Genomic DNA, 55,673 nt, shown 5'->3' with positions numbered 1-55,673 from the left:
AACTGGTTTGTATTGGGCACATAGGCGGCAGCTACGCCTTTAATGATTGGCGCTTTCGCATCGGACGGCGCTGACCCGGCCGGGTCCGGCGTTTGTTGGTCGGCTGGCGCCGGCTGCGGCGGCGTCGGTTCAGCCGTTGGCGGCGGTGTTGGTTCCGTTTTGGCGTAGGCGGTGGTGAGCGAAGCCCCTAGATAAAATTTCTGTATATTTTTTACCAAGCTCACCCATTTTTTTCGCCCCATATTGGCTGAGGCCAACGCCATGACCATCCCCTTTTCCTTTCACCGTAATCGATGTTTCCGTTTCCGTCACCTCGGTGACTAGGTAGCTAAGCATGACGCGGTTGCCGATTAAAGCGCGAATTTTGGCCGCCGGGGCGCCGATAAACTCAAGGCGGCGGATGGCGAGCGTGCCATCTCCTTTCACATCCCCCTTCGTGATATACTCGATGGCGATATCGCCTTTCGAGACGCGGCCGCCGGAGAGCGGGGCGTACAGCGACAGCTTCGGGATGGCGACGATTTTGATCTCCTTGCCGTTGTAGCCGTTTGCCTTCATCCATGTTTTGATGTTGTTGGCGATTGCTTTGTCCGCTTCGCTGACGGTGTCCCACCAGGCAGCGTAGTTGGCTAACGGTTTTCCCGTCAAATCGATTTGTGTTTTTTGGACTGTCAATCCCCACGGAACGGCGTTGTCATACGGATCATTTTTGATCGGAAAAATAGCCAGCGGTGTCCCTCCCCAGGCGTTGGCGTTTGATTCGGTTTTGCCGCCGTTGCTGGCGGAGAAGACAGCGCTGATCAGCCTGCCGTTGTATTTCAGCACCTGGCCATACGTTTCTTCAACCGCTTTTGTGCTGTTCGGATGCCACGTATAACCGCCATATACTTGATAGCGGATCGTATCATCGATCGTCGCTCCGGCATAGCTAAGTGCATATGTTCGCGCTGCGACTGCCTGGGCTTTTAGCGCTTCGATATTCCATGAAGTCGGCATTTCGTTCGGCACGACCCCTTTAATGTACTCTTCAATGGGCACTGCGTTGACCGGGCGGACGTATTGTCCATTTTCTTTCACAAACGCCATGTCTCCCAAATATCCCCGGCCGTTGATAGACAATACCGCGTTTGGCTTGGATGGAGCAAGGTGCAACTGTGGAAACTCACCGATCAGTGTCGTTCCTTCATACAAAGCGAGGCCGGCTGCGGTCGCTTTCACGCGGTAGGAGGTGTTGGGCGCGAGTGCCATGCCGGTGCCGGAAAGCGAGTATGTATCCGTGGGTTTCACGGTTAATTCGCTTTGGTTTCCTAAGTAGTTTACTAGTTTGACGTTCACAACCGGCTCTGCCGCCGCTTCAGCACGCGTGGGGCCGGCCGTAGGCAAGCTGGACAATACCGCAGCCAGCAGCGCGACGGCGGCGCATAATCGTTTCACTACGTTTTCAACCACCTTTCTATTTTTCTATCAGCAATTATAAGGGGGGATAATTGGGAACCCAATCGGGATTTATTCCTACTATTTCTATAAAGTTATTTCCATCTGTTCCATTTAGAGGACCAATTATCATTATAAAGGTAGGAACGATGTCCTGTTTCACCTAAAACAGCAAGTGTATAATAAGGGGAGAATATGTTGCTTGCAAGGGGGAATGGACTGTGAGGGAAAGAGACAAGTTGGCTCAATGGATTCGAGAGGCTGACACAATCGCTGTCCTGACCGGGGCGGGGATGAGCACGGAGTCCGGCATCCCCGATTTTCGCGGCGAAAACGGGATTTATGCGCACGAGGAAAATGTCGAACATTATTTGTCGGAGTATTATTTTGAAAAAGACCCTATTGATTTTTGGCGCCGGTTCAAGCAACTATTTTCGTTGAAACTGATGGGCGGTTTTGCTCCGAATGATGGGCATCGGTTTCTTCGCTGGCTGGAAGACATCGGGAAACGAGTGGTGATTTTAACGCAAAATATTGACGGCCTGCATGTGAAAGCAGGAAGCACGCATGTGATTGAGCTGCACGGTACGCTGCGGACGGCGACATGTCCGTCATGCGGTAAAACGTATGAATTGGCGTTTGTCAATCGCAACGATGTGCCGCGCTGCAACGAATGCCGGGCGATTTTGAAGCCAGACGTCGTTTTGTTCGGCGGATTCGTGCCGCATATCGAGGAAGCGTTTGCCAAAGCGGCGGAAAGCGATTTGTTTTTGGCGATGGGAACAAGTTTGGAAGTGGCGCCTGTCAACCAAATCCCGTTTTATGTCGCCGCCGAGTCGCCGGCAACACGAAAAGTATTGATGAACAAAACGGCGACGAGGATGGACGGGATATTTGATCTTGTCATTTATGGAGGGATCGGTGAAACGGTCGCCGGTGTGCGCAGGCAAATACAGGCGGAATAGATGGGTAAGCATCGTGCCAGCGGGAGAACCGTGGACGTTTTCCCGTTGGACAAAAACATAAAAAAGTATTGTACTTTTCAGAACATTCGAATATAATAAAGATAACATACCAACCGGTTGGTATTTATGGGAGTGGGATTTCGTTTCAAAGCGTAACGAAAACGGGGGGAACAATCATGTATTTACGCTTAACCGATGAGCAGCGCATGGTGCAAAAGGCGATTCGCAAGTTTGTCGAAAAAGAATTGGTGCCGCTCGAAAATGACGTATTGCGCAATGAGCGGGAAGGAAAGCCCGGGCTTGCGCCGGAGAAATTAAAAGAGCTGCAGTTTAAAGCGAAAGAGGCGGGTTTTTGGGGGATTAACACGCCGGAGGAATACGGCGGCGCGAACTTGGGCCACGTCATGCAGGCGATCGTCCTCATGGAAGTGGCAAAAACACTCGTTCCGTTCCAGTTCGGCGGGTCGGCGGACAACATTTTGTATTATGCCAATGAGGAGCAGAAGAAAAAATATTTGATCCCGACGATCAACGGCGAGAAAAAATCGTGTTTCGCCATGACCGAGCCAGGGGCGGGGTCCGATACGCGCAACATTAAAATGACGGCGGTCAAAGACGGCGACGAATGGGTGTTAAACGGGGAGAAAACATTTATTACCGGCGGCAATGATGCCGATTTCGTGATGGTCATTGCCATTACCGACAAAGAACGGCATCAGACGACGAACGGGCGTGAAGGGGTGACGTGCTTTATCGTCGACCGCGAGATGGGCTGGCGCTCCGAACCGATACATACGATGGGGCCGGCCACCCCAGCCAGCTTAATTTTTGAAAACGTGCGCGTTCCGGAAGAAAACATTTTAGGCGAGCTGCACTACGGCTACAAGCTTGGACTTGAGTGGATCGGCTATGCGCGCTGGGTCGTTGGCGCCCGGGCGGTCGGAGCGGCGGAGCGGCTGCTGCAAATGGCGATCGATTATGCGAAAGAGCGCGTCACATTCGGCAAGCCGATCGCCGAGCGGCAAGCGATCCAATGGATGATCGCCGATTCGGCGGTGGAAATTGAGGCGGCCAAATGGCTCGTCTTAAATGCCGCGTTTACGCTCGACCAAGGGGAGGACAACCGCCACTTGGCGTCGATGGCGAAACTGTTTGGCGCCAACATGGGCAACCGTGTTGTCGATCGGGTGATGCAAATCCATGGCGGCATGGGCTATACGAAAGAGATGCCGATCGAGCGCTGGTATCGCGAGGCGAGATTATGGCGCATTTACGACGGCACGGATGAAATTCAACGTCTCATTATCGCCCGCAACTTAATTAAAGGACATGTAAAGCTTGGCCAATTTCTATAAGAAGACGAAAGAATGAAAGCGTTACCGAAAGGGAGGAGAACATGATGAGTCAACGGTTTGCAGGAAGAGTGGTGTTTGTGACCGGGGGAAGCCGCGGCATCGGCAAGGCGATCGTCACCCGGTTCGCGGAAGAAGGAGCAAAAGTCGCGTTTATTGACTTAAATGAGGAAGCGCTTGAAGCAACGGCTGCCGAACTGCGCGAAAAAGGGTATGACGTGTACGCGAAAGTGGCGAGCGTCACCGACCGCGAACAAGTGGAAACGACGGTGCAAGAAATAGTCGAACGGTTCGGCTCGCTTGATATTCTCGTCAACAACGCGGGCGTGATCCGCGACAACTTGCTGTTTAAAATGACGGATGATGACTGGCAAACGGTCATGGATGTCCATTTGAAGGGAGCATTTTATTGCGCCCGTGCTGCACAAAAATATATGGTTGAAAAAGGGTACGGACGCATCATCAACGTTTCGTCGACTTCCGCGCTCGGCAACCGCGGCCAGGCGAACTATTCGGCGGCGAAAGCCGGCATTCAAGGGTTTACGAAAACGTTGGCGATTGAGCTTGGCAAATTCGGCATTACGACGAACGCCGTCGCGCCCGGGTTTATTGAAACCGATATGACAAAGGCGACTGCCGAGCGGCTTGGCATTTCGTTTGAGCAGCTCATTCAGGCAAGCGTTGCCAACATCCCGGTCGGGCGCAGCGGCCGACCGGAAGATATCGCCAATGCGGTTGCGTTTTTTGCCGATGAAAAGTCGTCGTTTGTCAACGGCCAAGTGCTGTATGTGGCCGGCGGCCCGAAATGCTGAAAAATGAGGGGGGCGGACGATGTATCAAGGGGACATCGGCAAACGATCGGTGAAAGTGAAAAACATAGTTGAACGCGGGGCGGTCAAAAAGTTCGCCGAAGCAATCGGCGACTTACACCCGATTTATTGGGATGAAGAAACAGGAAAACGGTCGCGCTACGGGCGCAACATTGCCCCGCCGACGTTTCCGCGCGTGTTTGACTACGGTGTCATTGAAGGGTTGAAATTGCCGGCCAAAGGGCTCATCCACGGCGAGCAGCGCTTCCATTACGAGCGCCCGCTGTTTGTCGGCGAAGAGCTGTACTGCTATGCGGAAGTCAAAGATTATTACGAAAAACAAAGCAGCATGGGCCAGCTCGGCTTTTTAGTCATTGCCAACAACGGCGAAGACGCCGATGGCAACCTTATTTTTACTTCCACCTCGACGATCATTATCAATGAGGCGGTTAGAAAGGCGATGAGCGTATGACAACGATCCGCGAATGGCAAGTGGGACAGTCGCTTCCCGACGTGACGCTTCCCCCGGTATCCCGGCTTGATTTAATCAAATATGCCGGTGCTTCAGGGGACTACAATCCGATCCATACGATCGACGACGAAGCGAAAAAAGCCGGCCTGCCGGGCATTATTGCCCATGGGATGTGGACGATGGGCAACCTCGCCAAACTGTTTACGCCATATTGTGAGGAAGGGTTTGTTCAAGATTATTTCGTCCGCTTTCAGTCGATGGTGTTTTTAAACGATGTCGTCACGTTAAAGGCGAAAGTCAAAGAAAAGGATGACAAGGCGATTCGGTTTGTGGTCGCCGCTGTCAATCAGCACGGAAAGGAAGTCGTGAAAGGCGAAGCGGTCTTTGCCCTATACGAATAAGGGAGGCGGCAGCTGGCCGTCTCCTTCCGCCACAAAGTGCAAAGGCTCGAACTCTCCAGTCTTGAAAGTCAAAACAAGGCGGCGATGTTGCAATTTCAAACAAAGAGCGAGGGGGAATCGCGATGAAACGGGATGCCGTCATTGTGTCCGCGGTGCGAACGGCCATCGCCCGCCAAGGGGGCGCCTTGGCGACGCTGCCGGCGCATGTTTACGGTGCGGAAGTGATCAAAGAAGCGGTGCGGCGGGCGAACATCGGCTCGGAACTTATCGATGATGTCATCATGGGCAACGTCTTAAGCGGCGGCGGCAATATCGCCCGGCTGACGGCACTGCAAACCGGGCTGTCGCTTGGGCTGACCGGCATAACGGTTGACCGCCAGTGCGGCTCTGGCATTAACGCCGTGGCGTTGGCGGCGCAAGCCATTTGGGCTGGCGACGGGGACGTCTATGTGGCCGGCGGGGTGGAAAGCATGAGCCGCGCGCCGTATTTGATGGACCGCCCGGAAAAACCGTACAGCCAGACGCCGCCAAGCTTTCGCAAATCGCAGCTGTCACCGAAAGAGATCGGCGATCCGCCGATGGGCATTACAGCAGAAAATTTAGTGAAAAAATATGGCATCAGCCGCGAAGAACAAGACGCCTTCGCCTTGCGGAGTCAGCAGCGCATGGCGCGCGCCATGCAGGAAGGGCGGTTTGACGAACAAATTGTGCCGATTACCGTTCCGGTGAAAAAAGGCGAGCCGTTTGTCTTCGATACGGACGAACATCCGCGCCCGACCACGACGATCGAAGCGCTCGCGAAACTGCCGCCGGCGTTTTTGGAAGGCGGAACGGTGACGGCCGGGAACAGCTCGGGGCTGAACGATGCCGCCTCTGCGCTCGTCATCATGTCGCGGGAAAAAGCGGAACAGCTCGGCGTAAAGCCGCTTGCGGTTATCCGCGCCCATGCGGTTGCCGGGGTCGATCCGAACGTAATGGGCATCGGTCCGGTGCCGGCGACAAAAAAAGTGCTCGAAAAAGTCGGGCTGACGCTCGATGACATGGACATCATCGAAATCAATGAAGCGTTTGCCGCCCAAGTGATCGCCTGCGACCGCGAGCTCGAGATGAATCCAGAAAAAGTGAACGTCAACGGCGGCGCCATCGCTCACGGCCATCCGCTCGGCGCGACCGGAGCGATTTTGATCACGAAAGCGGTATATGAATTGAAGCGCCGCGGCGGGGTCTACGCCCTCATTACGGCGTGCATCGGCGGCGGTCAGGGGATCGCGGCGATTGTGGAACGAGCCTGAATGCATGGGGACAATGGACGATGAAAGAAAAATTGATGGAAGCCGGGATTGAACTATTTGACCGCAAAGGATTTAAAGAAACGTCCGTGCAGGAAATCGTCGAAGCGGTCGGGGCAACAAAAGGGGCGTTTTATTACTATTACAAAAGCAAAGAAGAATTGCTGCGCGATATATGCATCTCCTATATCGAAGATTTGCTTGACCAACAGAAGCGCCTGCTGCAGGAGCCAAAGAGGAGCTGTACAGAAAAACTGCACGCGATCGTCTATATGGTTATTCGCAACATTCGCACGCGGAAGAAAAGCGCCCGCATTTTCTTCCGCGAAATGCGGCATTTGACCAATGATCATTTGGAGGAAATCCGCGGGAAGCGGCGGGCGTTCCGCAAGCAGTATGAACAGCTTATTCAGGAAGGGATCGCCTGTGGCGAATTTAAGCCGTCGCTTCATGCGGAAATGATTACGTTCGGTCTGCTCGGCATCACGAATTGGAGTTACTACTGGTTTCAACCGGGCGGGGGTGTTTCGGAAGAGGAGCTAACCGACATTTACGTTGACTTCATTTTAAACGGCATTCGAATGCCAGAACGGCCCAAAAGGTAGGTCGTGTCGAGCCGTTAGGCGGTTCGTCCGCCTTTAGTGGGAGAGACAGGGGGGATCGGGATGGAATTGTTTATCCAGCAGCTGTTAAACGGGCTGACGGTTGGAAGCGTTTACAGTCTTGTTGCCTTAGGATTGACGCTCGTCTATGGTATTTTGCATATCCCAAACTTTGCCCACGGCGCGCTGTATATGATGGGCGGCTATGTGACGCTCACCGCCATGACGAAAGCCGGGCTGCCGTATGGCTTGGCCATTGTTGTGTCGATGGTGGCGGTCGGCCTGCTTGGCGTCTTGATGGAGCGGCTGGTATTTTATCCACTCCGTGACGCACCGCCGCTTCATGACAAAATTGCGGCGATTGGCATTTTGCTGTTTTTGGAAGCGTTCGCTCAATTCATCTGGGGGGCGGATTATCAGACGATGCCGACGCCGTACGGCAATGTCGTCACTGTTTTCGGCTTGACCTTGACGATTCAACGCATCCTCATCATCGCATCCACTGTTGTGATCATGATCTTGCTTTACCTCTTCTTAAAAAAGACGTTCATCGGTGCCTCGATCATTGCAATGGCGCAAAACCGCGAAGGGGCGAATTTAGTCGGCATTAACACAAACAAGGTCGCCATGATGACGTTTCTTCTTTCCGGCGGTCTGGCAGCGCTTGCCGCTTCGCTTGCTTCGCCGATCAACCTCGTGTTTCCCGGCATGGGCCATCTTGTCATCTTGAAAGCGTTCGTCATTATTATTCTCGGCGGCATGGGAAGCATTCCCGGCGCGATTGTCGGCGGTTATATTTTAGGTTTCAGCGAAAGCTTAGGGGCGACGTACGTATCCAATGACTATAAAGACATTATTGCTTTCGCCATTCTTGTCATCATTTTAACGGTCAAACCGAACGGATTGTTTGCCAAGGAGGGACATTGATGGCCGCTTTCGAAAAACGACGCCTGTGGCTCGCTGTTCTTGCGGCGTTGGCGCTCGCCTTCCCGCTGCTTGTGACCAACGGCTATTACTTGCACATGATGACAATCTCCTTTATTTGGATGATCGCCGTTTACGGGTTGAATTTATTTGCCGGCTACACCGGTTATTTGTCGCTTGCCCACGCTGGATTTTTTGCCATTGGCGCTTATACGCTCGGCATTTTGACCGTAAAAGTCGGGTTGCCGTTTTGGGGGGCGTTCGTACTCTCGGCCATATTCACATCGCTGCTTGGCCTTGTCATCGGTCTTGTCGCCCTGCGGACGAAAGAGCACTTCTTCGCCATTTATACGCTCTGTGTCGGGTATATCATTTATTTAGTCATTGATAAATGGGACAGCTTAACGGGCGGAGTGCGCGGTTTCATCGGCATTCCGGCGCCCGCTGATATCGGGCCGCTGTCGTTTCAGACGCCGGTCGCCCAATATTATTTGGTGTTGTTTTTCTTGTGCGCGGTCATGTTTGTCATGTATCGGCTCGTCTATTCGTTGACAGGAAGGACGTATATCGCCATTCGCAACAGCGAGGAGCTCGCGTTGACGCTTGGCATCTCCACGATGAAAAACAAGCTCGCCTCGTTCGTTTTGTCGGTTTTTTTCACAGCGCTGGCCGGGGCGCTATACGCGTCTTTTATCCGTTTTCTCGGTCCGGATATCGCCTATGTTACTGTCATGTTTGACTTTTTAACATACTTGCTTGTCGGCGGCATCGGCACACTTGCCGGACCGGTTGTCGGCACGCTGCTGATCACGTTTTTATCGCAGCAGCTGCAGTTTTTGCAAGATTATCGGATGTTGATTTTCGGCCCTGTGCTGACGCTGCTGATCATCTTTTACCCGCACGGCATCGCGGGCGGGTTCATCCGTTTGAGCGCGAAGCGGAAGGAAACCCGCCGCCTTCAGGAGGAAGCAAAGCAAACCGCTGCTGAGCTGGCTGTTTCGCGACAAGGACGGAGCGAACGGCATGTCGAGGAGGGATGAACATGTTTTTACACGTCGAACGGTTGACGAAACGATTTGGCGGGTTGTCGGCGGTCAATGACGTCACGTTTTCCGTCGAACAAGGGAAGGTAAATGCCATCATCGGCCCGAACGGTGCTGGCAAATCAACGTTTTTCAATTTGATTAGCGGCCTGTATCGGCCGACATCCGGGACGATTACGTTCCAGGGGCGCGACATTACCCGCCTGCCGGCGAATGAACGGGCGAAACTCGGCATTGCCCGCACGTTTCAAACGACCCACTTGTTTGAACAGTCAACAGTCATGGATAACGTCATCATCGGTCACCGGCTCCGCACCGCATCAAATTTGGTTGATGCCATTTTGCGCACAAAACGACATCGCCGCGAGGAACAGGCGTGTAAAGAAAAGGCGATGGAAGTGCTCGATTTCGTTGGGTTGACCGATGTAGCGGATCGGCTCGTCGTCAACTTGTCGCAAGAACAGAAGAAGCGGGTGGCGTTTGCGCTCGCTCTGGCGACCGACCCGACACTCGTTTTGCTTGATGAGCCGGCTGCCGGCGTCAATCCGGACGAAACGGAAGGATTGGAAGCGCTGATCGTCAAAATGGTTGAGGGTGGTCTGACCGTTTGTCTCATTGAGCATAAAATGTCGATGATTATGAAAATCGCTGACCGCATTATGGTGCTGAATTATGGCGAAAAAATTGCCGAAGGAACGCCGGAAGAAGTGCAAAACAACGAGGCGGTCATTCAAGCGTATTTAGGGGGGAGTACTGTTGCTTGAGGTGACGAACGTGTCTGTCCGCTATGGCAGTTTCACGGCGATTCGCGATGTGACGTTTTCTGTCAGGCCAGGGGAAATTGCGGTGTTGCTTGGCGCCAACGGGGCGGGGAAAAGCACGCTGTTTCGCACGATCAGCGGACTGCATAAACCAGCGCAAGGGGAAATCTCCCTCGACGGGGAGCGCATTGACCCGCTCCCTCCTGATCGGATTGTGCAGCGCGGTGTCGTACAATGCGCCGAGGGGCGCAAACTGTTTGGCCGCATGAGTGTGTATGAAAATTTGCTCATGGGAGCCTATGTCCACCGGAAGGACAAAGAGGCCATCCGCCAGTCGATCGAGCATGTATATGAACTGTTCCCGATCTTGCGTGAAAAGCGAAACGCACCGGCCGGATCGCTAAGCGGCGGACAGCAGCAAATGCTCGCCATCGGCCGCGCCTTAATGTCGCGCCCGAAAGTGTTGCTGCTTGATGAGCCGTCCATTGGGCTCGCCCCGCTCATTGTCGAGCAAATGTTTGCGACGATTAAACAAATTAATGAGGAAGGGACGACGATTTTGCTCGCCGAACAAAATGCCCATGCGGCGCTGTCCATCGCCCATCACGGCTACGTGTTTGAAAACGGGACGATCGTCGCTTCGGGGACGAAGGATGAACTGCTCGCCAACGACGACGTCCGCAAGGCATATATTGGCACATAATCGGCCGCCTTGAGGCATTCGAAAGACGTTCATCAAGGAGACTCTCTTCTTCACGATCGATGCAACAAGATGGAGAAAGGGGGTGAACGGCGGACGCGGCCGATGTGATCTGAACGTTGTTGGTAGGAGTTAAAAAATAGGGGGGAGCAAGGTGAAAAAACGAAAATGGTCGATTGCAGCGTTGATGACAGCCATCATGATGTTTATGCTTGCGGCATGCAACAGCTCGACAACGAACCATAACGCCGGCGGAACTAACAGCGGTGGGGGCGACAACGTCGTCAATATTGGTTACAGCGGCCCGCTAAGCGGCCCGGCCGCCTACTACGGGGAGCGGACGTTAAACGGTGTGAAAATGGCGGCGGAAGAAATCAATGAGAGTGGTGGATTTGAAGTAAACGGCAAAACATATAAACTCAATATCGTGTCATTGGATGACAAATATTTGCCAAACGAAACGGCGGCAAATGCGAAACGGCTCGTCCAAGAGCATCGTACACCGATTATCTTCACCCCGCACAGCGGGGGCGTCATGGCGCTGCAAGTGTTCAACCAAACGGATAATTTCATCATTGCCGCTTATACAAGCGAGCCAAAAATCACAGAAACAGGAAACAAGCTGACAATCCGCATTCCGCCGCGCTATGACGGCTACATTCCGACCTTTACAGACTATGTGATGAAGCGCTTTGGCAAAAAATTGGCCGCTTTGCCGACAGCGACGCAATACGGGAAAGACTGGACAGAAAAACTGTTGCCATATTGGGAAAAACAAGGCGGAGAAGTTGTTTATAACACATCGATTGACTTCACGAAAGACACTGACTTTTTCACGATTATCACGAATGCCTTGAAAGAAAAACCGGATGTGTTGTTTATCGGCGGACCGTCGGAGCCGACGGCGAAAGTGGCGAAGCAGGCGCGGGAACTAGGGTTTAAAGGCGGCTTTATCATTATGGACCAAGCGAAGCTCGATGAAATGCAACGGACGATCGGTTCTTATGAGATGCTTGAAGGCGCGATCGGCGTTATGCCGCTTATTGAGTCGAAAGAGCCGGGAGCCCCGCAGTTTGTGGAAAACTATCGGGCAAAGTACAATGCCGAACCAAGCTCAGAATCCGCCTACAACTATTTAGCTCTTTACGCCTTTGTGGAAGCGATGAAGGCAGCCGGCACGGTTGATGACCCAGCCGCCATTCGCGAACATATGAACGAAGGATTGAAAAACATCCCGAAAGAAAAGCAAGTATATGTCGTTCCGAATGTCGGCGAAGACGGCGGCTTTGAATCGAAAATTATCGTTGCAGCGGTGGAAAATGGAAAAGTTGTGCCGATTGAGTTAATAAAATAAACGATGCAGACTGACAGGCAGAAGAGTTCGATCACCGGGCTTCCAACGGGAATGTTCTTTTCCTGAGCCTTGAAGTGTGCATCCTCTCAAGAATCCGTAGATGGAGCAATAGAGAGGCTGTCTGAAAAGGTTATCGCTCAACCTTTTCCGGACAGCCTTTTCCATTTTCGCATTATGACGTAGTTTGATTCGTTATAGGTACTGTGGGTACGCCCCTTAGGGTGTCTTTTACCGGGCAGACACGTTCAACGTGTTCGATCAAAGCTTGGACATTTTTTGGGTCGGAAGGAGAGTCAATATCAATATGGTAGCGAATTTCTAAGAATCCAGGCCGAACGTCCGCTTTCTCCATAAAGCCATCGGGATCTAAATCTCCTTCTACGTGTACTTGAACTTTCTTCAGTTCGACCTCGTGATGGCTGGCAAACAGAGAGACTAGCACATTGATGCAACCGCCTAGTGCGGCTAGGACCAGCTCTACGGGATTCGGCCCTTGATCGGTTCCTCCCAAGGATGGAGGTTCGTCAATGATGACTTGTTTGCCGTTAATGTTAGCCACCGAGCGTACTCCTTCGCCAGACCATGTAAAGCCAAATGGCTGAATGAGTGCCGTCATCGCAATATACACGGCGGCAATCAAACCGTTTGTCGCCATCGTTCGAACGTTCATGATGTTCTCTCCTCTCATCGATGATGATATGATTGTAGTATGACATTTTCGCGAACGAAAGGAGCGAGGATAGATGGTTGAAGTGGGTCAACAGGCAACAAACCGCCGCCGCTCCATCTGGGAGGTTGGAATAACAGCGCTCCGCCTCGGCTTGACGTCGTTTGGCGGGCCGGTGGCCCATCTCGGTTATTTTTATGAAGAATATGTAAAACGAAAAAAGTGGATCGACGACAAAACGTATGCCGATCTCGTCGCTCTATGTCAGTTTCTCCCTGGGCCGGCAAGCAGCCAGGTCGGCATCGGCATCGGATTTATGCGCGCCGGTGTTTGGGGGGCGCTTGCCGCCTGGCTTGGGTTTACGTTGCCGTCAGCGCTCGCCCTCAGTCTTGTTGCCATTTGGCTGCAACGTGCTTCTTGGGACGGGGGCGGCTGGATGCATGGGTTGTTGTTGGCGGCCGTAGCAGTCGTAGCGCAAGCCGTATGGGAGATGGCGCGCAAATTCGCCGCCGGCCGCCTTGAGGCAACGCTTGCGGTCGCGGCGGCGGCGGCCGTCCTTCTTGCGCCGGGGGCGTGGAGCCAAGTAGCGGTAATCGTCATAGCGGGAGTGATCGGTGCAGCCGGGCTGCAAAAGGCAGGGGAGCGGCCGGCTGCAGGCGTCCCACCGTCCACCCGTCGTTTCACGGGGCTGGCGCTGCTTTCGTTGTTTGCCACCTTGCTGATCGTTCTGCCGCTTGCCCGCGCATGGAGCCATTCACCGCTTTTGGCGTTGGCCGACAGCTTTTACCGCGCCGGGGCGCTTGTGTTTGGCGGCGGTCATGTTGTGTTGCCGCTCTTAGAAGCGGAAGTGGTGCCACAAGGATGGGTTGCCGCTGACCAGTTTTTAGCCGGCTACAGCGCCGCCCAAGCCGTTCCCGGCCCACTGTTTACATTTGCCGCCTACATCGGGATGGCCAGTTTCGGCTGGAAAGGGGCGCTCGTCGCTACCATGGCGATTTTTCTTCCGTCTTTTTTGCTTGTGCTCGGCGCCTTTCCGTTTTGGCATTGGCTTCGCCACCATCCGCGTTTCCAAGCGGCGCTTGCCGGCATTAACGCCGCTGTAGTCGGGATTTTGCTTGCGGCACTGTATGACCCGATTTGGATGAAAGCGGTGAAAGGTCCGGCTGATCTGGCGTTCGTGCTTGGTGCTTTTCTTCTCCTTTCCATTTGGAAGTGGCCGGCATGGGCGGTCGTCCTTGTTTCGTTCGCCGGCGGATGGCTGCGCGCTTGGCTTGGCTGATGGCCCCAAGCACCATAATGGCGGCTTTTCATGATCGCCCAGAAATGGACAACGACGGGGTTGATTTTGCCGCTGCAATAGCCGGCAGATGCAAACAGATGCATAGATCGATCAACAGCAGCGCCAGCCATGTGCCGCCCGCTAAATGAACGACCGCCCACGGGAGATGAAGGCCGCTTTCGATTGTGCCGACACCCAAGGCCGCTTGCAGCAGCCCGACCGCTGCCGCCAAAAGGAGGCGCCGCTTCAGCGGGCGCCCCCAGCCGCGCCGGTGCGCAATAAAAGCTGTCCAAATTGTATACAACACCGTAGCTGTGGCAGCGGCCCGATGCGCCGTTTGCCACATTTGTGCTTTACTTGATGGCCAAATTGATTCTCCGCATGCCAACCATCCACATGCTAGGCCGTAATGTTGGTGCTTCACATACGCCCCGAGCAGCAGCGTGGTTGTGAAAAAAACCAAAAGAACACGGGCATGCCGTTTCGCCTCTGTCGGGGCGGATGTCGGCAAAGGTGCAAAAGAAGAATAAGGGACATTCCGCCAAATCCAAAGAAGGCAGCCTAAAAAAAGAAACGCCATAAGAAAATGGATGGTTACAATAGCAGGCGGGAGGTCAAACCAAACAACAAAGGCGCCGAGCATAATCTGCACCGTAAGCAAGCCAACCGTCGCCGCTGAAGCGATGCGGTCCGCTCCGCGCCGGGGGAAACGCCATAAGTGGAGGCAAAGCACCCCGGTTAAGACGGCTAACAAGGCCCCGATGAGCCGGTGGGCGTATTCAATCAGCGTCGCCCCCTTCAACACCGGGACGAGCACCCCGTTGCAAAGCGGCCAGTCAGGACCACACCCCATCCCCGAGTTCGAGGACGCCACATACCCGCCGAAGACAATTAAAAAGCAAGTGACGGCCACCGCCCAGAAAGCCAACGATTTCATCTCCTCTTTTTCCCCCTTTTTCCATTTCTATCATTATAGCAAGTCCTTCCGGCCGCTACTGTGCGCTCTATCACATTCACCATAGAAAACCAAATAGAGAGAAAAATGGGTGATTTTGTGACGAAGTTAACTGATGGAAAGCGCCATCATTCCCTATAGTGAAACTATCTTAGCGAGTGAAAAGGAGGAATGCTGCAACCATGTACCAACAAGCCGCTTGGATCATCTCCATTATTCTCATTTTGTTTGTCATCTTCGTTTTTTTGTACGTTGTCGCCCATTCTGGCCGACGCACCGACTATGAGCCGATCCAGCGAAAGGGCTACCGCATTCGGAATGTATGGTTTTTGGCCGTTATTGCGGCCATGGGCCTGGCGACGTTTTATACGCTGCGCGATTTGCCGTTTGAAAAGCCGGCGCACGCCGCCGATTCGACCGTGGTTCAAGTAAAAGCGCGACAGTTTGGTTTTGTGCTGAGCCAAAACGAGTTTCGTGTCGGTGAGCCGATCGCCTTTCAAGTGACGAGCGAGGATGTCAACCACGGGGTCGGCATTTATGATGAACGCATGGAGCTGCTTGCTCAAACGCAGGCCATGCCGAAGTATACAAATACGATTTACTACACGTTTGACAAGCCAGGAACTTATCAAGTTCTTTGTTTAGAATATTGCGGCATCGGCCACCATGTGATGGTTGCGACGATCACCGTCGCCCCGGCCGAAGAAGGGAAGGGGAACTAATGGAAGCGAACGTTCGGAAGATGACCGCGTGGTATATGCTTGTAAGCGGTGTTGCGATCTTGCTTATGATGGTGTTGGGTCTGTTCATGCTGCTTGCGCAAGGGAACATGATCCCGCTTGGACAAGATACGTTTTATGAAATGATGACCGCCCATGGCACGTTTATGATCGGCGCGGCGGCGTTTGCGGCGTCGGCCGTGATGTGGTACTTCTTGCGCCAGTATGTCCCGTTGTCGTTCCCCATTTTCGTCGCCCACTTTGTGTTGTTTTTAACGGGAGCGGCTATTACTGCCGTCAGCATTTTTGTTTTCCGTTTTGCCGGAGCCTGGACGTTTTTGTACCCGCTGCCGGCCATGTCCGCCGGTATGTGGGGGAAAGCAGGGGCGAGTTTGTACTTGATCGGCATGCTGCTCATTGGTGTTAGCTTTTTGCTTCTATATCTTGACACCTCAAGAGCCATTATTCGCCAGTACGGCAGTCTTGGGAACGGCCTTGGCTGGCCGCAAATTCTCGGAAAAGCAAAAGGCTATGGGCCGCCGCCGACCGTTGTGGCGAGCACGATGGTGTCGATCGTCAACCTCGTTTCCTTGACGGCCGGCGCCAGCGTCTTAGTGATGAGCTTGATCAATTTGTTCCAACCATCTATTGAGATCGATCCATTGCTCGCGAAAAACTTGATTTACGCCTTTGGACATATTTTCGCCAACTCGGTCATTTACATGGGAGTCATTGCGGTCTACGAAATTTTGCCGAAATATACGAACCGGCCGTGGAAATCGTACAAAATTTTTCTGATCGCCTGGAACATGTCGACATTGTTTACGATCATTATTTATCCGCACCATTTATTGATGGACTTTGCCATGCCGAAATGGATGTTGATTATCGGCCAGGTGTTCTCGTATTTAAACGGCTTGCCGGTTTTGGTCGTGACCGCTTTTGGCGCGTTGATGATCGTGTATCGGTCCGGCATTGAGTGGGATATGGCGTCAAGCTTCATTTTTCTTTCGATGTTCGGCTGGGTGGCGGGCGTCATGCCGGCCATTGCCGATGCGACCATCGTCATCAACCATGTCATGCACAACACGAAGTGGGTGCCGGGGCATTTCCACATGTATATGGGAATCGGCGCGGTGTCGATGTTGTTCGGTTTTATGTATTATCTCATCCGTGAGAGCAGAAGCAGCGTCGGTTATGCGGATATGGTGAGTTTCTGGGTTTATGCGATTTTCTTCCTCAGCTTGTGCGGTACGTTCCTGTTCTCCGGAAAGGTAAGCGCTCCGCGGCGCTGGGCGGTGCATTTCCCGGAATGGGTTCCGTATGATCGCATGGGGGCGATGTTTGCAGTGGCCATTATCGCTGCCGTTTCCGTATTCCTTTATCGGTTTTCCGTTTCCGTCATCCCTGCCCGGGTGGCAAAGGATGTCGAGGCGGGGCCGTATGCGTAAGACGGCGGCGATCCTCTTCGCACTTATGTTCGGGATTGGGCTTCTTTGGTACGGGACGGACGGGTTTCAGGCGTTCACGAGCGAAACCGCCCGCCGCCTCGCTATCTTGCAAGAGCCAAAACCGCTTCCAGTTGTGCATCTTGAAGATCAATCCGGTCATACGTTTTCTTGGCCCGGTCGTGATGGCAAGTGGAAGTTGGCCACCTTTATGTACACGCAATGCGGCGATATTTGCCCGGTCATCGAGATGAACTTGCGCCGCGTCTATGACGCGGTGCACCGCTCTTCGCCTGGTGAACCCCTTGAGTTTTTCAGCATTAGCTTCGACAACAAACGCGACACGCCGGAGATGTTGCAGCATCACGCTCACCACTACGGAGCAGACGGCGTTACATGGCGCATGGCCCGTGTGCCGGATGACGGGGAACTGAAACAATTATTAAACGCGCTCGGTGTCATTGTGATCCCGGACGGACGGGGCGGATACGAACATAACGCGGCCTTTTATTTGATCAATGAGCAGGGGCGGATCGTCCGTATTTTTGACTACAACAATCCAGAAATGGTCAGCGCGGAGTTGGTCCGCCTGCTCGAGGACGAAACATCCAAGGTGGTGAAACCATGAAGCGGATGTCTTATCTTGCCGGTGGTGCTACATTGATGGCCGTCTTGGCGCTGCCGCCCGTGTCGCGTTGGTTGGAGTCGTCGATGATCGGCGTGATGCTCGGGCAAATTCCATTGTTGGTGGCGGCCGGATGGCTGTTTGGGTTGGCGTTGCCCCGCCGTTTTGCCGAACTGCTCAGCCGTTGGAACGAAAACGGCTTGCCTGGATTGCTGTTAGCCGTCAGCGTGCTTGCCTTTTGGCTATTGCCGCGCTCGGTCGACGCTTCATTGAACGAGCCGCTTATGCGGCTGGCCAAATGGGGGATGCTGCCGCTATTGGCGGGGCTGCCGCTATCGTTCAGCTGGAAGCGGCTTCATCCGATTGCCCGCGGCGTCGTCCATGCCAATGTCATTTCCATGCTCGTGGTCATGGGCTGGCTGTATTTGGCCGTGCCGGTTCGCGTGTGCAACAGCTACTTGTTGGACCAACAAAACGCCCTTGGCCGCACGATGATCGCTTTAGCTATTGTGCTCGCCGCTTTTTGGTTGCTGCGTTTGTTCGTTGCGGGAACACCAAAAGAAACGACGGCCCGCTAAAGCAAAGGAACAGCCCTCCTTTGCCGATGACCCCGATTTATAAATATGTGGACGGATCTTCGCCATGAAGATTCGTCTATTTTTTGTTTGTGCACTTTTCTTTCTCTTTGACGAAAAGAAGGATTTTTCACCGCCGTGTCAAATATCTTTACCGGTATCAGTGAAATGCGCTTGTTTTCGTTGCATTAACACTAAGGCTGGCAAGAAGAGAGCATTTGCGCCAGTGTTGGGCAGTTATAAAGAGGCAACAGGCCGCGCGCAGCAACAGCCGTGCGACTCCAAGCTGGGGTGGCATTTCTGGAATAGACGAGAAAAGGGAGGACGATAGACGGATGAAGTGGCTATGGATGATGCTGGCCCTAGCAGCCGGGATGGCGGTTTCCATACAGGCGGGAGTGAACGGTGGCCTCGGCAGGCGGGTCGGTGTGTTGGAAGGATCGTTCGTTTCGTTTTTGATCGGGACGATCGTCCTGTTTTTAGTGCAATTGTTTTTTGGAAAAGGCGAATTGCTCGCCATGTTTTCTGTGCCGAAATGGCAGCTGATCGGCGGGATTCTCGGCGCCTTTTACGTGTTTGTCATGGTGCTTATCGTCCCAAAAGTCGGCGTCGCCAATTCGTTGATGGCTGTAGTCGCCGGGCAGCTCGTGATGAGTTCGATTGTAGACCATTTTGGTTTGTTCGGCGGGCAACGCATCCCGTTTGATCTGACGCGCCTGGCCGCGATGGTCTTTCTGTTTTTGGCGCTTTGGCTTTTTTTTCGCAAATGAGCGCGACTCGATAGCAGCCAATTGAGCTGCGGCCGTGTTGGCCTTTGGATCATGTCGTCCCATCGCTTTATGCCTAGGTGTATCGCCTCTGGCCTATACACCTGTACGGTTTATTGCGTGCGTTGGGACGACGGGATGCGTGTCCTAAAGGAAAAAGCCGCCAAGAGCACGTTTTTCCGTTGAAATATGTCTCTATTTTCTTTTGGAAAGATCTGCTACAATACAAATGGAAAAGGGTGCTCATCGCAGGCAATAAGTAACGGCACAGCCCTTTGGTTTCTTGAACGGCGGCCTCGCTGCGCTGAGCGGCCCATTTTTGATTTTTCCGCCTGTTTCAAAACAAAAGATGGGCGGCCAATAAGGAGAGAGAATAGTGTTGATCTATCGACTGCTTGGTCTTGCACTTGTTTTCTTTGCCATTTCTTTGTTTGTAGAGGGGGCTTGGTGGGCCGGGACGGTTTGCTTTTTGATTGGGGGAGGAATGGCAGCCGTGGGCTGGCTGCGGCGCCCCCGGCGCCACCCTAAGGGCGGAAAGGAAGGAAAAGAAGGATTGTTGTAAGTTAGCATAGAAAAAGCAAAGGTGGGAGTGTTTCAGAAAATCGCAGGGGAGAGGAGACCATGACAACGATGATCCAGATGCATAATGTATCGTGGGTGCGGGGGGCACGTGCGATTTTGCATGACATCACCTGGGAAGTCAATGAGGGCGAGCATTGGGCCATTCTCGGCTTAAACGGTTCGGGAAAGACATCGCTTCTCAATATCATTACCGGTTACCAATATCCAACGCGCGGCGAGGTCGAGGTGTTGGGATATCGGTTTGGGCGGGCGAGTTTGCCGGAGATGCGCCGGCACATCGGATTTGTCAGCAGCGCGCTCGATCAGTTTCACGATACGCTGCAAACCGAGACGGTCGAAGATGTGGTCGTAAGCGGAAAGTTTGCGACGATTGGCCTTTATGATGCGATAACCGGAGAGGACCGGGATAAAGCGGAGGCATTGATGGAATCGTTTCGCCTACAAGCGGTGAAAGGGAAGCGATACGCGACGCTGTCGCAGGGGGAAAAACGGAAAACGTTGATCGCCCGGGCGCTGATGGCCGACCCGGCGCTGCTCATTTTGGACGAGCCCACCGTCGGCCTTGACCTATGGGCGCGTGAACAGATGCTTTCGCTCATCGCGCCGATTGCCGCCCGGCCATGCCATGTGTTGTATGTGACGCATTACATTGAAGAAATTGTCGAACCGATCACCCATGTTTTGCTTCTGCGGGACGGCCGCGTCGCCGCTGCCGGGCGGAAAGAAGACGTGTTGACGGATGAGCGGCTGTCTGAAGCGTTTCAGTTGAACATTCGCGTTCATTGGGAAGACGGCCGGCCGTGGGTGTCGGTGCGCCGCTAGGCCGGCCGCGGGCTTCGTTGACAGACCGTGCATCCGAGAAGATCGACCGCTATTTTGGCGTAAACCGCATTCGTCCAGCCAAATCCCTCTTGGGAAGGGTAGCGGCCCACGGTACGGATGCTCATATCGGCAACATTGTATTTTTCATACAGCTTGCCCGTTTTCCAATATACGTTGGTGCAAAGCCGAATCCAGCGGCGGGCGATTTCTTGCGCTTTTCGATCGTACCCGTAATTTTTCAGCCCTTTGATGACGATCCAGTGAATAGCTCGCCTTTGGAATAAGGCGGGCTCGTTTTAATCAGCTGCCCCCACCGTTGATGAATGGAAGAAACCACATGCTCGACGGCTGGATCCGGGCAAGTGACCGTGACGTCCGGAAGCTCGATTGACAACGGCTGTCCCTCCATGGGAATGGTCTCTATGGCTATGTATACGGCCAAAACGACCCGGTTATACCGCCAATCAGATGCAAGGCGACAGCAGAAGAAAACGGAAGCCGGGCCGCAAGAGCCGCCGAACAAGGGCAGCTCTTGCGGCCGCTTTTTCAAAACGCCCGATCAACCGGCGGAAAATCGATACCATCCGCCTCTTGGCGGCCGTCAGCCGGCGTGACTTCAATGACCGGCGGCCGTCCGTTTTCAAAGCCGCGGGCGATGTCGCGAATCGGGCTCATTTCATCGGGAACGCCGATTCCCGGAGTATAGCGCGGCAAGCCGGAAGCGGCGCCGCGTTCTTCCCAAGGTTCTCTCATGAACAAACACCTCCATATTCTCAGTATGGCCGTTTGTAGAGGCCATACAAATGGAAATCGCATCCTTTCCCTCCAGTTCATTTTTGAAGCATCTCTGCCTATGGCAGGCATACTATTCATGACGATGTGGGCCATAGGAGGGAACCGAAGATGAGCTCTAGAATTGAAACGATCGAAGCGATATGGCGCCGTCAATGCGGCACATGGGAAAAAAGCGATGCGGCTTGCATTCAATCGTTTTTAGCGGAATGTTTGCACCGCCATCTTGATCCGCAAGATGCGCTCAATTGGCTCATCGAGCACCGCACTGCGCTTCCCGACGGCGACGCAGTCGTGAGCGAGGCGCTTCGTTGGGTGAACGAACATACATCGACCGGCTCCCCGGTTTCCGGAATCGGGGCGGAACGTGAAGGGGTATAGCCATAGGCCGTCATCAAGGCGGCAAACAAGAAAGGGCGGAACGACATGGTATGGGTCATCAAAACAAAGCACGAGAGTGAAAATGGTGAGACCGCTGCGCTCGAATTGGAAAGTGAAGACGGCTGGCTTGATGCCAACGTCCGCTGGGACGGATGCATGGAAATCCATTTGTACTCGGTCACAGAGGAAGGCCGTGAACTGAGCGATACGTTTCATACGTGCGATCTGCAAGGGTTGATTGAACGGCTGCAATCGCTTGATGCCGTCTGTCGATCGTTTTTTGAGTCTCAAGAGGACAAGAGGGAAGACGAAGGGCGCGCCGATGGCGGCGCTGCTGACGTCATCAGCCATTGAACGAGAAGCCGCTCCCATGGCTTCTCTTCTTTCTGCTTCCATGCGATTGAACACGTAAGCCTTTCCTGCCCCTCTGCCGTGAAGCAGGTTGAGATCGTCGCTTCCGTACCCCTTCCATTCTCCGCAAAAGGAGAAAGTTCTCGGTCAAGTCGACAAAAATGTTTCAAATATTCAAAATGTATTGTATAATAAAATCAGCGACATACCAACCGGTTGGTATACAGTGTTTTGAAAACGGATTCAAAAAAAGAAGGAAAAGGGGAGAAACCGTGAGGCTGAACGGAAAAGCTGCGATTGTCACCGGCGGCGGCAGCGGCATCGGCCGGGCGACGGCGGTGCGGTTTGCGGAGGAAGGCGCAAAAGTGGCGGTGAGCGACATCGACGAGGCGGGAGGGGAAGAAACGGTCCGCCGCATTCGGGAAAAAGGGGGCGAGGCGATTTTTGTCAAAGCCGATGTTTCCGATTCAGGGCAAATGAAGCGGCTCGTGCAAACGGCTGTGGCGGCGTTCGGCGGCTTGCATATTCTCTTTAACAATGCCGGCATCGGCCATTCCGAAGTGCGGAGCACCGACTTGTCCGAAGAAGAGTGGGACCGGGTCATCGATGTCAACTTAAAAGGCGTGTTTTTAGGCATCAAATATGCCGTGCCGGCGTTGAAAGAATCCGGCGGCGGGGCGATTGTCAATACATCGAGCTTGCTGGGGATTAAAGGAAAAAAATACGAATCGGCTTACAACGCTTCCAAAGCCGGGGTCATTTTATTAACGAAAAACGCGGCGCTTGAATACGGCAAGTTCAATATTCGCGTCAACGCCATCGCGCCGGGCGTCATTGATACGAACATCATTGCTCCATGGAAACAAGATGCCCGCAAATGGCCGATCATCTCGAAAGCGAACGCCCTCGGGCGCATCGGGACGCCGGAGGAAGTGGCGAACGCGGTGTTGTTTTTGGCGTCTGACGAGGCATCGTTTATCACTGGTGCGACGCTGTCGGTCGACGGCGGCGGACTGACGTTTTAGGCTGCTTGATGTTATGAAAAACCACGGATAAGGGGGAGGGGGCGCAATGCGCTTTTCCAATGCGGTAGCGGTTGTTACCGGCGGCGGCAGCGGCATCGGCCGGGCGACGGCCATTCGCTTGGCGCAGGAAGGGGCGGCGGTTGTTCTTGTCGGCCGCACGGCGGCGAAACTTGAAGAGACGGCTCAAGCCATCGAACGGTTGGGAGGAGCCGGCAGGGCGGAGGTGTTTGCCGCTGATGTCACGAAACGGGAACAAGTCGAGGCAGTAGCGGAATACATCCGCCGCCGGCACGGCGATTTGCATGTGCTTGTTAATAATGCGGGTATCTCGACCCATACGAAATGGCTCGAACTGACGGAACAGGAATGGGACGATGTGCAACAAGTGAACATGAAAAGCGTGTTTCTCGTTTCCCAAACACTCGCTCCGCTGATGATCGAGGGGGCGAAACGGGAGCGCGTCAACCGGGCGATCGTCAACGTCGCCTCGCTGTCAGGCCATCAAGCGGGGGCGCACATTCCGCATTACAGTGCGGCGAAAGCCGGCGTGATCAGCTTGACGAAATCGCTCGCCTTGGAGCTGGCTCCGCACGGCATTCGCGTCAACTCTGTCTCGCCCGGCTTTGTCGAGACGCCGCTCACCGAGAGCGGGCTGCAAAACGAGCGGTTTGTGAAAGCCATCGAGCGCAACACCGCCTTAAGGCGGGTGGGGACGCCGGAGGAAATTGCCAATGTCATCGCCTTTCTTGCCTCGGCGGAAGCGTCGTATATGACCGGCTCGGATGTGCTTGTCGATGGGGGATGGCTGATTACATAGCCTGGCCGGTTTCGCGGTGGTGACGAAAACATGGAAAGGGAAGAAGGAACATGGTGGAATCTCCGCATTTGCTTGTGGACCGGTCTAGGTTCTCCTCATCCAAAACGTGTTCATGCTATGGTCGAGTCAAGGCATCTTTATCTCTTTCTGAACGTACATTTCGCTGTGACTGCAGGTTGGTGGCCGATCGAGATGTCAACGACGCCATCGATATCAAGTAAAGAAGAAATGAGACAGTTGGCGTATCCTAACGCCTACCAGAACGGTGAGGCACACGGGGATCGCTCGGTCAACTTCCCATCATGAGATGGGATTACCCGAGAAGCCCCCATCGCTAAGCAAAGCGTAGGTGGTGGCAGTATGTCACAGGAAAGTAGCATGAGACCGATCCGCACCGGGAAACGGGGATCGCGATGCTCAGCCGGTGAAACCAAATTAAGCCCCTCTGTCGTGCCTAAGCGGGCGGGAGGGGCTTTGGCTTGTTAGGTTTAAAGCGCGCCAACTTGTGTCAGGTCGTTTTCGGCCAATAGCTGCCGAATATCGGCGATCAATTCGTCAACGCAGTCATACGGCGCATCCAACTGCAGCATTTTCCGTAAAATCGCCCGTGCTTTCGAGGACAAGTCGAGCTCTTCTTCCCAGCTTTTTTCATCCTCATTGGCGGGCTCGTAAGCGGAATATAGCAGAAATAAGGTGAAATGTCCGAGGGCATAAAAATCGCTTCGTGGGTGTGGTTCGCGCCGCAGTCGTTTTTCAAGCGGATCGCCATCATGAACATCGATCGATTCGCCCGTGCGGCACGCCAAGCCGAAATCGATGATGGCCACCGTTCCATGGCGCCAAATGATGTTTGGAATGCGTAAATCGCGGTGGACGATGCCGAAAGCATGGATATACCGAACGACATCAAGCACATCAAGCAACAATTGGAACGCTGCTCGTTCCGTGTACGTGATTCCGTACTCGAAAATCTGCTCTTCCACCGTTTGCCCATCGATATAGTCCATGACAAGATGCGGCTGTCCGCCTTCGATAAACATATCGTGCAGCAGTGGAATTTGTGGATGGCGCAAGCGGGCGAGCACGTCGGCTTCGCGTTGAAGCAGGCGACGGCCGTCTTCCCCTTTTGTCCGCCTTGCCTGTTTAATGACGACAAGCTGCCCGGTGTCACAATCGCGCCCTTGGTAGGCGATGCCGTAGCTGCCCATCCCGAGTTCTTTCATCACTTCGTAGCGGCCAGAAAGCACATCTCCGCTCCGGTGCGGGCGGTCAATCCAGCGGGCGATGAACGGATGGCGTTCAAACAGGCGGTTCATCAGCTGCCAAAAAAGCTCGAGAAAAAGCTGCCGCTGTGATGTTTCTTTTTGTAATGATGATGGCCGTACTGGGATGGGTGCTTATAGGAATAAGATTTCGGTGTATGGTAATCGCTGCTGCTATAATGCTTGTTATAGTGCGACGGGTGATGGTGCTGGCCGAAAAGTGACTTTAACAACTTTTTGAACATCACGAGATCGCTCCTTTACAGTAGATTTACTTATATATACGGGAACAGAGAAAAGAAGGTTTCGGATTCAGAAAGCTAAATGAACCGCCAGAGGCGTAGTTTCTGGCGGTTCACAGCGACTATTCTTTTTTTTCAAGCGCTTGTTTGAGCAGTTCTCCTAAACTCGTGCCAAACGATTCATTGGACGGACTGTATTTTTGGAGAAGCGCCCGTTCGTTTCCTTTTGCGGCGGTGCGTTTCGTTTCGTCCGCTTTTTCGACAATGTTGCACGGCCGGCATTGGAAATAGAGCCCGGCTTTGCCTTCGTGTATTTCCATGCGCCGGTGGCATTGCGGACAGCGGCGGTTCGACAGCTTCGGATCGCGTCTCCGGCGGTAGCGGCATTGTAAGTTCGAACAGACGAGCATCCGTCCATCTTTCGTTTTCCGTTCTTTTAAGAGGGCGCCGCATTCCGGGCAGGTAAGATTCGTCAAGTTCGGTGCTTTGTACGTCCGCTCGCTCTGTTTGATTTCCGCGACAAGCTGTTCCGTTTGCCGGCGAATGTTGGTCAAAAACTGTTTCGGGTTTCCGTTTCCGCGGGCGATCGCCTCGAGTTCCCGCTCCCAACGGGCGGTCAATTCCGGCGACTTCAGTTCATCATTGACGAGCTCAATCAGCTGTTTTCCTTTTTTTGTCGGATAAAAGCGGCCGTCTTTCCGCTCGACCGTTTCCGTCTCAACAAGCCGCTCGATGATGTCGGCCCTTGTCGCCGGGGTGCCGAGGCCGTATTTTTCCATTTGCGCAAGCAAGTCAGCCTCTGAATAGCGAGACGGTGGCTCGGTGAACGATTGTTCCATCTCAAGCCGCACCGATGGGAGCGCCTGGCCTTCCGCGAGATGCAGCAACATCGGTTGGGCCTTGCTGTCTTCCTTGCCGAGAACGGCTTTAAACCCGGTGTTTACAACCGCCGTTTCCCGTGCGACAAACGTCTCGCCGCCGATCTCCAAGACCGCAGTTGCTGTTTCATATTCATGCGGCGGGTAAAACAAGGCCAAAAAGCGGCGGGCGATCATGTCATACAGCTTGCGCTCATCCGCCGACAACTTTCCAAGGTCCAACCGTTCATCGGTCGGGATGATGGCGTGGTGGTCGGTTACTTTGGCATCGTTAAACACGCGTTTGCCGGCTTTCGCTTGTTTCGCCAGCAGCGGGGCGACCTCTTCTTCGTAACCGGGCTTTATCGCCTGCAGCCGGTCCGTCATCGTTGCTTCCATGTCGCTTGGCAAATAGCGCGAGTCGGTGCGCGGGTAGGTGACGAGCTTATGTTGTTCATACAGCCGCTGCAGCACCGAGAGCGTCTTTTTCGCCGAAAAGCCAAACCGTTTGTTCGCCTCCCGCTGCAGCTCGGTCAAGTCGTACGGCAGCGGAGCGGGCTCTGTTTTCCGCTTCCGGTTGACTGACACGACACGCGCCGGCTGGCCATGGAGGCGGTCTATCAGTTGTTTCGCCTCGTCCTGATTAAACAACCGCTTCCCGCCGTTTCGTTCCCACATCGCTGTAAGAGAACCGATGTGAGCATGAATCGTCCAATACGGGACGGGAACGAACGACTGGATGGCGCGCTCGCGTTCAATGATCATCGCCAGTGTCGGCGTTTGCACGCGCCCGGCTGAGAGCGGGTCGTTGTATTTTGTCGTCAAAGCGCGCGTCACGTTCAACCCGATCAGCCAATCGGCTTCGGCGCGGCAGACGGCTGATTCATACAGGCGGTCAAACTGCGCTCCGGGCTTTAACTGGCGAAATCCGTCGCGGATGGCGCGGTCGGTTTGCGAGGAAATCCATAACCGCCAAATCGGCTTTTTCCAACCGATCTTTTGCAAAATCCAACGTGCGACGAGCTCTCCTTCACGCCCGGCGTCGGTTGCGATGATGCAATCGCGCACATCCCGGCGTTTGGCTAAGCTTTCAATGGCGCGAAACTGATGGCTCGTTTGCCGGATCACTTTCAAACCCATTTGCTTTGGAATGATAGGCAAATCCTCAAGCCGCCACGTTTCATATTTCCGGTCATAGTCTTCCGGCATTTTGAGTTCGATCAAATGGCCGAGCGCCCAAGTGACAATATGCTGCTTTCCTTCAAAATAATGTTTATGCGCCTGCTTGCAGCCGAGCACGCGGGCGATATCGCGGGCGACGCTCGGCTTCTCCGCTAAAACGAGCGATTTCATCAATAAACTCCTTTCTGTCGTCTCCAAATGAGTCCAGTCTGTTTATTAGTATAATGGAAGAAAGGGAAAGACGCATCCGCCAGGCTCGGCTTTTATGAAGAACGAATCAGCTGAAGCGGCATGAAGGCCGATTCAAAAAGGCGGTGATACAAGAGGGAAAAGCATGTTGAATGGAACAAATTCCTCAAAACGGCCGTTTCCTAGATTCAAGGCCGGCGATGGAGCAAAAATCATGGTGTTTCCCCATCCTTTTTGACCGTATCCATACTTTCTGCACATTTGCCGGATAAAATAGTAAAATTAGAGCAGCATACGGTCTTGACCGATAAGGAGAGAAACACGTGCGAAAACTTTCGTGGAAACTTGGAATGTTGGTTTTTGCCTTCGTCTTGGCCATTGAAATGGTGCTGTTCGTTTCTCTTTACGCGACGCTCGTTCATGCGCGCATCGAAGAAGAATTCGCGCAGCTTCTGGCGCGGGGGAACAGCCACCGCAACGTCTTGGAAAAAAACCTTGACCAACCAACGCTTGCGCATGTGGCGATGATGGAATCGGAGGCGGAAACCGATGTCGTCATCACCGATGCGAAGCGCCAAATTCTATCGGCCTCTAGCGGCATTATCCCGTTTGCCGAAGAAATCATCCCATTGACGAACGGGCGCTCTATTCCCCGCGACGGCATGATGGTACAAACCGATTGGAAGCAGGCGTCACACATTGCGACGGTGAGCCCGATCCAAATCGGAGGCGAAACGGGTGGATATGTATACATGTTTCAAGACACCCGCTCGATTCAGACGATGGTGTATAAGCTGAAACATCATTTTGTCGTCGTCGGCGTGCTGTCGGTGTTGATCACGATGATGACGATCGTCTTTTTCTCCCGCATCATTACAACGCCGCTTTTACGGATGAAACAGGCGACCGAGGCGCTTAGCCAAGGCGACTTTTCAGTGCGTCTTGAGGTGAAGGGCGATGACGAACTTGCGCAATTAGGCAAAGCCATTCAAACGTTGGCGAACGATTTGGCGTATTTGAAACAAGAGCGAAGTGAATTTTTGGCGAGCATCTCCCATGAGCTGCGCACGCCGCTCACGTATGTGAAAGGATATGCCGACATTGCCCGACGGCCGCATCTGTCCGAGGCGGAGCGGGCGAATTATGTCGCGATCATTTACGAAGAGGCCGAAAAGATTGAAAAAATGGTGAAAGACTTGTTTGAGCTGGCAAGGTTGGAGCGACACTCGTTCCAGATTGAGAAGCAGCCGATCGATCTTTGTTCGTTTTTAGCCAAACTGTGCGAAAAGCTGCGCCCGGCGTTTCAGGAAAAAGCGCTGTCGCTTGTCTGCTCGTGCCCTGATGGGGTGACGGCTGCGGTCGACCGGCAGCGGTTTGAGCAAGTGATGATCAATGTGCTTGATAATGCGCGAAAATATGCGTTTCCTGGCACAACGGTGACGATCACCGTCCAGCCGCGAAAACATGGGGTCATCATGGCCGTTTCCGATCAGGGGGCCGGCATCCCGCCGGACGATGTCCCCCATATTTTTGAACGGTTTTACCGGGTGGATAAGTCGCGGTCGCGAAGGAGTGGAGGGACCGGGCTTGGGCTTTCCATTGCCAAAGAAATCGTCGAGGCGCACGGGGGAACGATCGCCGCAGAGAGCGAACCAGGGAAAGGAACGACCATCTTGATTACGGTGCCGGAGGGATGAGGATGTATACGTTGGTATTGGTCGATGATGAAGCGCGAATGCTCGATTTGTTGGACCTGTATCTGGCGCCAAACGGTTACCGTTGCGTGAAATGCCGTTCAGGGCAAGAGGCGATCGACTATTTGCGGGGCCATCACGCCGATTTGGTGCTGCTTGATGTGATGATGCCGGAACTTGACGGGTGGGAAACGTGCCGTCGCATTCGTTCGTTTTCCGACATCCCGATCATGATGGTCACTGCTCGCGACGAAACGGCCGATATCGTCCAAGGGTTGAAAATCGGAGCCGATGATTATGTCACCAAGCCGTTTGACGAGGCGGAGCTGTTGGCGCGTATTGAAGCGGTGCTGCGGCGTGCCGGTGCCCGCCGCTCGGCGATCCGCACGGCCGGGCTCGTGTGGGATGAAGAGGAACATGCCGTCCATTATGAAGGAAAGCCAATTCCGTTGACGCCGAAGGAGTTTGCCATTTTAGGGCTCTTCCTCAAACGCCCAAATCAAGTGTTCAGCCGCGGACAAATTATCGCCTCCTTATGGGGATATCTCGCCGATACGGAAGAGCGGACGGTGGATTCGCATATTAAAAACATCCGCGAAAAACTGCGCCAAGCCGGGTTTCCGGCTGACGACCATTTGCAGACGGTCTGGGGCGTCGGCTACAAATGGGAAGGGCGCAAGCCATAGCCGAACCGGGTGCAGCGCTTCGGAAAGTGAGGCGTTCCTTTTGTGATGAAAGATTGGATGATCGATTTGTTTCAAGCCTACGGCGGGGCAGCATACGTTTTGAGCCTGGCCTGCAATGTGGCGATCAGCGTGCTTGGGGTCGTCCCAAGCGCATTTTTGACAGCGGCCAATTTGACGGTGTTCGGCTTTTGGCCGGGCTTTTGGGTGTCGTTTGCCGGCGAGGCGCTCGGGGCGATCGTCTCGTTCGTCTTGTACCGGAAAGGAGTTCGCCGATGGAACGGGACAAAATGGCTTTCCCATCCGAGCGTGAAGCCGCTGCTTCATGCGGGCGGCCGGGAGGCGTTTTTCCTCATTTTGGCACTGCGGTTGCTGCCGTTTGTACCATCCGGGGTGGTGACGTTTGTCGCCGCCATCGGCCGTACGTCCCTTTCCGTGTTTACGGCGGCGAGTTCGCTCGGCAAACTCCCGGCGTTATGGATGGAAGCGTATGCGATTCATCAATTTCTCGAGGCCGCCTGGTCGGGAAAACTGCTGCTCGCTGTTGCATCGATCGTTCTTTTGTGGTTCGTCTGGCGAAAGATAGGGCAAAAAACAGCGGAGTGAAACAGAACTGCCCCAAAGGGCGGTCAGCCTAGGCGCAATACGGCCTTTAGCGGCAAATGATCGGACGCCGTCGGCATGATCGTCACAACTTGTGCGCCCGCCGCGTGCAGCTGACGGCTGACAAAGATGTAGTCAAGCCGCCGGCGCGGGCGAAGGGACGGATACGTATCGCCGCTTCCTGTTCCTACTTTTTTCCATATATCATCCGCCTCACGGGCCATGCGCTGCCATGGACGGGAGCCGGGTCTCATGTTCCAATCGCCCATGACAAGAAATGGAACGGATTGACGGTGCAACCGCTCGATGAGAAAATCAGTCTGTTTCCGGTGCAGCAGCGGGTTGAGGCTGAAGTGGGTGACATACACGGCAAGGGGCTGGCCGTGAACGGACACGATCGCCTCGAGCACCGATCGCCCTTCCCCCATTCCCAATGCCGCGCGCAATGCGTGATGTTGTCGGGCGGCAATCGGGTAGCGCGACAACAGCCCGTTTCCGTATTGGCGGATGACTCCAGGTTGTTTCGCCTTCCACGATACGGAAGGGCTGAACGCATGATGCATCCGCAACTCTCTTGCCAGCCAGCCGATTTGATCCTCATAGTGGCTTCGCCGTGAAAAATAACGGTCCACCTCATTCAGGCCGATGATGTCGGCGCCGCTTTGTCCGATCACAGCGGCGATTCGGCGCAAATCCACCTTTCCGTCCATGCCTTTGCCGTGGCGGATGTTAAACGTCATAATGCACAGTTCCACCGCCCGCTCTCACTCCTTCAAAAATGCTGGCCTAGCAAAGTTTTCCTTCATCCCATTTTGGCCATCATGGCGGCCTTTTAGTCAGAAGGAGACAGACAAAAAGTTGTCACGCCTTCTCGATACATTCTCCATCATTTTGGTCTAAGATGGAGATGAAACCGAAAGAAAGGTGGGCACTCTAATGAAGAAAGTCACAGGAGGCTTGTTGGCTGCTGCGTTGGTGCTAGGGGCCGGAACAGCTGTTTTGGCCAACACGAACGGCCCGCTCTCGTTTGAGCAAATGCTCCCTCATATGAAAAGCATGCATCCGGATTTATCGGAGCGCCAGTTGCAAGACATGTATAACGCCTGCCACGGGGCAAACGGAGAAAAAACGGGCCAGCCGTCCTAAACGATGATGAACCGGTTTTAGCGAACGAAAGAAGCGGCTTGCACCACAAGGCAGCGGATCCATGACCGAAGGGATCGGCAGGCGCCGTTTCCGCCATCATCCGCCGCCTGGCAGGCCGCCTTTCTTTTTTGTCATGAAAAGGAAGAAAATTCATTGCAACATTATACCCCATTCGGGTATAATGTATATAGATTAAAAAAGAGGTGAGAACCGTGACCCAACCACCACATGACCCCCATGCTGGTCATGGAACGATGGTCCCGCGCACGAAAGAGGAAATCGAGAACATTGTGAAACGGTTGAAGCGCATCGAAGGGCAAGTGCGCGGGGTGCAAAAAATGGTCGAAGACAATCGCTATTGTATTGATATTTTGGTGCAAATTTCCGCCATCCAAGCGGCGCTGCGCCAAGTGGGGATGCAGCTGCTTGAGCGCCATGCGAACCATTGTGTGGCGAAAGCGATTCGCGAAGGAAGCGGCGAAGAATCGCTCCGCGAGTTGATGAACGTGATCAAACAGTTTTCGAAATAAGGGGAGATGACCGATGGGAGAACCCAAAACGGTGACGCTTCACATCACCGGCATGACGTGTGCCGCTTGCTCCAACCGGATTGAAAAAGTGTTGAACAAACTAGACGGGGTCAAGGCGAACGTCAACTTGGCCATGGAAAGGGCGACGATTCAGTTCGATCCGGGAAAACAGCGCCTGGCGGAGATCGCGGCGAAAATTGAGCAATTGGGATATGGCGTCGCGAAGGAAACCGTGGCGCTCGATATTTCCGGGATGACGTGCGCGGCGTGCGCGGCGCGGATTGAAAAAGGGCTGAAGCGGATGGACGGCGTCACCACGGCCGCAGTCAACTTGGCGACGAACAGCGCCATCGTCGAATACCAAGAAGGGGTGCTGTCCATTGAGGACGTGATCAAGAAAATCGAGCATCTTGGATACAAAGGCCACCTCCGCGGCGAGCAGCAGGGCGCCCGCCGCGATGACGAGGAATGGAAACAAAAGCGGTTTCGGCTGATATTGTCAACGGTGCTCTCGCTCCCGCTGTTGTATACGATGATCGCCCATTTGCCGTTTGGCCTCGGTCTGCCGATGCCGCATTGGTTGATGAATCCGTGGGTGCAGCTTTTGCTGGCGACTCCGGTGCAGTTTTACATCGGCGGCCCGTTTTATCTCGGCGCGTACCGGGCGTTGCGCAACAAAAGCGCAAACATGGATGTGCTTGTCGCCCTCGGCACGTCGGCCGCCTACTTTTATAGTTTCTATGAGGCGCTCAAAACGTTGGCTGACCCGGCGTATGCGCCGCGGCTGTATTTTGAGACGAGCGCGGTGCTGATTACGCTCGTTTTGGTCGGCAAATATGCCGAGGCGCTCGCCAAAGGGCGGACGACGGAAGCCATTTCGAAGCTGTTGAGCCTGCAGGCGAAAGAGGCGACGGTCATCCGCGACGGAACCGAACAAAAAGTGTCGCTCGAACAAGTCGTCGTCGGTGATACGATCATCGTCCGGCCGGGCGAAAAAATTCCGGTGGACGGAACGGTCATCGCCGGGGCCTCATCGGTCGATGAATCGATGATTACGGGCGAATCGATTCCGGTCGATAAAAAGGAAGGCGACCCCGTCATTGGCGCGACGATCAACCAAAACGGCATTTTGACGATCCGGGCGGAAAAAGTCGGGAAAGATACAGCGCTCGCCCACATCGTCCGCATCGTGGAGGAAGCGCAAGGATCCAAAGCGCCGATTCAGCGGATGGCCGACATCATCTCCGGCATTTTCGTCCCGATTGTCGTCGCCATTGCGGCGGTGTCGTTTCTCGTTTGGTACTTCATCGTGGCGCCGGGCGACATCACCGCCGCTTTGGAAGCGGCCATTGCCGTGCTCGTCATCGCCTGCCCATGCGCGCTCGGCTTGGCGACGCCGACTTCGATTATGGTCGGCACCGGCAAGGGGGCGGAGTACGGCATTCTCTTTAAAGGAGGTGAGTACTTAGAGAGAACGCAGCAAATCGAAGCGGTGTTGCTCGATAAGACGGGAACGGTGACAAAAGGCAAACCGGAAGTGACCGATGTCATCGCGCTCCGGGACGACATGCTTGTGTATGCCGTTTCGGCCGAGAGCGCTTCGGAACATCCGCTGGCGCAAGCGATCGTCGCGTACGGGAAAGAACACGGGATCGCGCCGAAACCGCTTGACCGCTTCTCGGCTATTGCCGGCCATGGCATTGAGGCGGTGGTGGACGGCCAATTTGTGTTGGTCGGCACGCGCAAACTGATGACGGAACGGTCAGTTGACATCTCGAGCGAAGAGGAACGAATGGCGGCGCTTGAAGCGCAAGGGAAAACAGCGATGCTTGTCGCCGTCAACGGAAAACCGGCGGGCTTGATCGCTGTGGCGGATACGGTGAAAGAAAGCTCGAAACAGGCCATTCGTGCGTTAACGCAAATGGGTATTGACGTGTACATGGTGACGGGCGACAACCGCCGCACCGCAGAAGCCATCGCCAACGAAGTCGGCATTCGCCATGTGTACGCGGAAGTGCTGCCGGAAGAGAAGGCGAACATTGTCGCCAGGCTGCAGCAACAAGGAAAACGGGTGGCGATGGTCGGCGACGGCATTAACGACGCCCCGGCCTTGGCGAAAGCCGATATCGGCATGGCGATCGGCACCGGCACCGATGTAGCGATTGAAACGGCCGACGTGACGCTGGTCGGCGGAGATTTGGCCCATATCCCGCAGGCGATCGAGTTGAGCCGGAAAACGATGAGAAACATCCGCCAAAACTTGTTTTGGGCGCTGTTTTACAACACGGTCGGCATTCCGGTCGCAGCCGCCGGCTTGTTGGAGCCATGGATCGCCGGCGCGGCGATGGCGTTTAGCTCCGTTTCGGTCGTGGCCAATGCGCTTCGCTTAAAACGGGTGAAACTATCATGATCACGGGAGGAAAGAAACGATGACGATCACGTTACAAGTGCAAGGAATGACATGCGGCCATTGCAAAGCGGCCGTCACCAATGCGCTGCAACAACTCGATGGCGTTCGCCGGGTCGACGTCCATTTGGAACAAGGAACGGTCGATGTGGAGTACGATGAAGCGAAAGTGACCGTTGACCAGTTGAAAACCGCGATTGAAGACCAAGGGTACGATGTCGTCTGACCGTTGGGCATCCCCTCAAGCAAGGGGGTGCTTTTTTTGGGTCGAAGCGGTGCGGCTAGACCGCCACAGAATTTTCCGCTGGATTTCCAGACACGCGATCAACCCATTTTTCCTTGACCAAGGCCATCTCCACAAAATCTGCACAAATGTTGGGTATGCTAAGGAAGGCAAGGAGGGTGAAAACGATGAAAAACTGGAGAATGTTGGTTGGGGCGGCTTCCCTAACAGCAGCGTTGTTGGCATCCGCCTGCGCCGGCGCCGGAAACGACGAAGCCGCGCCCAATGAACAAGCCGGCCAGGAGGAAACCCATAATGCCCACAGCGGCCATGAAGGAATGAACCACTCCGGCTCCGGCGACGTTCCGGAGGGATTGGAAGAGGCGAAAAACCCGGCCTATCCGGTCGGAAGCAAGGTCATCATCCATGCCGACCATATGCCGGGGATGAATGGGGCGAAAGCAACCGTCACCGGCGCATTTGACACAACCGTCTACACCGTGACGTACACTCCGACGACCGGCGGGAAACCAGTCAAAAACCACAAATGGGTCATCCATGAGGAAATCGAAAACGCCGGCGACAAACCGTTCCAACCGGGTGATGAAGTCGTCTTGAACGCCGATCATATGGAAGGGATGAAAGGGGCCAAAGCGGTCATTGATTCGGCGAAACAAACGACGGTGTATATGGTCGATTACATTGATACAGAAACCGGTAAAAAAGTGACAAACCACAAATGGGTGACTGAAGACGAGCTGTCGCCGGCCAACTAACGAATCATCATCGGTGTTTCAGCCAAACGCACAGCCATTTCCCTTGGAGCATAGGGGAATGGCTTGTTTTTTCGGCTCATTTGTGAAAATTGTGATATAATTATACGAAAATCACCTATTTTTTCAAAAAATAGACATAGGCGGCTTCGCCTGCTGTCTTACGGATCGATCGGGGGAACGGGAGAAAGGAGGGGAGAAACGATGCGGAGATTTTGGTTGGGAGTTATGTGGTTTTCAGTGGTTTGGGTGCTTTACGGCATCGGAGCGGCAGGGTATCACTTATGGACGGAACACCGGATGGACGGACAGGCGTTGATTCTCGCGCTCGGCATGGCGATCATGGCCTGGCGCGCATGGGACGAATATCGTGGGAACGGTTGGACACGGAAAAAGGAAGACGGGCGCCATCTATGATGAAAGAACGCCCGTCTCTAGCTGTCGCCCGAGCGAAAAGAGGCGGTTTGGTTACGCCGTCCGCCTCGGCGTTTTCGGTTCATGCTGCTGTTTTTCTTGGATGGTTGAACAGATGGCTAACAGAACGAAGACCGCCACACAGAGGAACGAACCGATCCGGTGCTCTCCTTGAAGCAAAAAGCCAAGCCAAATCGCTCCGAGCGCCCCGACCGCCGCTACCGTCGTGTACGGAAACCCTTTCGTTTGGAAAAACGGCTTCGTTTGGTAATGCGGCCGCAGCTTCAGTTGAGCGGCGCCGATCATCATCCAAACGATCAGCACCGTAAACCCGGGGATCGTCATCAATTCTCCGATGATCCGCCCGGGCGCCAAGTAGGCGCCGATCACGCCGGCGGCGATGCAGATGGCGACCATGCCCATCCCGTACAGCGGAACCCCATGTTTCGTCGTCCACTGCAAGCGGCGGCTTGCTTCTCCTTGTTCGGCCATGGTGTACAGCAGCCGGGAAGTCGCATAGACGCCCGTATTGGCCGCCGATAAGACGGCAATGAGCAACACCGCGTTCATGACATGGGCCGCGCCGGGCAACCCGATCGCTTCCAACACTTGGACGAACGGGCTGTTCGTTTCCGAGACGGTGTTCCATGGCATAATGCCGCAAATAATGGCCATTGGCAAAAGATAAAAGCCGACAACCCGCCAGATCGTTGTGCGGATGACGCGCGGCAGCACCCGGTCGGCGTCTTTCATCTCCGTCACCGCCACCCCGATCAGCTCCGCTCCGCCATAGGAAAACATCACGATAAGCAAGGCGCTGAGCGTACCGGCCAGTCCATGCGGAAACCACCCGCCGTCGCCGGCGGACGGAAACGAGCCGTCCATGTCGCTCGGGATCACGCCAGCCCATACGCCCGCCCCGAGCACGATAAACACTACTAGCGCTACCACTTTCAGGCCGGCCAGCCAAAATTCCGCTTCTCCGTAATACTTCACAGGGAAAAGATTCAACCCCATGATCAAACACGCGCATAGAAGTGCAAGCAGCCATAACGGCGCAGACGGAAACCAATAGTTCAGAAAGCTGCCGGCAGCCAGCAGTTCGACCACGGTGACCAACGTCCAATTGATCCAATACAGCCACCCGACGATCCATGACAGGCGAAAGCCAAACGCCCGGCGGATCAAATGTTGAACGTTCGAACCCGGGTACGCGATCGCCATCTCGGCCAGTGCAGCCATAATCAAAAACAACAGCACGCCGCCGATCAAGTACGTGAGCACGACGCTTGGTCCGGCGATATGAATGGCCTCGGCGCTTCCTTTAAAAATGCCGGTGCCGATCATCCCCCCTAACGCGATCAGCTGAACGTGGCGGGGCAATAGTCCTTTTTGCAGCTGGGGACGGGATTGTTCCATGTTCACAACAACCTTTCTATCTCGGATGATCATTCACAGATGTGCTTTGCTGCTTTTGTGCGGTTAAGGAAAAAAGATAGTTTTAGAATATAATAAGTTGTTCACGCTGTCAACGGTTCGCGAAAAAGGCATCGTCATCATGGAAATGTTTTGTTATACTGGGAACGGAAATGATTTTGTGCAAAAAGGAGATTGCGAGAATGCGGTACGATCACGGCAAACCGATCTCGATCAAAGCGGTCACCGTGTGGCGCTTGACCGGAGCGCTCGGAACGTTGGCTTCCGGCGTGGTGGTCGGGGGAGTCATGTGGTTGCTCTCCCGCTTTCATGCTCCTCCTTGGCTATGGGCGGTGTTGGCCGGCGTTTGGGTGGTGGAAGCGATCGTATGGGTCGTCTGGCTCCCTCCGTTGCGGCAAAAACGGTGGCGCTATGACATTCGGGAAGAAGAAATCATCATTCAGCGGGGGGTTTGGTCTGTCAAACGAACACTCATCCCGATGGCCCGCGTTCAATATGTCGATGTGCGCCAAGGCCCGCTTTTGAAGCGGTACAAGCTGGCCTCCATTGCGGTGTTTACGGCGGCGGATTCTCATGAAATTCCCGCCCTGCGGATGGACGAAGCAGAGCGGCTTTGCCGTTTGATTGCCGAGTGGGCGAAGGTGGCAGATAGCGATGATGTCTAAACGTCGTCTCCATCCGGTCGCGATTCTCTCGGGGGTTGGAAAAGAATTGAAGAATATGATCGTTCCGTTGCTCGTGATCATCGCAGCCGGCAGCCGCGGCCGCTTCTCCTGGTGGGATCTCATCGTGCCGCTGGCGGCTGTCATGTACACGGTGGTGATGGGCGTTCTTTCGTGGATTCGCTTTACCTATGCTTGGGATGAAGACCGCTTGTTCGTGGAAGAAGGGGTGTTTGTTCGCAAAAGGCGTTCGATTCCGTTGGAGCGCATTCATGGGATGTCGGTCACGGAAGGCGTATGGCAGCGGATGGCAGGGGTTGTCCAAGTGCATATTGAAGCGGCAGGCCATGTGCTAGGTGAAGCGGAAGTGATGCTGCGGGCCATCTCACGGGAAGAGGCCCGCCAACTGCAACGATGTGTCGAACAAGCGAAAAGGAAGGCGGAAACCATTGACCATCCGGCGTCCAACGCAAACCGCTGTCCGCCTCCTGCCCTGTTTACGTTATCGATGAAAGAAGTTTGGATCGTTTCATTAACAAGCGGCGGCACGCTTGGCGTGGTCGTGGCGTTAGGGGCGTTTTTGTCGCAATTAGTCGACTTCATTCCATATGAAGCGCTCGTTCGCGATATTCAGTCGACATGGAACGGGCATAGCCGTTGGTTTCTAGGGGGATTCGTCTTCGTCGTTTTGTTTGCCGCTTATGGAGTAGCCATCGTGCAAAACATGGTCCGATACGCTTCGTTTGCCGTGCGGAAACAAGAAGATACGATTGTGATCACCCGTGGATGGCTGGAGCGAAAATCGGTGTCAATCCCTGTTGCCCGCGTTCAAGGCGTCGTCATTCATGAGAATTGGCTGCGCCGATTGTTCGGATATGCTTCGGTGTCCTTGATTCATGCCGGTGGAGGGCTCGATGGCGGCGAAGCGGGCGATGTGGTGCTTTGTCCGCTGATCAAAAAGAATCGGGTGGCGTCGATTATGCAAACTTGCTTGTCTGAATATGATCCCACCGTCGCCTTTCATCCATTGCCGAAGCGAGCCAAGTCCCGTTATATGCTTCGCCCGCTATGTTGGCTTGTGATTCCGGCTGTTTTGGCGGCGTATGTTGAACGTCCGTGGGGAGTGATGGCTTTCTTGTTATTGCCATTCGGGGCATGGATCGGCGCATGCCGCTTCCATCTCGCAGGCTGGGCGCTTTCGCCGGGGCAGCTCGCTCTTCGCAGCGGGTGGTTTCGGCAAACGACGACATATGTCTTGAAACGCCACGTACAATCGTTCCAATCATCGGCGACATGGTGGCAAAAGCGAAAGCGGCTTACAACCATTTCCGTTTCCGTCATGCCGCTTGGCACCCGCGCCCGCGTCGTCGATGTGGATGAAGCAAATGCGGTTGTCATGTCCCGCTGGCTCGAAGGGAAACGGAAGAAATAAGCATGATGCGTCACGAGACCGTATTGTCCGCTTTCCGTCTTATCCGGAAAAAGGAGGTCGTGGCGGTGGAGGGTGAAACGGATTTTGTTCAAGGAGCGGCTTCGCTGCATGCTCAATCAGGTGATGCGGCAGCAGCCAGGCTTCTGATATAGCATTCCAGCCACGCGGGCAACTAATGGGTTCGTCCCCTTTACGCCTCTTGTGAGGTTCCGCTTGCAGGAGAATCGAGTATATTCAAATGACAAATGATCTGATACAATATAATAGAAAGAACACGAAAAAAGAAGGGACAAGTCATGCCACGAGAGCGTGAATCCCGCGGACGGGTCATTTTTCATATCGACTGCAACTCGTTTTTCGCCAGCTGCGAGATTGCCCGCGATCCGTCGCTTCGGGGAAGGCCGATCGTTGTGGCGGGGGACCCAAAAGAGCGGAGGGGGATCGTGCTGGCGGCCAGTTATGCGGCGAAACAGCAGTTTGGCATCTATACGACGATGCCGCTTACGGAAGCGAAGAAGCGCTGTCCGTCGCTCGTTGTGCGCCCGCCGGATTTCGCCTTTTACCGCGAAATGAGCCGCCGCTTGTTCCAATGGCTGGAGCGTTTCCCGCACGTTTTAGAGCGCGCTTCGATCGATGAAGGCTATTTGGACGTGACCAACCGGGCATCAATCGTTCACCCGCTGGCTTTTGCCCGCCACATCCAACAGGGGCTTTTGGAGCAGCTGTCGATTCCCGTCAGCATCGGAATCGCCCCGAATAAGTTTTTGGCCAAAATGGCAAGCGAGATGAAAAAGCCGCTCGGCATCACGGTGCTGCGCAAACGCGACGTTCCGCACGTCCTTTGGCCGCTTCCGGTTGAACAGATGCATGGTGTCGGCGACAAAACCGCCAGGAAGCTGCAGGCGCTCGGTTTGCGCACGATCGGCGATATGGCGAAGGCTGACCGGACGCTTCTTGAGCGGACGTTTGGCGTCTTTGGCCTGCGCCTTCACGAGCGGGCCAACGGCATCGACCCGCGTCCGGTCGACCCGGAAGCAGCAGAGAAATGGAAATCAGTCGGGAACTCGACGACGCTGCCGCACGATGCAGACGACGAACAAGAACTGCGGGCCGTTTTGCGTCAGCTGGCCGAATCCGTCAGCGCGCGGATGAAACAAAAGCGGGTCGTCTCGCGGACCGTTCAGTTAACGATCCGCTACCACGATTTTCGCACGATCACCCGCAGCCAAACCGAGGCGGCGCCGTTGCAAACGGCGGACGACCTCTTTCGGGCGGCGGCGCGGCTGTTGAAAAGGCATTGGAACGGACGCCCGGTGCGGCTTCTTGGCGTCGCCGCGCTTCGTGTGTTTGATGAGCGGGAAGAAGGAAAACAGCTCGATTTGTTTCATTATGAAGAGGAAGCGAAAGCTGAAGCGCTTCGAAAGACGGTTGAACAACTGCGGGCGAAATTTGGCGAACGTGCGCTCCAAATGGGGGCGGAATGGCTTTCGTCTAATCTGGAAGAAAAGGAGAGAGGAGAACGGTGACAGGATTGATGGTTGCTGCAGCTGCCGTGATGGTTGCAGGTTTGATCGGCACGCTCGCACTTTCCGGCCGCGGGGATGAACAGTACACATCGGCAACAAAAGGGAATCTCACCCGCCTAGTGTTGATTTACGCAGGGTTGGCGGTCGTTTTGGCGGCAGGGATCGGGATCTACATGGCGCTATAACGGGAAAGCCACTGTATTGGCTGTCCATCGGCTTGAAAAGGGGGCTTATGAGAAGGCAAGCAGTCGAATGAGGAACAAACGAATGCCGATCGTTCAGCAGCCGGCCAGAGCGCCCAAAGCGGGAAAGTGTGTCAACAGGCCGGCCTATTTTTTTAGCTTAGGTTGTTGGCGGATGCCGATTTTCGCTGGATACGTATATATACAGTATGAATATCCCTTATGGACAACAGTGCAGGAAGGAGTATGGAAATGGTGGTATACGACATGCATGGAGCGTCCATGCCGCTTGAGTCAAACGGGGAATGGCAATCACTAATCGGAAAAACCGTGACCGTCTACCGCGGCGGTCCCGAATCGAAAACAGGGAAACTTCTCGATGTCCAGTCAGATTATCTTGCCCTTTTCAATGAAAATGAATCCGCGATGATTTATTATGCATTGCACCATGTCCAAAGCATTAGCGAAAACGCAAAAGCCAATTCGGTTCCGTCGTTTTCTTCCTCTAGCAGCGAACCCGTTTTGCCAATAGGGGCGCCGAATTTTCATGAGCTGTTAAGCAGCTTGGTCAACGAGCGCATTCAAGTCAACCAGGGGGGCCGGAGTCGAAACAAGGAACGTTATTAGGCGTGAGTGACGATCATATTATTCTCTTCACGAAAGATGACGGCATCGTGTTTTACCATCTCCGCCATATTAAAAGCGTTCGCGTACAAACAAACAACGAGGAAAACAAAGCGGCAGCCAACGAGGTTCAAGCCGCGAGACATGAAGTGCATGCAGCAGAAGAAGCGGCAGCCCAAGCCTCAGGGCATAATGTTATGGAAGCAGCAGGCAAGGCAGCCCATACGTCCGAAGGAGCACCGGAAGGCCAAGAACATGACCCGTCTCCCCCGCCCGTTTACGTCAAGGCCGAAAACTTCGCCGATTTGTTTGCGCGTCTTACCCATACATGGGTGGCGATCAATCGCGGAGGGCCGGAAGCGGTCGAAGGCATCCTAGTTTCGGGCGGAAGCGGCTATTATACGATTGTTAACCGGGATGAAATCATCCGGATGAATCCCGAGCACATGAAAAGCATCAGCTGCGGACCTAAAGGGGCGTTCCAGGCGATGAATGCCACGAATGCCGAAGAAGAAAAGGAAACGGGCCAAACTAAAGCGGCACATGGGTCCAATCAAGCCGGGCATGAGGCGAAAAAGGCCGAAAATGCGCAGAAACAAGAAGCGGGAGAAGCAAAAGCGAAGCAAAAAGAGCAAGGTGGCAAGAAAAAGGCGGAAGGGAAGGAGAAAGAAAAAGAGAAAGCGAGACAAGGGGAACGACAGGTTAACGACAAGGTCCGCGAACAAGGCAAAGACCAAAAGAAAACAGACGGCCAGGGCGACAAGAAAAAGGCGGAAGAAAAAGGGAAAGGTGAGAAGGCGAAAAAGGGAGACCGTAGTCATCGGCGCGGTTAAACCAATGTCGCCCCGTAAAACCAAAGGGTGAAAAACATGGATCTGTTGAAAACGTTGCTCGGCAAGCAAGTCAAAGTAGAGATTTCCGGAGGAACTGTTGTTCGGGGGGTGTTGATTGATTTTGGGCTCGATATTTTAGTCCTCTATACCGGGAAAGAGTATTTGTACATTCCCCACCTGCATATTCACCACATTCAGCTTCATGCGGATCCCGAATTCTTGATCGATCCCCCTTTTCCTGAAGTTCCTTTGCAAGAGGATACGGGAATTTCCTACCGAAAAACATTATTGAACGCCAAAGGGCGGTTTGTGGAGATTTACGTGATCGGCAACAAATCGATTCACGGTTACATTACCAACGTACTGAACGATTACTTCACCTTTTACTCCCCAGTCTACAAAACGATGCTCATTTCACTCAATCATTTAAAATGGCTGACCCCTTACCAGACAACCATTACACCGTACACATTAGGGAACGATGCGCTGCCCGTGCAGCCGACTCCTCTTTCCTTGCAGCGGTCGCTTGAGGAGCAGCTCAAAAAAATGGAAGGCCACTTGGCCATTTTCGACTTGGGCGATCACCCGCTGAAAATCGGGTTGTTAAAGGAAGTGCAAAACAATATCGTTCATCTAGTGACCGCAGGTGGGGAATCGGTTTACTGGAAAGTGATTCATTTAAAAACCGTGCATTTTCCGTCGTAGGATGACGGAATCGTTTTGGGTACGATGGATGCCATGTATGGATGCATGCCGAAAAGTTCACGAAAAATCCCTCCTTCGTCACCGTGCGAGGAGGGATTTTTATAGAAGGTTCACAGATGATAAAAAGAAAATCCAACTATACAGCATGGCAAGGGTGAACAACACCGTCGGCGGAATGACCAGAAGTGAGATTTTCGTATAAGCGGACCAAGGAAGCGGATAGCGGTATTTTTGTAAGATATGGAGCCAAAGCAACGTTGCGAGCGTCCCGGTCGGCAACAGCAGCGAGCCGATATCGCTCCCGATAATCATCGCCAAATACGCCGCTTTCAGCACGAGCGGGTCGGTATGCATTTCGGCCAATGTCAACGTTCCGATCATGAGCGCAGGGCGGTTGTTAAATACATTGGACAAAACAGACATCATGCTTCCCATGACGAAAATGGCGTGAAACAGATTGGACACATAAGGCTGCAATTGTTGCACGAAGTAATGTCCCAAGCCGGCCCCGTTTAACCCGTATACAATAATATACATTCCAAAGGCAAAGACAAGGATGTGCCACGGCGCTTTCCGCAACACGTCAAATGGCCTCGTCTTAAACGTGTACCACCGCCATCCTAGCAGCAAGCCCGACCCCACCAGAGCCACCCATTCGACCGGGATATGAACGTAGGAAGCGACAAACAAACTAGCCCGCATTGCCAATACAAAGAGAAGAATCGCCTTCATCCTTTGTTTCGATATGTTCAAATCGTCATAGCCAGCGGAATCGCGGAGGGGATGTTGGTAAAACGAGCGCGGGGTGATGGGGACGGATAGCGGGGGAAGTGTTCTAGGAAGATCTTTGTAAAAAACGGCAAACAACATGCCGGTCAAAAAGAGCAGCCCAAGCGTAGCAGGGATGAACATCATCGCTGTTTGCGCGTACAGGCTCATATCAATAATCTTTAACGAAATTAAGTTCACCATGTTGCTCACACCGATCGGCGCGCTTGAGGCGGTGGCGATGAGCGCGCCGCTCACCAAGTACGGAAACTGTTCTCGCTTTTTGAGTTGAAAGCTCTTTAAGAGCAGCAGCAAAATCGGGGTTGTGATGATGATGCTGCCGTCGTTGTTGAAAAACAGCGTCATGAGAAAGCAAAGCGCATTGGTGTACCAAAACAGCCGAACACCGGAGCCGTTGGCCCGTTCAGCCAACATGGCGGCGATCCAGTGAAAAAAGCCGATGCTCTCGAGCACAAGCGCCATGATAAACGTGGAGATGATGGTGACCGCTGCGCCGCCTACTTTGGTGCTAATGTTGATGAGATTGGAAAAACTGACTGCTCCGCTCGCAAGAGTGATCACCGCACCGACCGCGGCCGGGATGGCTTCATGCATTCCTTTCGGGCGCCAATAGATGAGCAGGAGTGTAAAGAAAAACGTAAGCACGATCAGGATATCGATGATGACAAGCCTCCTTTCTTGCATTTTCTTCGTTGAAGCGGTATGGGTGAACTGTCTATAGTATTCATTTGTACTGCATCTATATGTGCCTGAGAGAAGACTTGTACTACGCCATTCGCTCAAATTCGCCAAAATCCACGTTTGTTCGCTATGAGCAGGCCACCTATGCCTAGCTCGCGCCCGCCGCCCGTCTTTCCCTAATCAAAAAAGTTGGCCAAACAAAAAGGATGGCCAACTTTTTGGTGAAGAATAGGTTGTCTATCAAATATGTGAAGGAAGCGGCGGGCAACATGAGTTACCAGTACACGTTCTCCTGTTTGAACAGATGGTGCAAAACAGTATGTTGTTTGGAATTCACAATCGCCAGCGGTTTCTTCGCTAAAATGGTTGAAGGAAAGCGAGACAAGTCACGTAAAGGATTCGGCAGCGTGCGGCACGGAATTTGCGCCTGCCGTCCTTCCCATGAAAGAGCGGTTTTGGCTCCGATATGAAATCCCCAATCCCCAAAAGACGGAACGATGGTATGGTAGCTTAGTGTGTGAAATCCAGCGCTTTCGATCGTTTTTCCGATGCTCCAGAAAACGATGGGCGTATCATCAAGGGAAGCAGATTGGCAGACAAACACACCGTCATCGGCAAGACAACGTTTTAAGAGAGTGTAAAATTCGGTTGTATATAGACTGCTAGTCGTCTCATCGGTCGGGTCGGGAAAGTCGACGATGATGAGTGGATAAAGGGTGCGGTTGGCGGCAAGAAAATCAACCGCATCTTGAGGATGGACGGCAACCCGGGAGTCGGATAACGAAGAGTCGTTCAATGCGGCTAATTTTTTGCTTTTTTTCGCAGCCTGCAATACTGCAGGATCTAAGTCAACCAGATCGACATGCTTAACGCTTGGGTATTTCAGCACTTCCCGCAGCGCCAAGCCATCCCCGCCGCCTAAAATAAGCACGCGGCTCGGGGTGGGGACAAACGTGAAAGCCGGGTGAACAAGCGCCTCGTGATAAATGTGCTCATCCAATGAGCTAAACTGCAACTGCCCGTCTAAATACATGCGTACATCTTTCGCTTCAATCATTTGCAAGTGTTGGAAGGCACTTTTTTCGTCCCAAAGCAGTTTATGTTTTCCACGCAAAAGCGCCTGCCGCCCGATCTGATCCCACTTGTCGCCGCGGACGGCCTCATCGCCGCCGTGGCGCTCGTCCGGCTTTGGCGACCCAAACGATTCCATCCCTTGGCTCATAACGAGCTGAGGGGACGTTGTCCCGCGGGAAACTGAATAAACGACCGCCCGTTTTGCCTGAAGGCCTTTTAATAACACATCCACCTGGCTAAGCGGATCATGTTCCCCGCACGTATAAAAATCCAACGAAGCATAGCGTTCCTCCGGCCACGTATGAATCGACAGATGCGACGTGGCTAGCACGATCATGCCCGTCACACCTTGCGGATGAAATGGATGGAAATACGAATATACCACTTCCATGCCGGCGTTTCGCGCGGCCATTGTCAGCAGCTGTTCCAAATAGTCCTGGTTGTTCAAAAGGGTGGAATCGCATTCAAAGGCATCGAGAATTAGATGTTTCCCTCCCACATTCAACGGATGGCCATCTCCTTTCTACTTGAATGGATTGTCCTTTATTCTATGGCATGCGTTGTCAAAGAGCTTGTATCATGGCCCGGCAGAGCATCATCCGTTTTTTTGCCCTACCGGAAGGAAAAAGACACCCTCGAGTGCAAAAAAGCCCCTGCCCGTTCTATCGTCTGCAGTGTGACGATGCTCACTCCAGGACGGTGCTTTTTCGGCTACAATGATGGTAAACAACACGATGATGGAGGATGTATGGCACACTATGTTTGGATCATCATCAATGCGTTGTTGGTGGCCGGTTCTGCGCTGTATATATGGCTGTTTCGCCCGAGCGATTCAGCGGCCGTGTTTGCCGGAAAATGGCTGGCGCAAGCAGCGATACTGTTGTTTTGGGTTAATGTCAATATGTACTTCATTTTTCTCGTCATCCGCAAAGCGAAAGCCCGGAACGTGAAAGTTGCCTTGGCGCGGATGTCAAGAAAAATGATGAAAGCCCATATTCCGCTGGCTGTAGCCGGAACGGGCTTGATCGTGCTTCACGGCGGGATCATGACGTGGAAGCTCGGGGCGGTCCTTGGTGTTGGCCACGGAAAAATGGTGACCGGCTATGCGAGCCTTGGACTGTTGGCCCTCACCTTGGTGGCCGGCGTTCTCCGCCATCGAAAAGCGTCCGGATTTCGGCGGAAATTCCATCTGTTGTCTGCGATGGCGTTTGCCTGTTTGTTTCTTATCCACTTATTTTGGCCTGTTTGACGTCGAAAGGAGAGAAAAACATGAGTGAGGTGCTCGCCCTATTCGCACGGTATACGAATCGCCAAGTGGTGGTCAACTTCTATGAAGACGATGAGTTGGTCGCGCGCGACGGGTTTTTCTTTGACTATATGGAACGGTCGGATCAGGTGTTAACCTTTTTCAAAAACGGGCAAGCCCGCCTCTCCATCCCGCTAGCGGACTATCCCGATCACCATGTGTTGAAATCGTTCTCCCGGTACTACCGGCTGGAACATTCCTGCTTTCGGCGGGCGGTGGAGCTGTATTTTCCTTCATAGCCTGATGACGCCATCCATTCACCGCTGCATAATCGGTCAGCCTTTATTCGCTTTTTGCATGAAATCAAAGGCACCATCCAACAGCTCAACTGCATGATCGAGGCGAAGCAAAAAGATGAAGCGCTCTTTCAGCTCGTTCGCGGTCTGAAGCGCTATGACGAAATCGAATGGATCGAGGGGGCGAGTTTTTCGTTGAAATAAGTGTTCTTTGCATGCTGGAAAACAATGAAAGCGATGAGAGCGGCAGACGCTCGTCATCGCTTTTTCATGCTTCACCATCCCGCCGCCAATAGAGGGACGAGGGGAGAAAGCATGATCCACCGATATGCATTTTCCGCCCCACTGAAGTAATAGGCCGATGGCAGCAACAACAACGCACAGAGCAAAAATGAGAGGACCTGCTGTCTCATCACCCCTCTTATCAAAAAGACAAGCGCGGCGCCAATGGATAGCCAAAACAGCCCTCCAATCCAGAAAACGTTCATGTTTTCCCTCCCACACATGCCTGCCGGTCTCCATAACCAACATCACATTCGTTTTTCTTAAAAGACATTTTATCATGCCCCAGATGATTCGACGATTCTTTTTTAAGGTTATAGATACAAAGGGAACATCGACAGAGAGAACCTTGTCATATTCAAGGAATGGGAGAAGTATTTATAAAATGGCTGCAAAGTTCGGATAACGGTCGTCTGGCATGCGGTTTGTTAGAGAAGCTGCAGACAAGCGCCCCCTGCCCATTGTCTATCGGGAGGAAAGGGAGAGATTCCTGAGGCATCTGGGGGTTTTCTTCAAAGAGGAGGATGATTATTAAAATATAATCTTTATACTTTACTATTAAATATTAATTTATTATAATTTTAATGTAGGAATCATTATCAATTAAAATTAATGATTCAAACTTTCCAAGGGAAGGGGAAGAGTGATGGAAAATCAAAATCGTCCCAACGCAGCCCAATGTCCGTTTCATGGAAGCATCACGAATCAATCTTCGAATCGGACGACGAACAAAGACTGGTGGCCGAATCAATTGAATGTAAGCATTCTCCACCAACACGACCGGAAAACGAATCCTCATGATGAAGAATTCAACTACGCTGAGGAGTTTCAAAAGCTCGACTACTGGGCGTTAAAAGAAGACTTGCGCAAACTGATGACGGAAAGCCAAGACTGGTGGCCGGCTGATTATGGCCACTACGGACCGCTGTTCATCCGTATGGCGTGGCATTCGGCGGGAACGTACCGCATCGGTGACGGCCGCGGCGGCGCTTCGACCGGCACGCAGCGCTTTGCGCCGTTAAACAGCTGGCCGGATAACGCCAACTTGGACAAAGCGCGCCGGTTGCTTTGGCCGATCAAGAAAAAATACGGGAACAAAATTTCCTGGGCCGACCTGATGGTGCTCGCCGGCAATGTCGCGATCGAATCGATGGGCGGCAAAACGGTCGGCTTTGGCGGCGGCCGGGAAGATGTATGGCATCCGGAAGAAGACATTTACTGGGGTGCGGAAAAAGAATGGCTCGCTTCTGAACGCTACAGCGGGGATCGCGAACTTGAAAATCCGCTCGCCGCTGTGCAGATGGGGCTCATTTACGTCAACCCGGAAGGCCCTGACGGCAAGCCAGATCCGAAAGCAGCAGCCCGTGACATCCGCGAAACATTCCGCCGCATGGGAATGACCGACGAAGAAACCGTCGCCTTGATCGCCGGCGGCCACACGTTCGGCAAAGCGCACGGCGCAGGTCCGGCCTCGCACGTCGGCCCGGAACCGGAAGCCGCCCCGATTGAAGCGCAAGGGCTCGGTTGGATCAGCTCATACGGAAAAGGAAAAGGCCGCGACACGATCACGAGCGGCATTGAAGGCGCGTGGACGCCAACACCGACCCAATGGGATATGTCGTATTTCGACATGCTGTTTGGCTATGACTGGTGGCTGACGAAAAGCCCAGCCGGAGCATGGCAATGGATGGCGGTTGATCCGGATGAAAAAGATCTCGCACCGGATGTGGAAGATCCGTCGAAAAAAGTCCCGACGATGATGATGACGACCGACTTGGCGCTTCGCTTTGATCCGGAATTCGAAAAAATCGCCCGCCGCTTCCATGAAAACCCGGATGAATTCGCCGATGCATTCGCCCGCGCCTGGTTCAAGCTGACTCATCGCGATATGGGGCCGAAAACGAGATACTTAGGTCCGGAAGTGCCGAAAGAAGATTTCATCTGGCAAGACCCGATTCCGACGGTCGACTATGAATTGACCGATGCGGAAATCGAGGAAATCAAAGCGAAAATTTTGAACTCGGGCCTGACCGTCAGCGAACTCGTCAAGACGGCATGGGCGGCAGCCAGCACGTTCCGCAACTCCGATAAGCGCGGCGGAGCCAACGGCGCCCGCATCCGCCTTGCCCCGCAAAAAGACTGGGAAGTGAACGAACCGGAGCGGCTTGCCAAAGTATTGGCCGTGTATGAAGACATTCAACGCGAACTGCCGAAAAACGTCAGCATCGCCGACCTCATCGTGCTAGGCGGCAGCGCCGCGGTCGAAAAAGCGGCCCGCGACGCCGGGTTTGATGTCAAAGTGCCGTTTATCCCGGGGCGGGGCGATGCGACGCAAGAACAAACCGATGTCGACAGCTTCGCAGTGCTCGAGCCGTTCGCCGACGGCTTCCGCAACTATCAAAAACAAGCGTACAGCGTTCCGCCGGAAGAGCTGCTTGTTGACAAAGCCCAGCTGCTCGGATTGACCGCACCCGAGATGACCGTTCTCATCGGCGGTTTGCGGGTGTTGGGCGCGAACTATCGCGATCTGCCGCACGGCGTCTTTACCGACCGCATCGGGGTGCTGACGAATGACTTCTTTGTCAACTTGGTTGACATGAACTACGAATGGGTGCCGACCGAAGGCGGCATTTATGAAATCCGCGACCGGCAAACAGGCGAAGTGCGGTGGACGGCCACCCGGGTCGACCTCATTTTCGGCGCCAACTCGATCCTTCGTTCGTACGCGGAACTTTACGCCCAAGACGACAACCAAGAGAAATTCGTCCGCGACTTTATCAACGCATGGGTGAAAGTGATGAACGCCGACCGCTTTGACATTCATTTGAAACAAGCCAAAGAGTCGGTCACCATTTGACCGGCGAAAAAAGCAGCTTGCCCGTTTGGGGCAAGCTGCTTTTTTATCCAGTGATTCTTTTTAGACTTGTTGTGGGGCAAAAAGAACGGTCTGCTGAAAGAAAACTGGAATGCTTGATGACCTGTTTTTATGTTTCAGAAATTTGCAGAGAGGGAAGATCCTTCGAAGAATCATTGAGAATAGTATGTATTTTATTGACAAATTATGTGTTTTTCAGTATGATTGCGGCAGAATCAAATCAAGGTCAAATAATAAATATAGGGAAAGGGACAGGACAAATGTTCACGTCAAAATAAAAAGATAGCTCAGCCCTGCCCAACGGTGGCGGGGAAAAGCTATCCTGCCGCACGTTGAGATGTTATCAGCCCTGCCCAACGGTGGCGGGGAAAATAACACCTTCTTTTTATGATTGTAAGGTATAAACGTGTTTTCGTCAACACAAAATGAATTTATGTATGGAAAGTAAAGGAGTTTACTTTAAATATGCAATACTTAATCTATTTTGATGAGAGCAATAAGCTCGACCAGTTTAACGCTGACTATTCTTACTATGGGGCTTACGGAGGAACCGATGCTGCAATGGCAAGGGTTGTTAAGCAAGTTCGAAACATCTTTAAACAGTGTAATTCTTTTAGTGAACTTCATTTTCGAGAGTATACGAAAGACAACCTTGTCAAGAAATATTTTCAAACTCTTCATACGGTTATTAATGAGAATGTACAGATTAATATTTTAACCGTTAATAATAGGGATGCTTTGTATGCGGCACAGAAAATCGGATTAACGGCGACTGAACTAAGAAACTTATTCTATATCAAAATACCGGAAAGATTATTTTATGGAATGACTCGGGATTTATCAAGTCAAGAATCTGGAACGATTAAGGTGAAGATTAAGGTAGACCAGAATGATGAGTATGATAAGCTTTTTCTTGAAACGAAAATCATTGAACAGATGAATGCACATTCGGCTTATCGCAATAAAAATTACCGCGTTGTTAATGTCCTTTCTCAAAACTCTGTTAAATCAATACCTTTGCAAATAGTGGATACATTTATGGGGATGGTTATATTTTTGTTGGAACAAAATTATCTTGAATCGTCCAATACTGCCAAGATAAAAAGTGATTTAATATACCGGTTTCTTATTGAAGGAAATAACTTAATGAAGTTTCAACAGCAAATCAAACTATATAAATGGACGGGACACGAAGAACTCACCTTTGTCAATATCAGCGACTATGTCTCACCTTTTATGGCTTATAAAGCAGCATATGATTCACAAGAAATAATACGAATTCAAAAGATCATGGTTGAGAATCCAGCGATGCCTCTAAAAGAGCTTAGACTCAAGGCAGGCTATCCGAATACCATGAAGAACACACTGATCGGATACAAGGATCAGATTGAAGGGCGGGGCAGGAATTATTCTATTTTATGATTCTCTTAGTTTAAATATGAATCTTTGACAAAACAAAGAAAAGAAGGAGTTTTCCCAATGAGGATACGCAAATGTGCTAGAGCAGTGATCATCAATGAGCGAAACGAAATTCTTCTTCAGAAATTTGAATTTCGGGACGTGGCAGGAAATAAAGTGTTATGGGTTACTCCAGGAGGGGGTATAGAAGAAAACGAGACCCCGGTCGAAGCCCTAAAAAGAGAATTATACGAAGAGCTAGGCATAGTGGTTGATGTTCTCGACGAGCCCATATTCCAACTGGATGTATGGATTGAAGGAAAACATGGTTCTTTTATTAGCCGGGAGATTTATTATCAAATCACGATCCAATCCGATACCGCATTGTCTACTGAACAGATGACAAGAAACGAAAAAGATACACTGAAAGGGCTCAAATGGTGGAGCAAAGACGAATTGCAGAAAATCGACGACTTTGCGCCGCGTGAAATATTGAATTACATATAGTTTTCTGCTGCGGTTGCGGCGAGTCGCAGAGGGAGTGGAGGTAGTGGCTTTCCTTTTCTCTTTATTTTAAGTTAACATAATACCCGTGGTGCTAGTTGAGCTTTAGCGCTCAACTAGCCCAAGTGTAACTAGAGAATAGGCTAGCAATATACCGTCTAACGCCACTTCAAATCCGATGATCGAATTGGCTCGGATCTCAGTGATACGATAGTGGTCAACCAGAACCGAGAACACCGTCTCGATCACTTTGCGTTTTTGTTTGATCCACTGCTCCCATGTCTCAGGCGGACGATGTTTCTGGTTTTTTCGAGACGGAGTCCAAAGCGCCATTTGGTATTCTTCGTACAGCCTTTTTTGCAAGTCATGGCTAATAAACCCTTTGTCTCCGAAGTTATAGGGATGAGGAATTTGGGTCATGACGCTTTCGGCTGCGATTCGATCATGACAAGATGCTTCCGTCACCACATATCCCATCGGCAGACCTTGATCTGTAACTTGAAGGTGCAGCTTAAACCCGTAGTACCATTGCTTTTTCGAAGCACAATACCTGATGTCGGCGATCTCTTGAAACCGTTTGACGCGATGCATTCTTGCGGTATGGCACAACGAGAGCGGCAAGCTGTCGACGACGGCATAGGCATGATGTTGGCCGCGTTTTGCTCACGACGGCGGATCCATTTGATGGCGAAGCGCAGCGCCCGACAACGGCGGTTGTACCGGGAACGTTCGAGAAACGAGCCGTTTGTGAACAAATTTCCCGTGACAAAGCGATGCCATGCCCGTTCGGATGTAAAACCGAGCAACTTTCCTAAAATATGAATCGCGATGACCACGGCGTCTTCCTGTTTGACCAAATGGCGGTTGCGGCGCTGCAGGTGCATCTGAATCGATGACAGTTGGGCAGAGACAAAACAGAAAATGGCGGCATATTGCTTTTGAATCTTGGCTCGATCTGTAGTAAAAGGAAAGTGCTCTTGCATAGGGATTCTCCTTTTCAATGTTTGATCGCACTTTCATTTTAAGGAGATCCTCATGCAAGGGCTATTTTTATGCTTGTTTGAGTTTATCTAGCACCACGGGTTTTTTCAAATTATGAATAAACGCTGTTGTTCATATGGATGACAAACCAAGAAGAGGAGCGGCATCGTGTCGCTCTTTTTATTTTAGGACTCACATTTCGCACCCTAACAAGGTAGAAACAAAGGATTTTTTATTTAGTTTTTTAGAATAACTTTTTGACCAACACGACTAGCGATGGAAATCCTTTTTTTACCATCGCTAGTCGTTCCGTATGACGTTACACGTAAATGCTCTCATCCATTCCCAACCCTTGCAGAATCCTTCGCTGCTCGTAGGTGAGCGGTTTTCCTAGCGCGCGTTGGATGCGTCCATCCGGCAGCTTGAGGAGGACGACTTTCACATACTCAAACAACTGAAAAATCGCTTGCCCGGTCGGCCGGGTCAGCTTGCGGCCTCCGGCGCCCTTTAACGGGCGTTCCGGTGTGATGAACGGACGCACGCGGCGCTGAAAGACACGGTAAATCGCCAAGGCCAAGAGAAATAAATAGCCCAACACCGCCACCCGTTCTGGCTTTTTGACGTAAATCTCGTCAGTGAAGAACGGATCTTTGAGAAAGGAGAAGTTCATTTCCACCGAGATTTGCCCTTTATACAACTTCAAGATTTCTCGAGCATCCATCGTTTGGCCTTTCCATTCCTTCGGAACGGTCGTGACGAGGACAAACCGGGACGCTTTCCGTCTTGCCTGTTCCCATGCCTGTTGGTCGAATTCGACGTCCAGGCGCAAAAGATACAGCGTCTCCACCTCGGGTTCCACCCCTTTTTTCGGCCGGCCGCGCCGTTTTTTCGGGCGCACGATCTCTTCGACCGCGGCCTCCACCCGATGAAACCGGGGGCGAAGGAACGCCTTGAGGGACGCCAAGGCTTGTTCGGCGTCTTCGCGGCAGGAGAAGGGGTGGCGCTCCCAACGGACTTGTTCCTCTCGAAGAAGCTCCGCTTCTTTGACCCGCTCTTTTTCGAGTGTTTTTCCTTTGCGCTGGTCGAGCGCGCTCGATTCGACGACGATCAGCCGAACGGGGTGGCCTTCATACGTTCCCACCGTTTCCCATACCTGATACACGGCGCCGTTTTTCTCGGCCAACGAAAAGGAGTCGCTCCACGCTGGATCGGGTTGGACATCCGCTTCCGCCAGAGCGGCTTTGACGATTCGGAGCGATGAAGGGCCTCTGGTGATCAAAAAGGCATTGGCGGCTTTCGTCTGCGCCAAGGTGTCTTTCGTCATCGCGGCGGAATCCGCCACATACATCCATTCGTCTTCGATCTTGGCTTGTTTGAGCTGTTCATGGACACGGGACAGCACCTCGGGATTCCACGTTTTGTCAGGCATGTTGCCGTCGTGCACATCGCCGTAAAACGGAATGCCGTCTTCATTGCCGATCAGCCCAAAACCAATCTGTTTTTGCCAGCGATGATGCCGATTGTAGCCATACGTAATCGCCACCCCCTCTGACGAAGGGGACTCGTACGCGCCGTAAACGGTCTTGCCTGTCGTATCCGCGTGAAAGACACGGAGAGGGAGGCTTTCTTTCTTGTCAATTTGCACGAGGCAAGACGACAGGACTTGATGGATATTGGCCTCATACAGCCGGTCCAAATGGCGAGCAATGGCATCGTCGTTGAACCAAGACGGATCCAATCCTGGCCGGATCAGCTTGGGCAAGTCGATGTCATGCGCCCACCGTTCCAAATGAACGAGGGCTTGCCGGCCGCTCAAGATATCCAAGAGAAGCAGCCCGACCACATCACTGGCTCGGGTTTGGCATTGAGGATCCACCGGAACCAGCCGGTCCATCAGCTGAGGGAGGCCAAGATCTTTGAAAATGGTACTTATTATATTCAAATAGGAACTTTCATAAATCGCCCGAATTCGAACGTCCATGATGGAAAAACTCCTTTGCATTCCTTGTGTGTCAAGGATTCATTCGACA

63 protein-coding genes and 1 pseudogene (1 of these 64 cut by a window edge) are annotated in these 55,673 nt (G+C 53.1%); 47 read left to right on the top strand and 17 right to left on the bottom strand.

The features are described 5' to 3' along the window. Positions 1–224, bottom strand: the 5' portion of a protein-coding gene (locus ACTVDO_RS03795; protein WP_442901074.1) for an Ig-like domain-containing protein. 715 nt of this gene lie to the left of the window's left edge; only the first 224 of its 939 coding nucleotides appear in the window; the start codon lies at positions 222–224; its stop codon lies off the left edge, out of view. Beyond that, positions 130–1,434 carry a SpoIID/LytB domain-containing protein gene (locus tag ACTVDO_RS03790; protein ID WP_442901073.1) on the bottom strand — a complete coding sequence of 435 codons (1,305 nt, stop codon included), beginning with the start codon at positions 1,432–1,434 and terminating at the stop codon, positions 130–132. The genes ACTVDO_RS03795 and ACTVDO_RS03790 overlap by 95 nt, the downstream gene beginning before the upstream one ends. A 221-nt stretch (positions 1,435–1,655) precedes the next feature. On the opposite strand from ACTVDO_RS03790, the gene ACTVDO_RS03785 reads away from it, so the two are divergent. From ACTVDO_RS03785 to ACTVDO_RS03730, 12 genes are all read left to right on the top strand, one after another. Then, positions 1,656–2,399 (top strand): NAD-dependent protein deacylase, encoded by a 744-nt coding sequence (locus tag ACTVDO_RS03785; RefSeq protein WP_020959788.1) that lies wholly within the window; start codon positions 1,656–1,658, stop codon positions 2,397–2,399. 176 nt (positions 2,400–2,575) lie between these two features. Next, entirely contained in the window at positions 2,576–3,754 is a 1,179-nt protein-coding gene (locus ACTVDO_RS03780) for an acyl-CoA dehydrogenase family protein (RefSeq protein WP_442901072.1), read from the top strand. 44 nt (positions 3,755–3,798) lie between these two features. Then, positions 3,799–4,563 (top strand): 3-oxoacyl-ACP reductase FabG, encoded by a 765-nt coding sequence (gene fabG, locus ACTVDO_RS03775; RefSeq protein ID WP_442901106.1) that lies wholly within the window; start codon positions 3,799–3,801, stop codon positions 4,561–4,563. 19 nt (positions 4,564–4,582) lie between these two features. Beyond that, complete coding sequence (locus tag ACTVDO_RS03770) at positions 4,583–5,032, top strand: MaoC family dehydratase N-terminal domain-containing protein (protein ID WP_020959791.1); 450 nt, start codon at positions 4,583–4,585, stop codon at positions 5,030–5,032. Then, positions 5,029–5,433, top strand: coding sequence for a MaoC family dehydratase (locus ACTVDO_RS03765; RefSeq protein ID WP_020959792.1), 405 nt, complete (start codon positions 5,029–5,031; stop codon positions 5,431–5,433). The genes ACTVDO_RS03770 and ACTVDO_RS03765 overlap by 4 nt, the downstream gene beginning before the upstream one ends. Before the next feature lie 122 nt (positions 5,434–5,555). Continuing rightward, on the top strand, positions 5,556–6,725 hold the full coding sequence (locus ACTVDO_RS03760) for a thiolase family protein (RefSeq protein ID WP_442901071.1): 1,170 nt from the start codon (positions 5,556–5,558) through the stop codon (positions 6,723–6,725). A gap of 20 nt (positions 6,726–6,745) precedes the next feature. Then, the gene (locus ACTVDO_RS03755) at positions 6,746–7,327 is read left to right on the top strand and encodes a TetR/AcrR family transcriptional regulator (protein ID WP_442901070.1); all 582 of its coding nucleotides are present in this window, start codon (positions 6,746–6,748) and stop codon (positions 7,325–7,327) included. Between the two features lie 60 nt (positions 7,328–7,387). Continuing rightward, positions 7,388–8,251 carry a branched-chain amino acid ABC transporter permease gene (locus tag ACTVDO_RS03750; protein WP_020959795.1) on the top strand — a complete coding sequence of 288 codons (864 nt, stop codon included), beginning with the start codon at positions 7,388–7,390 and terminating at the stop codon, positions 8,249–8,251. Further along, entirely contained in the window at positions 8,251–9,288 is a 1,038-nt protein-coding gene (locus ACTVDO_RS03745) for a branched-chain amino acid ABC transporter permease (RefSeq protein ID WP_442901069.1), read from the top strand. The genes ACTVDO_RS03750 and ACTVDO_RS03745 overlap by 1 nt, the downstream gene beginning before the upstream one ends. Before the next feature lie 2 nt (positions 9,289–9,290). Continuing rightward, on the top strand, positions 9,291–10,055 hold the full coding sequence (locus ACTVDO_RS03740; RefSeq protein ID WP_442901068.1) for an ABC transporter ATP-binding protein: 765 nt from the start codon (positions 9,291–9,293) through the stop codon (positions 10,053–10,055). After that, complete coding sequence (locus ACTVDO_RS03735) at positions 10,048–10,755, top strand: ABC transporter ATP-binding protein (protein ID WP_020959798.1); 708 nt, start codon at positions 10,048–10,050, stop codon at positions 10,753–10,755. Before ACTVDO_RS03740 ends, ACTVDO_RS03735 begins: the two co-directional genes overlap by 8 nt. Positions 10,756–10,906: 151 nt before the next feature. Then, complete coding sequence (locus tag ACTVDO_RS03730) at positions 10,907–12,106, top strand: ABC transporter substrate-binding protein (RefSeq protein WP_442901067.1); 1,200 nt, start codon at positions 10,907–10,909, stop codon at positions 12,104–12,106. A 172-nt stretch (positions 12,107–12,278) separates the two neighbouring features. Here the strand turns inward: ACTVDO_RS03730 and ACTVDO_RS03725 are convergent, their stop codons facing one another. Beyond that, the gene (locus ACTVDO_RS03725; protein ID WP_442901066.1) at positions 12,279–12,776 is read right to left on the bottom strand and encodes an OsmC family protein; all 498 of its coding nucleotides are present in this window, start codon (positions 12,774–12,776) and stop codon (positions 12,279–12,281) included. Between the two features lie 73 nt (positions 12,777–12,849). Here ACTVDO_RS03725 and chrA point away from each other — a divergent pair, with 73 nt between their 5' ends. Then, entirely contained in the window at positions 12,850–14,052 is a 1,203-nt protein-coding gene (chrA, locus tag ACTVDO_RS03720) for a chromate efflux transporter (protein ID WP_020959801.1), read from the top strand. 28 nt (positions 14,053–14,080) lie between these two features. On the opposite strand, the gene ACTVDO_RS03715 is transcribed toward chrA, so the two are convergent. Further along, positions 14,081–14,989: a COX15/CtaA family protein gene (locus ACTVDO_RS03715; protein ID WP_020959802.1), complete on the bottom strand. Its 909-nt coding sequence runs from the start codon at positions 14,987–14,989 to the stop codon at positions 14,081–14,083. A 200-nt stretch (positions 14,990–15,189) separates the two neighbouring features. Here ACTVDO_RS03715 and ACTVDO_RS03710 point away from each other — a divergent pair, with 200 nt between their 5' ends. From ACTVDO_RS03710 to ACTVDO_RS03680, 7 genes are all read left to right on the top strand, one after another. Further along, complete coding sequence (locus tag ACTVDO_RS03710; RefSeq protein WP_020959803.1) at positions 15,190–15,729, top strand: cytochrome-c oxidase; 540 nt, start codon at positions 15,190–15,192, stop codon at positions 15,727–15,729. After that, entirely contained in the window at positions 15,729–17,177 is a 1,449-nt protein-coding gene (locus tag ACTVDO_RS03705) for a cbb3-type cytochrome c oxidase subunit I (RefSeq protein WP_020959804.1), read from the top strand. Before ACTVDO_RS03710 ends, ACTVDO_RS03705 begins: the two co-directional genes overlap by 1 nt. Further along, entirely contained in the window at positions 17,170–17,802 is a 633-nt protein-coding gene (locus tag ACTVDO_RS03700; RefSeq protein WP_020959805.1) for an SCO family protein, read from the top strand. Before ACTVDO_RS03705 ends, ACTVDO_RS03700 begins: the two co-directional genes overlap by 8 nt. Then, positions 17,799–18,377: a hypothetical protein gene (locus ACTVDO_RS03695; protein WP_020959806.1), complete on the top strand. Its 579-nt coding sequence runs from the start codon at positions 17,799–17,801 to the stop codon at positions 18,375–18,377. Before ACTVDO_RS03700 ends, ACTVDO_RS03695 begins: the two co-directional genes overlap by 4 nt. Before the next feature lie 332 nt (positions 18,378–18,709). Further along, positions 18,710–19,144, top strand: coding sequence for a DMT family transporter (locus ACTVDO_RS03690; RefSeq protein WP_020959807.1), 435 nt, complete (start codon positions 18,710–18,712; stop codon positions 19,142–19,144). A gap of 373 nt (positions 19,145–19,517) precedes the next feature. After that, positions 19,518–19,703, top strand: a complete 186-nt coding sequence (locus ACTVDO_RS03685) for a hypothetical protein (protein WP_020959808.1) — start codon at positions 19,518–19,520, stop codon at positions 19,701–19,703. 59 nt (positions 19,704–19,762) lie between these two features. Next, entirely contained in the window at positions 19,763–20,545 is a 783-nt protein-coding gene (locus ACTVDO_RS03680; RefSeq protein WP_020959809.1) for an ABC transporter ATP-binding protein, read from the top strand. On the opposite strand, the gene ACTVDO_RS03675 is transcribed toward ACTVDO_RS03680, so the two are convergent. The 3 genes from ACTVDO_RS03675 to ACTVDO_RS03665 form a co-directional block, all read right to left on the bottom strand. Next, positions 20,542–20,751, bottom strand: coding sequence for an alpha,alpha-trehalase (locus ACTVDO_RS03675; RefSeq protein ID WP_235183466.1), 210 nt, complete (start codon positions 20,749–20,751; stop codon positions 20,542–20,544). The two genes, ACTVDO_RS03680 and ACTVDO_RS03675, sit on opposite strands and share 4 nt — an antisense overlap. A 32-nt stretch (positions 20,752–20,783) precedes the next feature. Continuing rightward, positions 20,784–20,939 (bottom strand): hypothetical protein, encoded by a 156-nt coding sequence (locus ACTVDO_RS03670; RefSeq protein ID WP_158413364.1) that lies wholly within the window; start codon positions 20,937–20,939, stop codon positions 20,784–20,786. A gap of 152 nt (positions 20,940–21,091) precedes the next feature. Then, the gene (locus ACTVDO_RS03665) at positions 21,092–21,298 is read right to left on the bottom strand and encodes a hypothetical protein (RefSeq protein ID WP_020959810.1); all 207 of its coding nucleotides are present in this window, start codon (positions 21,296–21,298) and stop codon (positions 21,092–21,094) included. A gap of 150 nt (positions 21,299–21,448) precedes the next feature. Here ACTVDO_RS03665 and ACTVDO_RS03660 point away from each other — a divergent pair, with 150 nt between their 5' ends. The 5 genes from ACTVDO_RS03660 (at position 21,449) to ACTVDO_RS03640 (ending at position 24,132) form a co-directional block, all read left to right on the top strand. Next, positions 21,449–21,718, top strand: coding sequence for a hypothetical protein (locus tag ACTVDO_RS03660; RefSeq protein ID WP_020959811.1), 270 nt, complete (start codon positions 21,449–21,451; stop codon positions 21,716–21,718). A 45-nt stretch (positions 21,719–21,763) separates the two neighbouring features. After that, positions 21,764–22,072, top strand: coding sequence for a hypothetical protein (locus tag ACTVDO_RS03655; protein ID WP_020959812.1), 309 nt, complete (start codon positions 21,764–21,766; stop codon positions 22,070–22,072). A 269-nt stretch (positions 22,073–22,341) separates the two neighbouring features. Then, the gene (locus tag ACTVDO_RS03650) at positions 22,342–23,094 is read left to right on the top strand and encodes an SDR family NAD(P)-dependent oxidoreductase (protein ID WP_020959813.1); all 753 of its coding nucleotides are present in this window, start codon (positions 22,342–22,344) and stop codon (positions 23,092–23,094) included. A gap of 46 nt (positions 23,095–23,140) precedes the next feature. After that, positions 23,141–23,911, top strand: a complete 771-nt coding sequence (locus ACTVDO_RS03645; protein ID WP_442901065.1) for an SDR family NAD(P)-dependent oxidoreductase — start codon at positions 23,141–23,143, stop codon at positions 23,909–23,911. A gap of 50 nt (positions 23,912–23,961) precedes the next feature. After that, positions 23,962–24,132, top strand: coding sequence for a zinc ribbon domain-containing protein (locus ACTVDO_RS03640; protein WP_081713467.1), 171 nt, complete (start codon positions 23,962–23,964; stop codon positions 24,130–24,132). Between the two features lie 267 nt (positions 24,133–24,399). Here the strand turns inward: ACTVDO_RS03640 and ACTVDO_RS03635 are convergent, their stop codons facing one another. The 3 genes from ACTVDO_RS03635 to ACTVDO_RS03625 all read right to left on the bottom strand — a co-directional run bounded on the left by ACTVDO_RS03635 (position 24,400) and on the right by ACTVDO_RS03625 (position 27,625). Beyond that, complete coding sequence (locus tag ACTVDO_RS03635; protein WP_442901064.1) at positions 24,400–25,227, bottom strand: serine/threonine protein kinase; 828 nt, start codon at positions 25,225–25,227, stop codon at positions 24,400–24,402. After that, on the bottom strand, positions 25,227–25,418 hold the full coding sequence (locus ACTVDO_RS03630) for a hypothetical protein (RefSeq protein ID WP_020959816.1): 192 nt from the start codon (positions 25,416–25,418) through the stop codon (positions 25,227–25,229). The genes ACTVDO_RS03635 and ACTVDO_RS03630 overlap by 1 nt, the downstream gene beginning before the upstream one ends. A 119-nt stretch (positions 25,419–25,537) precedes the next feature. Next, positions 25,538–27,625 (bottom strand): DNA topoisomerase III, encoded by a 2,088-nt coding sequence (locus ACTVDO_RS03625; protein ID WP_020959817.1) that lies wholly within the window; start codon positions 27,623–27,625, stop codon positions 25,538–25,540. Between the two features lie 341 nt (positions 27,626–27,966). On the opposite strand from ACTVDO_RS03625, the gene ACTVDO_RS03620 reads away from it, so the two are divergent. The 3 genes from ACTVDO_RS03620 to ACTVDO_RS03610 are packed head-to-tail and all read left to right on the top strand — an operon-like array spanning position 27,967 to position 30,626. Beyond that, a complete protein-coding gene (locus ACTVDO_RS03620) occupies positions 27,967–29,340 on the top strand; it encodes a sensor histidine kinase (RefSeq protein WP_020959818.1) in 1,374 nt (457 codons plus the stop codon). A gap of 2 nt (positions 29,341–29,342) precedes the next feature. Beyond that, on the top strand, positions 29,343–30,023 hold the full coding sequence (locus ACTVDO_RS03615; RefSeq protein WP_020959819.1) for a response regulator transcription factor: 681 nt from the start codon (positions 29,343–29,345) through the stop codon (positions 30,021–30,023). 45 nt (positions 30,024–30,068) lie between these two features. Further along, on the top strand, positions 30,069–30,626 hold the full coding sequence (locus ACTVDO_RS03610; RefSeq protein ID WP_442901105.1) for a TVP38/TMEM64 family protein: 558 nt from the start codon (positions 30,069–30,071) through the stop codon (positions 30,624–30,626). A 23-nt stretch (positions 30,627–30,649) separates the two neighbouring features. On the opposite strand, the gene ACTVDO_RS03605 is transcribed toward ACTVDO_RS03610, so the two are convergent. Next, positions 30,650–31,378, bottom strand: coding sequence for an endonuclease/exonuclease/phosphatase family protein (locus tag ACTVDO_RS03605; protein ID WP_442901063.1), 729 nt, complete (start codon positions 31,376–31,378; stop codon positions 30,650–30,652). Between the two features lie 181 nt (positions 31,379–31,559). Here ACTVDO_RS03605 and ACTVDO_RS03600 point away from each other — a divergent pair, with 181 nt between their 5' ends. From ACTVDO_RS03600 to ACTVDO_RS03575, 6 genes are all read left to right on the top strand, one after another. After that, positions 31,560–31,769, top strand: a complete 210-nt coding sequence (locus ACTVDO_RS03600; protein ID WP_442901062.1) for a hypothetical protein — start codon at positions 31,560–31,562, stop codon at positions 31,767–31,769. 254 nt (positions 31,770–32,023) lie between these two features. Continuing rightward, positions 32,024–32,299, top strand: a complete 276-nt coding sequence (locus ACTVDO_RS03595; RefSeq protein WP_020959824.1) for a metal-sensing transcriptional repressor — start codon at positions 32,024–32,026, stop codon at positions 32,297–32,299. A gap of 13 nt (positions 32,300–32,312) precedes the next feature. Continuing rightward, the gene (locus tag ACTVDO_RS03590; protein WP_442901061.1) at positions 32,313–34,709 is read left to right on the top strand and encodes a heavy metal translocating P-type ATPase; all 2,397 of its coding nucleotides are present in this window, start codon (positions 32,313–32,315) and stop codon (positions 34,707–34,709) included. A 19-nt stretch (positions 34,710–34,728) separates the two neighbouring features. After that, positions 34,729–34,932, top strand: coding sequence for a copper chaperone CopZ (gene copZ / locus ACTVDO_RS03585; protein ID WP_020959826.1), 204 nt, complete (start codon positions 34,729–34,731; stop codon positions 34,930–34,932). A gap of 185 nt (positions 34,933–35,117) precedes the next feature. Beyond that, positions 35,118–35,705: a YdhK family protein gene (locus ACTVDO_RS03580; RefSeq protein ID WP_442901060.1), complete on the top strand. Its 588-nt coding sequence runs from the start codon at positions 35,118–35,120 to the stop codon at positions 35,703–35,705. Positions 35,706–35,906: 201 nt separating this feature from the next. Next, on the top strand, positions 35,907–36,119 hold the full coding sequence (locus ACTVDO_RS03575; RefSeq protein ID WP_020959828.1) for a hypothetical protein: 213 nt from the start codon (positions 35,907–35,909) through the stop codon (positions 36,117–36,119). 51 nt (positions 36,120–36,170) lie between these two features. Here the strand turns inward: ACTVDO_RS03575 and ACTVDO_RS03570 are convergent, their stop codons facing one another. Then, positions 36,171–37,535, bottom strand: a complete 1,365-nt coding sequence (locus tag ACTVDO_RS03570; protein WP_020959829.1) for an amino acid permease — start codon at positions 37,533–37,535, stop codon at positions 36,171–36,173. Between the two features lie 200 nt (positions 37,536–37,735). Here ACTVDO_RS03570 and ACTVDO_RS03565 point away from each other — a divergent pair, with 200 nt between their 5' ends. The 7 genes from ACTVDO_RS03565 to ACTVDO_RS03535 all read left to right on the top strand — a co-directional run bounded on the left by ACTVDO_RS03565 (position 37,736) and on the right by ACTVDO_RS03535 (position 43,517). Then, on the top strand, positions 37,736–38,218 hold the full coding sequence (locus ACTVDO_RS03565) for a PH domain-containing protein (RefSeq protein ID WP_442901059.1): 483 nt from the start codon (positions 37,736–37,738) through the stop codon (positions 38,216–38,218). Continuing rightward, a complete protein-coding gene (locus ACTVDO_RS03560; RefSeq protein WP_442901058.1) occupies positions 38,208–39,647 on the top strand; it encodes a PH domain-containing protein in 1,440 nt (479 codons plus the stop codon). Before ACTVDO_RS03565 ends, ACTVDO_RS03560 begins: the two co-directional genes overlap by 11 nt. A 296-nt stretch (positions 39,648–39,943) precedes the next feature. Beyond that, positions 39,944–41,173: a DNA polymerase IV gene (locus ACTVDO_RS03555; RefSeq protein WP_442901057.1), complete on the top strand. Its 1,230-nt coding sequence runs from the start codon at positions 39,944–39,946 to the stop codon at positions 41,171–41,173. Beyond that, positions 41,170–41,358: a hypothetical protein gene (locus ACTVDO_RS03550; RefSeq protein ID WP_442901056.1), complete on the top strand. Its 189-nt coding sequence runs from the start codon at positions 41,170–41,172 to the stop codon at positions 41,356–41,358. The genes ACTVDO_RS03555 and ACTVDO_RS03550 overlap by 4 nt, the downstream gene beginning before the upstream one ends. A 249-nt stretch (positions 41,359–41,607) precedes the next feature. After that, positions 41,608–41,982 (top strand): hypothetical protein, encoded by a 375-nt coding sequence (locus tag ACTVDO_RS03545; protein ID WP_442901055.1) that lies wholly within the window; start codon positions 41,608–41,610, stop codon positions 41,980–41,982. Between the two features lie 2 nt (positions 41,983–41,984). Continuing rightward, positions 41,985–42,812, top strand: a complete 828-nt coding sequence (locus tag ACTVDO_RS03540) for a hypothetical protein (RefSeq protein ID WP_442901054.1) — start codon at positions 41,985–41,987, stop codon at positions 42,810–42,812. A gap of 36 nt (positions 42,813–42,848) precedes the next feature. After that, a complete protein-coding gene (locus ACTVDO_RS03535; protein ID WP_020959836.1) occupies positions 42,849–43,517 on the top strand; it encodes a hypothetical protein in 669 nt (222 codons plus the stop codon). 99 nt (positions 43,518–43,616) lie between these two features. Here the strand turns inward: ACTVDO_RS03535 and ACTVDO_RS03530 are convergent, their stop codons facing one another. Both ACTVDO_RS03530 and speD read right to left on the bottom strand, forming a co-directional pair. After that, complete coding sequence (locus tag ACTVDO_RS03530; protein ID WP_442901053.1) at positions 43,617–44,990, bottom strand: arsenic transporter; 1,374 nt, start codon at positions 44,988–44,990, stop codon at positions 43,617–43,619. Positions 44,991–45,261: 271 nt separating this feature from the next. Beyond that, entirely contained in the window at positions 45,262–46,560 is a 1,299-nt protein-coding gene (speD, locus tag ACTVDO_RS03525; protein WP_442901104.1) for an adenosylmethionine decarboxylase, read from the bottom strand. Between the two features lie 249 nt (positions 46,561–46,809). On the opposite strand from speD, the gene ACTVDO_RS03520 reads away from it, so the two are divergent. Both ACTVDO_RS03520 and ACTVDO_RS03515 read left to right on the top strand, forming a co-directional pair. Then, positions 46,810–47,310, top strand: coding sequence for a hypothetical protein (locus ACTVDO_RS03520; RefSeq protein ID WP_442901052.1), 501 nt, complete (start codon positions 46,810–46,812; stop codon positions 47,308–47,310). A 20-nt stretch (positions 47,311–47,330) separates the two neighbouring features. After that, positions 47,331–47,606, top strand: a complete 276-nt coding sequence (locus tag ACTVDO_RS03515) for a hypothetical protein (protein WP_442901051.1) — start codon at positions 47,331–47,333, stop codon at positions 47,604–47,606. 36 nt (positions 47,607–47,642) lie between these two features. Here ACTVDO_RS03515 and ACTVDO_RS03510 read toward each other — a convergent pair whose 3' ends face one another. Next, complete coding sequence (locus ACTVDO_RS03510; RefSeq protein WP_442901050.1) at positions 47,643–48,062, bottom strand: hypothetical protein; 420 nt, start codon at positions 48,060–48,062, stop codon at positions 47,643–47,645. A gap of 469 nt (positions 48,063–48,531) precedes the next feature. On the opposite strand from ACTVDO_RS03510, the gene katG reads away from it, so the two are divergent. The 4 genes from katG to ACTVDO_RS03490 all read left to right on the top strand — a co-directional run bounded on the left by katG (position 48,532) and on the right by ACTVDO_RS03490 (position 52,665). Continuing rightward, positions 48,532–50,742 carry a catalase/peroxidase HPI gene (gene katG / locus ACTVDO_RS03505; RefSeq protein ID WP_020959843.1) on the top strand — a complete coding sequence of 737 codons (2,211 nt, stop codon included), beginning with the start codon at positions 48,532–48,534 and terminating at the stop codon, positions 50,740–50,742. Continuing rightward, positions 50,739–51,038, top strand: coding sequence for a hypothetical protein (locus ACTVDO_RS03500; RefSeq protein ID WP_128754825.1), 300 nt, complete (start codon positions 50,739–50,741; stop codon positions 51,036–51,038). Before katG ends, ACTVDO_RS03500 begins: the two co-directional genes overlap by 4 nt. Positions 51,039–51,225: 187 nt before the next feature. After that, complete coding sequence (locus tag ACTVDO_RS03495) at positions 51,226–52,182, top strand: DUF3800 domain-containing protein (protein ID WP_020959844.1); 957 nt, start codon at positions 51,226–51,228, stop codon at positions 52,180–52,182. Positions 52,183–52,239: 57 nt separating this feature from the next. Continuing rightward, positions 52,240–52,665 (top strand): NUDIX hydrolase, encoded by a 426-nt coding sequence (locus ACTVDO_RS03490; protein WP_020959845.1) that lies wholly within the window; start codon positions 52,240–52,242, stop codon positions 52,663–52,665. Between the two features lie 102 nt (positions 52,666–52,767). Here ACTVDO_RS03490 and ACTVDO_RS03485 read toward each other — a convergent pair. Beyond that, positions 52,768–53,645 (bottom strand): annotated as a pseudogene (locus tag ACTVDO_RS03485) (IS982 family transposase). Positions 53,646–53,962: 317 nt separating this feature from the next. After that, a complete protein-coding gene (locus ACTVDO_RS03480; RefSeq protein WP_020959846.1) occupies positions 53,963–55,624 on the bottom strand; it encodes an IS1634 family transposase in 1,662 nt (553 codons plus the stop codon). Positions 55,625–55,673 lie beyond the last annotated feature (49 nt).

The organism is Geobacillus sp. BK01 (assembly GCF_052220245.1).
Taxonomy (GTDB): Bacteria; Bacillota; Bacilli; order Bacillales; family Anoxybacillaceae; genus Geobacillus.
Note: the sequence above shows the minus strand (reverse complement) of the source record. Positions and strands in the feature narration are given on the sequence as shown.

Bases quoted from the DNA above. Each gene is read 5' to 3' on its own strand.
- ACTVDO_RS03535 (WP_020959836.1), top strand. From the start codon at position 42,849: ATGGATCTGTTGAAAACGTTGCTCGGCAAGCAAGTCAAAGTAGAGATT.
- ACTVDO_RS03740 (WP_442901068.1), top strand. From the start codon at position 9,291: ATGTTTTTACACGTCGAACGGTTGACGAAACGATTTGGCGGGTTGTCG.
- ACTVDO_RS03745 (WP_442901069.1), top strand. From the start codon at position 8,251: ATGGCCGCTTTCGAAAAACGACGCCTGTGGCTCGCTGTTCTTGCGGCG.
- ACTVDO_RS03725 (WP_442901066.1), bottom strand. From the start codon at position 12,776: ATGAACGTTCGAACGATGGCGACAAACGGTTTGATTGCCGCCGTGTAT.
- ACTVDO_RS03570 (WP_020959829.1), bottom strand. From the start codon at position 37,535: ATGGAACAATCCCGTCCCCAGCTGCAAAAAGGACTATTGCCCCGCCAC.
- ACTVDO_RS03760 (WP_442901071.1), top strand. From the start codon at position 5,556: ATGAAACGGGATGCCGTCATTGTGTCCGCGGTGCGAACGGCCATCGCC.
- ACTVDO_RS03750 (WP_020959795.1), top strand. From the start codon at position 7,388: ATGGAATTGTTTATCCAGCAGCTGTTAAACGGGCTGACGGTTGGAAGC.
- ACTVDO_RS03640 (WP_081713467.1), top strand. From the start codon at position 23,962: ATGGTGGAATCTCCGCATTTGCTTGTGGACCGGTCTAGGTTCTCCTCA.
- ACTVDO_RS03765 (WP_020959792.1), top strand. From the start codon at position 5,029: ATGACAACGATCCGCGAATGGCAAGTGGGACAGTCGCTTCCCGACGTG.
- ACTVDO_RS03770 (WP_020959791.1), top strand. From the start codon at position 4,583: ATGTATCAAGGGGACATCGGCAAACGATCGGTGAAAGTGAAAAACATA.
- ACTVDO_RS03565 (WP_442901059.1), top strand. From the start codon at position 37,736: ATGCGGTACGATCACGGCAAACCGATCTCGATCAAAGCGGTCACCGTG.
- fabG (WP_442901106.1), top strand. From the start codon at position 3,799: ATGAGTCAACGGTTTGCAGGAAGAGTGGTGTTTGTGACCGGGGGAAGC.
- ACTVDO_RS03710 (WP_020959803.1), top strand. From the start codon at position 15,190: ATGTACCAACAAGCCGCTTGGATCATCTCCATTATTCTCATTTTGTTT.
- ACTVDO_RS03660 (WP_020959811.1), top strand. From the start codon at position 21,449: ATGAGCTCTAGAATTGAAACGATCGAAGCGATATGGCGCCGTCAATGC.
- ACTVDO_RS03495 (WP_020959844.1), top strand. From the start codon at position 51,226: ATGCAATACTTAATCTATTTTGATGAGAGCAATAAGCTCGACCAGTTT.
- katG (WP_020959843.1), top strand. From the start codon at position 48,532: ATGGAAAATCAAAATCGTCCCAACGCAGCCCAATGTCCGTTTCATGGA.
- copZ (WP_020959826.1), top strand. From the start codon at position 34,729: ATGACGATCACGTTACAAGTGCAAGGAATGACATGCGGCCATTGCAAA.
- ACTVDO_RS03480 (WP_020959846.1), bottom strand. From the start codon at position 55,624: ATGGACGTTCGAATTCGGGCGATTTATGAAAGTTCCTATTTGAATATA.
- ACTVDO_RS03560 (WP_442901058.1), top strand. From the start codon at position 38,208: ATGATGTCTAAACGTCGTCTCCATCCGGTCGCGATTCTCTCGGGGGTT.
- ACTVDO_RS03755 (WP_442901070.1), top strand. From the start codon at position 6,746: ATGAAAGAAAAATTGATGGAAGCCGGGATTGAACTATTTGACCGCAAA.
- ACTVDO_RS03520 (WP_442901052.1), top strand. From the start codon at position 46,810: ATGGCACACTATGTTTGGATCATCATCAATGCGTTGTTGGTGGCCGGT.
- ACTVDO_RS03690 (WP_020959807.1), top strand. From the start codon at position 18,710: ATGAAGTGGCTATGGATGATGCTGGCCCTAGCAGCCGGGATGGCGGTT.
- ACTVDO_RS03680 (WP_020959809.1), top strand. From the start codon at position 19,763: ATGACAACGATGATCCAGATGCATAATGTATCGTGGGTGCGGGGGGCA.
- ACTVDO_RS03635 (WP_442901064.1), bottom strand. From the start codon at position 25,227: ATGAACCGCCTGTTTGAACGCCATCCGTTCATCGCCCGCTGGATTGAC.
- ACTVDO_RS03665 (WP_020959810.1), bottom strand. From the start codon at position 21,298: ATGAGAGAACCTTGGGAAGAACGCGGCGCCGCTTCCGGCTTGCCGCGC.
- ACTVDO_RS03610 (WP_442901105.1), top strand. From the start codon at position 30,069: ATGAAAGATTGGATGATCGATTTGTTTCAAGCCTACGGCGGGGCAGCA.
- ACTVDO_RS03645 (WP_442901065.1), top strand. From the start codon at position 23,141: ATGCGCTTTTCCAATGCGGTAGCGGTTGTTACCGGCGGCGGCAGCGGC.
- ACTVDO_RS03545 (WP_442901055.1), top strand. From the start codon at position 41,608: ATGGTGGTATACGACATGCATGGAGCGTCCATGCCGCTTGAGTCAAAC.
- ACTVDO_RS03630 (WP_020959816.1), bottom strand. From the start codon at position 25,418: ATGTTCAAAAAGTTGTTAAAGTCACTTTTCGGCCAGCACCATCACCCG.
- ACTVDO_RS03700 (WP_020959805.1), top strand. From the start codon at position 17,170: ATGCGTAAGACGGCGGCGATCCTCTTCGCACTTATGTTCGGGATTGGG.
- ACTVDO_RS03715 (WP_020959802.1), bottom strand. From the start codon at position 14,989: ATGAAATCGTTGGCTTTCTGGGCGGTGGCCGTCACTTGCTTTTTAATT.
- ACTVDO_RS03580 (WP_442901060.1), top strand. From the start codon at position 35,118: ATGAAAAACTGGAGAATGTTGGTTGGGGCGGCTTCCCTAACAGCAGCG.
- chrA (WP_020959801.1), top strand. From the start codon at position 12,850: ATGGTTGAAGTGGGTCAACAGGCAACAAACCGCCGCCGCTCCATCTGG.
- ACTVDO_RS03590 (WP_442901061.1), top strand. From the start codon at position 32,313: ATGGGAGAACCCAAAACGGTGACGCTTCACATCACCGGCATGACGTGT.
- ACTVDO_RS03695 (WP_020959806.1), top strand. From the start codon at position 17,799: ATGAAGCGGATGTCTTATCTTGCCGGTGGTGCTACATTGATGGCCGTC.
- ACTVDO_RS03600 (WP_442901062.1), top strand. From the start codon at position 31,560: ATGAAGAAAGTCACAGGAGGCTTGTTGGCTGCTGCGTTGGTGCTAGGG.
- ACTVDO_RS03490 (WP_020959845.1), top strand. From the start codon at position 52,240: ATGAGGATACGCAAATGTGCTAGAGCAGTGATCATCAATGAGCGAAAC.
- ACTVDO_RS03705 (WP_020959804.1), top strand. From the start codon at position 15,729: ATGGAAGCGAACGTTCGGAAGATGACCGCGTGGTATATGCTTGTAAGC.
- ACTVDO_RS03575 (WP_020959828.1), top strand. From the start codon at position 35,907: ATGCGGAGATTTTGGTTGGGAGTTATGTGGTTTTCAGTGGTTTGGGTG.
- ACTVDO_RS03655 (WP_020959812.1), top strand. From the start codon at position 21,764: ATGGTATGGGTCATCAAAACAAAGCACGAGAGTGAAAATGGTGAGACC.
- ACTVDO_RS03615 (WP_020959819.1), top strand. From the start codon at position 29,343: ATGTATACGTTGGTATTGGTCGATGATGAAGCGCGAATGCTCGATTTG.
- ACTVDO_RS03595 (WP_020959824.1), top strand. From the start codon at position 32,024: ATGGTCCCGCGCACGAAAGAGGAAATCGAGAACATTGTGAAACGGTTG.
- ACTVDO_RS03555 (WP_442901057.1), top strand. From the start codon at position 39,944: ATGCCACGAGAGCGTGAATCCCGCGGACGGGTCATTTTTCATATCGAC.
- ACTVDO_RS03780 (WP_442901072.1), top strand. From the start codon at position 2,576: ATGTATTTACGCTTAACCGATGAGCAGCGCATGGTGCAAAAGGCGATT.
- ACTVDO_RS03515 (WP_442901051.1), top strand. From the start codon at position 47,331: ATGAGTGAGGTGCTCGCCCTATTCGCACGGTATACGAATCGCCAAGTG.
- ACTVDO_RS03625 (WP_020959817.1), bottom strand. From the start codon at position 27,625: ATGAAATCGCTCGTTTTAGCGGAGAAGCCGAGCGTCGCCCGCGATATC.
- ACTVDO_RS03530 (WP_442901053.1), bottom strand. From the start codon at position 44,990: ATGCAAGAAAGGAGGCTTGTCATCATCGATATCCTGATCGTGCTTACG.